Here is a 57,010-nt window from a genome sequence, read left to right as displayed (position 1 = left end):
GGGAGCCGGTGTCGACGTAGAGCACCGCGCCCGGCTTCAGGGCTCGGCGCAGGTTCGCGAGCGCGGGCTCGTAGAGCCGCCGGTGCCGCCCGTCGAGGGCTCCGACGCGACACGCGAAGGCCAGGTCGAACGGCGCGACGCCGGCGGGCAGGGCGAAGTCCTCGACCGGCGCGTGCAGCACCGACAGCGTGCCGCCCGCGATCTCGCTGTCGCAATTCGCCTGGATCTGACGGATGCCGGTGGCCGACCGGTCCAGCACGAGCACGTGTCCGTCCGGTCCAACGCGGGCGGCGACGGCTCGCGCGGCGGCGCCGGGAGCTCCGCCGACCTCGAGGACGCGCATCCCGGGGCGGAGCGGGAGCGCGTCGACCACCGCCTGCAGGCGCGGCGAGAGTGCGTTCATCGCCTGTCGCCCGTGCGCATCAGTGGACCGGCCGTTCGGGACGCACCGTCCAGCCGAGCTTCTCGAGAGCGGCGGCCAGACGCTTGGCCTGGAAGAGTGCGGCGTCGCGTGAGGTCTTGGAGCACACGTCGATCGCGAGCGGGGGAGGGTCGGCGAACTTCGGGATCTCGACCTGCGCCCACGCGTCGACGCTGAGCCACACGCGCGGCCGCGCCGTGCCGGGGTTCTCCACCTCGCCGTCGGCGACGAACGCGATCGTGTCGAGCGCGTCGAGCTTCGTGATCGGAAGGTCGATCACCAGCGTCACGACGTGCAGCGAGCCCACGTGTCGAGTCTGCGACAAGGTCGGCGTGGAGGGAAGCCGTCGTTTCTGATCGGGGCTGGCGGTGGTGCTCGGTCACGACGGGCCGAAGCGGGCGACCAGCCGGACGACCGTCGGCAGTCCGCGCGAGGTCGCCCGGCCGCCGGTGAGGCGCTCGAGCATCGGCGTGGCGTTGCCCTGACCCTCGACGTCGTTGTGGACGAGCGTCCAGCGGGGACCGGCGTCGACGAGCGTGCAGCCGTACTGCGCGGCGAAACTCGCGACCTCGGGATCCTGCGCGTCGACGGTGCCTCCACCGTGGAGCGTGAACTCGTACCCGCGGGGTTCGGGCGTCGCCCCGTGCTCGGCGGCGATCGCCACCAGGTCGGAGAGGGGGATCCAGAGGATGTCGCGCTCGTGGCCGGATCGAGCGGCGATCGCCTCCGCCGCGCTCGCCACCGCTTCGGCGGGTTCGTCGGAGTCGAAGACGACGGTGCCGTTGCTCTGGAAGGTCTGCACGTCGTGGCATCCGGCATCCGCGAATCCCGCCACGATATCGGCGGTGGAGGGGTGCCCGCGCTGACCCTGGTTGACGTTCCGCAGGAAGGCGACGCACCGCATACGCCGAGGGTAGGGCCCGCCTCTTGTCTTGTGTCGGCGCCCGGTCGTAGGGTCGCAGGCGTGTCACTCGTGAACGACATCGTGCGCGCGTCTCTCCGCGCCGCCGACCCAAGGAGCCGATGCTCGGCGACCCGCTGAGTATTGCGGCCGGCGCTGTCGCCCCTCCTTGTTCGATCCACCGCCCGCGCGGTGCAGCTTCGCGCGGCTGACACGAGAGACGGCACCATGATGCACGACGCCCTGTGGAGCGCCCAGCGCTTCCGCGAGTTCCTGACCCTTCTGCGCGCCGGCATGTTCGCCCCGCCCATCGACGACGACGAGCGCGACGAGTTCCTGCGCCAGGCGCGCGCCCGCATCGCTCCCGACGTGCAGCGGCGTGTGCTCGCCGAGGTCGGCGCGTCGGTCGACGGCGATGGAGTGGCGCTCATCGCGTTCGAGCTGCTCGAGTCCTGCGCGTGGGACGCCCGCCGCACGTGGCTTCTCGCGACCTCGGATCCGTGGCGGCACCTCGCCGACCTCGTCGCGCGCGAGGTGACGGCGGCGTACGGCGAGTCGGTGCGCCGGGTCGGAGACGAAAACGAGCTCGCCGGGATCCTGAGCGCCAGCACCCGGGCCCAGCTCGAGGCGGGCGACGAGGAGTAGGGCGAGGGAGTAGCGGGGAGCCAGGGGCGAGGAGCTGGGAGGGAGGGGTGAGGAGCAGTAGCGGGCGGGGGTCGCACGGGGCGACGTCGGTTCGCTCGCTCCGCGCTTCGCGCTCAGCCGCCGGTGAGCGTGGAGATGAGCCCGCTGTACGTATTGCCGGCCACCGTGACGGCGATGCCGATGCCCGCGATGAGCACGCCGCCTCCCCAGAGGATGCGCACTCGGCGTGCCTGGTCGACCTCGCGTTCCAGCGCGTCGAACGCTGCTGCGTCGTGCGGTCCGGGTGCGGCGAGCTGCGGCATCCATGTTTCCCGTCGAATGACGGAGGCCGCCAGGCGCTCGCGGTCAGTCGGCTCTAGAGCGGATCGGCGACGCTTCAGCCACCGCGTCAGTTCTCCTTCACGCAGCACGATGACATCGGCGGGGCGCTCCTTGAACGTGATGTCGCGTGCACCGACGATGGCGATGATCGGCGTCGCCGTCACGGGAGCGCCGGTGGCCGTCGTCATCAGCCGGGCGACGCGCTGCGCTTCGAAACGCGCGTTGCGCAGATGATCGGTGGACTGACCGTTCACGAGGATGCGACGGCTGGCGACCCAGATCCTCGCGTCGTCGTGGAACTTCGTGTTGATGGTGAAGAGGCCGGGCGGCCCCACGACCACGTGGTCGATGTCGCTGCCGCGCTCGCCGATCGGCACCGAGTGCAGGACGGTCCACTCGTCGCCGAGCGCCTCGAGGCGCTGGGCGACGCGGCGCTCGCCGAGCGCACCCTGGTACCACGGGCGCGAGTCGTCGGAGAGGGGAGAACGGCCGAACAGCCTCGCCAGCGCCGAGCGAGGAGCGACGGATGCCTGGGCGCTGAGACATGCGGTGATCACCGACGCCGCGGGCACTCGCGCGAAGTCGGGGGCGGGCTCGGGCTCGGTCATGTTCAGCCGCTGATGGGTTGCTTCGTCGTGCAATCGATCTTCGTGTAGGGCCGACCTTGCTCATCGATCGCATTGGGTGTGTATCCACCGCCATATGCACGGCATCCCGTGTAGCCGTCGTAACCAGTGGACCCGCCGGTTGGCCCCGATCCGCCTGTCGATGTCGAGCCGCCCGAGCTGCTCGATTGCCTTGTTTCCGCGGCCGCACGCCTCTCGGCTTCGGCCTGAGCAGCTGCCTGCCGCTGGGCCTCAGCCTGCTCAGCCGCGATTCGCTCGGCTTCGGCTCGCTCCGCCGCGATGCGAGCGGCTTCCTCGGCTGCCTTTGCTGAATCGAGCGCCGTCTGCACCGAGGATTCCAGTGCACTCGCCTTCACCCGCGCCGCGCTGATCGCGCGGTGGTACGGTGCCCGGACGTCCACGTCGATCCAACTCACCGCGTCGACCGCAGCTTTCGCCATCTCGGCGGCGGCTACAAGCGCGGCTGTTGACGTCAATGTATTCGCGAGTGCCGCAGAGTCGGCAGGAAGCGCCGCAGCCGCGGCATCCGTCACCTGCTTCTCATAGCCGGCGACCGTCGAACCCAAGGCACAAGGGAGTTCCTGGCCGTAGATCCCGATTTCATTCGCCCTGGCCTCGTCGGCGGCCGACGAGACTTCACCGAAGAAGCGGTCATTGCCGCCGACGAGCATCGGTCCGGCGAGGCCCGCCCGCGCCATCTCCGAATTGATCAAGGTCTCTTCGATGAACACGCCGGCGAGGAGTCGGTCGTATTTGTCGCGCCGCTCCTCGTCATACTCGAGCGCGACCTCGGTGCCGACGGGCAGCAGCCTCATCAACGCGGCGGTCGCCTCGGCGCCCATGCACTCGCTGACGCCGGTGGACTTGCTGTCCTCCGGGGCATCGATGTTGAGTAAACGCACACGGTGGGTATCACCGCCGATGAGGACATCGAGGGTGTCTCCGTCGATGACTCGCTCAACGGCGGCGCTCTCAGCCGAATCCGCGTTGCTGACGATTGCCGCAACGGTGACGGCGCCAACCAATCCGACAACGCCGACGGCTGCGATCGCAGCAAAAGGCACAGGCATGGGTTCCCCACAACGCGTGCAGAATCCGCTGCACCGGATCAATGCTGAATGCGCGCGAACTTGCGCGCTGGGACTCCCCCAAGAGACCCCGTGTAGAGAGCGTACGGGTCAAGAGCGACGAAAGGCCAGCGCTCTCTGTCCTCGGGGCGAGGCGGCATCCGACTGCCATGCTGTACGCGTGGCGCAACCCAATGACCTCCTCGCCGTCCTCATCGATGCCGACAACGTGTCGCCCGCGCGGATCGGTGCGGTGCTCGCCGAGATCACGCAGTACGGCATCGCATCGGTCAAGCGTGTGTACGGCGACTGGACGAAAGCGAACCTGCGGGGATGGAAGGATGCCGCGAGCGAGCACGTCATCCACCCGATGCAGCAGTTCGACAACACTGTCGGCAAGAACGCGACCGACAGCGCGCTCATCATCGACGCGATGGACCTGCTGTACACGCGGCGCTTCACGGGCTTCTGCATCGTCTCGTCGGACAGCGACTTCACCCGGCTGGCATCGAGGATCCGCGAAGACGGTGTGACGGTCTACGGATTCGGTGAGCGCAAGACTCCGGAGGCGTTCCGCAATGCCTGCGACCGGTTCACCTACCTCGACGTGCTCGTCGAGCCGGACACGGGCGCCGAGCCGGATGCCGGATCCGTGCAGGCGGTCGTCACCCGCGTGCCGGGGAACAAGCTCCGCAGTGACACCAAGCTCCTGTCCACGATCCGTCAGAGCATCGGCACCGCGTCCGGAGACGACGGATGGGCGAACCTCTCGGCGGTGGGGCTGCAGATCCGCAAGCAGCTTCCCGATTTCGATCCCCGCAACTGGGGCTACGCGAAGACGTCGGACCTGCTGCGCGAGCTCGGGCTGTTCACCCTCGAGTCGAGAGAGGGCGGCGGCGCCGTCCGCGTCAAGCTGAAGTAGCCGACGGCGCGCGGCGCGCTCGACCACCGGGGTGCTGGCGGTCGGCGTCTGGCGGGTTGCTGTGATCTCCTGAGTGCCGTTGATCACCGAGATTACTTGCGGGTGCTCGGGGCGTGCGTCGTGAGCGGGGGCTGGATGGTCGCGCGCAGGTCCTCGGGCGGCGGGGACTGCCGCGTTGAGTAGGCCGTCCTGTCGTCGGCGTGGCCATCGCGGGGCTGGCTGGAGGCGCTTCCTCCCCAGGTGGGGGTCTCGTCGGCGTGTTGCGAGTTGTCCACAGAAGCGCGCGTGACCTGGGATTTACGGTGTCCTCGATGTCGGAACCCCTCGCCAGAATTGGGGGTATGAACTTCCCGCTCGCCGACCTGACCGGCCTCGCCGATGCGCTCGGCGACGTGCTCGGGTCGGCGCTGCGCGGCGAGGCGCAGCGGGCGTTGTCGCACCGTGAGTTGGTCGCGGCGCTGGGTGTTGTCGAACGGCTGGGTCGGATCACGGATGCCGCGCGCTTGGCGCTTGCCGGTGAGGTGGCGCGTCGCGCGGATTCGGAGTTCGGCGAGGATGCGATCACGACGCTGTTCGGGTGCGGGTCCGTGCAGGAGCTCGTGGAACGGACGACGCTGGTGTCGGCCGGGACGGCGCGGGCGCGGCTGCGGGATGCGAAGGCGATCACCGGACGGGTGACGTTGACGGGGCAGTCACGTCCGGCTCCGCTGGAGCATGCCCGGGCTGCGCTGGCGGCGGGGCGGCTCAGTGCGGATGCGCTGACGACGATCGTCGACGCGTTGCGGCCGTTGCAGGGCCGGTGCTCGGTCGATGAGCTTCAGGCCGCCGAGTGCGAGCTCGTCGGGGCGGCGGTCGGGGATGGTGCGGCGCCTGGGTGCGGGATCCATGAGTTGAAGGTGATGGCGACGACGTGGGCGTTGTTCCTGGATCCTGACGGCACGTTGCCGGATGAGGAGTACTCGGAGCGGATGCGGGGGATCCGGATCAGCCGGCGGTCCCGGCGGGGGTTGCGCCGGATCTCCGGTGATGTGACCGAGGACGTCGCGGCGCAGTTCGACCGGCTCGTGGACGCGCACCTGAACCCGCGTTCGCAGGACCGCGGGCCGCGGTTCGTGGATGCCGCGGTTGACGGTGCCGAGCCCGAGGGTGCGCCCGAGGACCGGGTGCTGGATCCTCGCACCGTCGACCAGAAGCGGCATGATGCGTTCGCGTCGATGCTGTCCGCTGCCGCCGGCGCCGCCGGCACTCCGACGTTGGGGGGTGCGGCGCCGACGCTGATCGTGACGACGACCGCGGAAGACCTCGACCGGGCGGATGGTGTGGCGTTCGTGGAGAGCGCGGACGGTCCGGTGCCGGTGCCGGCGTCGTTCGCCCGGCACATCGGCTGCCACGGCACCATCCACCGACTCGCCCTCGCGGCCAACGGTGCGATCAAGGCGCTGCGCGTCGAGGACCGGGTGTTCAACCACTGGCAGCGAAAGGCGATCGGCGCCCGCGACGGCGGCTGCATCATCCCCGGCTGCACCGTCCCGGCCGCCTGGTGCGAAGTGCATCACGTGATCGACTGGGCCAACGGCGGCCCGACCTCGATCGACAACGGTGTGCTGCTGTGCTGGCACCACCACCGCGGCATCGAGACCAGCGGGTGGGAGATCCGGATGATCGACGGCATGCCACAGGTTCGACCACCCGGCTGGCTCGACCCGCAACGACGATGGCGAGAACCCAACCGCCTCCTCCTCAACGAACTCAGACGCGCCAGATCCGCGTGAGCCCCCGCGCCGGTGTTCCGGCGCTTCTATGAGGCGAGTCGCATGCATGGTGGGATGGGATCGGCGGGAGCGGCCGATCTGAAAGTCCTGGAGGTGATCCGTGCCGGACTGGCTCATCGTGATATTGAGCGTGGTCGGCGGATTCGTCCTGCTGTGGATGCTGCTTCTGCTTCTGCTGTCGATTCAGCAGCGTCGCGCGGGAGCCGATGCGGACTGGAGGGGGATGCTGCGGCTCGTGCCGGACGTGATCCGGCTGGTCAAGCGCCTCGCAGGCGATCCGACCGTTCCGCGGGGAACGAGGTGGTGGCTGCTGGGGCTGCTGGGCTACCTGCTGCTCCCGATCGATCTCGTCCCCGACTTCATCCCCGTGCTCGGATACGCCGACGACGCCATCGTGGTCGCGGTCGTCTTGCGGTTCGCGATCCGGCATGCCGGACGCGAAGCGATCGAGCGGCACTGGCCGGGCACGCCGGCGGGCCTGCAGAGCGTGCTCACGCTCGCGGGACAAGGGAAGGCGAAAGGCGTCGCCTGACAGGTGGTGTTCCGCACCGACCGCGAGAGCGCGGTGGGTGGGCCCGGACCTCCGTTCCTCACCGCTCCTTCCCGCACACTCGTTTCCCGCTTACCCGATTGCTGTTTGTCCGACGCCGGCTTGCCGGATCCGCTAACTCGCGTTAGCATCGATCCCACGCACCACTCACGCGCGTTAGTACGCCATCGCGCGGCATCCAACGAAGGAACGACATGTCAGAGACGACCCGGCGCGCGGTGACCATGGCGGACGTCGCCCGTCACGCCGGCGTCTCGCGCTCGGCCGTCTCGTTCGTGCTCAACGACCGGCGCTCGGTCAGCATCGCCGAGGACACGCGCGACCGCGTGCTCGCTGCCGCGGCCGAGCTCGGCTACCGCCCCAACGCCGGCGCCCGCGCCCTCGCGAAGAAGCAGAGCGACTGGTACGGCCTCGTCACCGAGATCGTGACCGCACCCTTCGCCGTGGAGATCATCAAGGGCGCCCAGGATCGCGCGCTCGTCGACGACAAGTATCTGCTCATCGCGTCGACCGAGGCCGACCCGGCCGTCGAGACGGCGGCCATCGAGCGGCTGCTCGAGCAGCGCGTCGAAGGTCTCATCTACGCCGCGACGTGGCACCGCGCGGTCGTGCTGCCCGAGATCGCCCGCGAGGTGCCGACGGTTCTCGTCAACTGCTTCGACGCCGAGGGCCGGTACCCCGCCGTGGTCCCCGACGAGCGCACCGGCGGACGCCGCGCGACCGAGCGCCTGCTCGCCGCGGGGCACCGCCGTATCGGGTTCATCAACCTGGATCCCGACATCCCCGCGGCCGTGGGCCGGCTCACCGGCTACCACGAGGTGCTGCAGGAGGCGGGCATCACCCCCGACGACGAGCTCGAGATCTCAGGACACGCCACCGCCCACGGCGGCTATGACGCGGCATCCGCTCTTCTCGACCTCGCCGACCCTCCCACCGCCCTCTTCTGCGCGAACGACCGCATGGCGATGGGCGCGTACGACGCGATCAAGGAACGCGGTCTGCGCATCCCCCACGACGTCGCCGTCATCGGATTCGACAACCAGGAGCTCATCGCGGGCTACCTGCGGCCGAGTCTGACGACGGTTGCACTGCCCTTCGAGAAGATGGGCGCCCTGGGCGTGGAACTCCTCGCCGAGATCATCGCGGGTCAGCCGACCGCCACGGGAACCGTGACGGTCGACTGCCCACTCTTGGAACGCTCGTCGGTGTGACTGGACATCCGACCGCCGAGCGTCAGCCCCCTTCGGCTTCAACGAAGAAGAAAGGAACACCCTCATCATGACACTTCACCGCAAGGTGGCGGTCGTCGCGGCCGCCATGGCGGCGACGGCGGCGCTCGCGCTGTCCGGTTGCAGCGCCGGCGGAGGCGAATCCGCCGACGCGCTCGACGGGTCGCAGCTGTTGACCATCCCCCGTGAGGACATGGGGACGTTCGACCGCAACTTCAACCCGTTCGCGAACCCCGACTTCCCGATGACGCATCAGGCCATCTACGAGTCGATGCTCATCTACAACCCCGCCGACGGCTCGACCACCCCGTGGCTCGCGACCGAGTGGGAGGTGGCGCCCGACAGCACGGGCATCACGTACCACCTCCGCGACGGCGTCACCTGGTCGGACGGCGAACCGCTCGTGGCCGAAGACGTCGTGGTGTCGTTCGACCTGCAGCGCGAGGTGCGCGGCGGCTTCGACTACATCGAGTCGGTCACCGCGGTCGACCCGCTCACGGTGCAGTTCGACTTCAACCAGCCGTTCTCGCCCGCGCTGCTCGACATCGGCCAGCAGATCATTGCCCCCGCCCACATCTGGAACGAGGTGGACGACCCGACGAAGTTCGCGAACGAGGAGCCGGTCGGAACGGGGCCGTACACCGAGGTCACCAACTTCCAGGCGCAGTCGTTCGACCTGGGCAAGAACCCCGAGTACTGGCAGCCCGAGAAGCAGCAGATCGAGGGCATCCGCGTGCTCGCGTTCTCGGGCAACGACGGCGCGAACCTCGCCGCCGCCAACGGCGACGTCGACTGGGCGCCGCAGTTCATCCCCAACATCGACGAGGCCTACGTCGCGAAGGACCCCGAGCACCGGTTCTACTGGTTCCCGCCGACCGGATCGATGATCAACTGGCAGTTCAACACCACGAAGGCGCCGTTCGACGACCCCGACGTGCGCAAGGCGCTCTCGATGGCCGTCGACCGCGAGCAGGTCACCTCGATCGGCATGCAGGGCTACACCGCTCCGGCCGACTGCACCGGCCTGAGCGGCGGGTACGACACGTGGCGCGACGAGTCCGTCGTCGAGTCGTGCACGTGGACCGAGCGCGACCTCGAAGGAGCGGGAGAGCTGTTGGATGCCGCGGGCATCACGCTCGGCCCCGACGGCACGCGCGTCCTCCCCGACGGGTCGCCGTTCGCCTTCGACTTCTCGGTCGGCTCGACCTCGAGCGACTGGGTGTCGGTCGGCAACGTCATCTCGCAGAACCTCGCCGAGCTCGGCGTCACCGTCACGGTCGCCGCGAAGGACTGGGGCGACGTCGTCGCCGGGTACGAGAACGGCACGTTCGACTCCGGCATCGTGTGGAGCGCCGGCGCCCCCACGCCGTACCAGTTCTACCGCGGCGTGATGTCGACCGAGACCGTGAAGCCGGTGGGCGAGCAGACGTTCGACAACTACCACCGCTTCGGCAGCGCCGACGCCGACGCGCTCCTCGCACAGTTCGCCGCGGCATCCGACGAGAGCACCCAGCACGAGGTCATGGACCAGCTGCAGGCGCTGTTCGCCGAGCTCGCACCGGTGGCACCGCTCTTCCCCGGACCGGAGTGGGGCGCTGCCAGCACGGAGCGGTTCACCGGCTGGCCGACCGAGGACGACCCCTACGCGACGCTCTCGACGCGCGCGCGCACGACGGTCCTCGTCCTCACCACGCTCGAGCCGGTCGTCACCGACTGACCGATCGCGTCGTCCTGCTGCGCCGCCCGCGCGGCGCAGCAGGACGACCCAGGAGACGCATCATGGGCTACATACTGCGACGGCTGGGGTTCTACCTCGTCGCGTTCTGGGTGTCGATCACCCTCAACTTCTTCCTTCCGCGCTTCATGCCCGGCGACCCGGTCTCGCGCATGGTCGCGCGGCTGCAGGGGCAGATCCGCCCCGACCAGATCGAGGCGCTGCGCGAGTCGTTCGGCCTGAGCGACGCCCCGCTGTGGGAGCAGTACCTGCGCTACCTGGGGCAGATCTTCACCGGCAACATGGGATTCTCGATCTCGCGGTTCCCGACGCCGGTGACCGACGTGATCGCGAGCGTGCTCGGCTGGACGCTGCTGCTCGGCTTCGTGTCGCTGATCATCGCCGTGGTCATCGGCAACGTGCTCGGCATCCTCGCCGCCTGGCGTCGCGGCGGCATCCTGGACTCCGTCGTGCCGCCCGTGCTGATCTTCATCGGCTCGTTCCCCTACTTCTGGCTGGCGATGGGGCTGCTGTACCTCTTCGGGGTCACGCTCCAGGCCTTCCCGCTGCGGCACGCGTACGAGGTCGGCACCGTGCCCGAGTTCTCGCTCGCCTTCCTCGGCGACGTCGCCTATCACCTGATCCTGCCTGCCACCTCGATCGTGCTCGTCTCGGTCGGCGGCTGGATGCTCGGGATGCGCAACACCATGATCGCCACCAACGCCGAGGACTACATCGTCATGGCCGAGGCGAAGGGCCTTCGTGCGAACCGCGTCATGATGCAGTACGCGGCCCGCAACGCCCTGCTGCCGTCGGTCACCGCGTTCGGCATGTCGCTCGGCTTCGTCGTCGGCGGCGCGCTGCTCACCGAGGTCGTCTTCGCCTACCCGGGCGTGGGCTACACGCTGCTCGCCGCGGTGCAGAACCTCGACTACCCCCTCATGCAGGGGCTCTTCCTCACGATCACCACGGCCGTGCTGATCGCCAACTTCCTCGTCGACATCGTGTACGTGCGCCTCGACCCGCGCGTGCGCGTGAGCTGAACGGAGGGTGTGACATGTCACTCGCGCAAGATCCCCGCGTCATGGCCGAGCTCGACCTCGGCTCGCCTCCCGGTCCCGACGGCCAGGTCGTCACGGCGCCGCCACCCCGCCGCCGACGCGGCGGGGGAGGGCTCGTCCGCGGACTCCTCGGCAACGGAAAGGCCCTCGCCGGCGTCATCATCCTGGTGGTGTTCGCACTCATGGCCGTCTTCGCCCCCGTCATCGCGCCGGGCGACCCGACCCTCATCCAGGGCATCGGCTCCCAGCCGCCGTCCGCCGAGCACTGGCTCGGCACCACCGCGAAGGGACAGGACGTCTTCGCACTCAACGTGTGGGGCTCGCGATCGTCGCTGTTCGTCGGGTTCACCGTCGGCATCGCCGCCACCTTCGTCGGACTGCTGGTCGGGCTCGCCTCGGCCTACCTCGGTCGCACGGTCGACAACATCCTGGCGCTGGTGACGAACGTGTTCCTGCTGCTTCCGGGTCTGCCGCTGCTCGTCATCCTCGCCGCGTTCCTGCCGCAGGGCCTCGGCACCGTCATCCTGGTGCTGGTCATCACCGGCTGGGCGGGCTCGGCCCGCGTGCTGCGCTCGCAGGCCATGTCGATCCGCGGCAAGGACTTCGTCGCCGCGGCGCAGGTGACCGGCGAGGGCGGGCTGCGCATCATGTTCCGCGAGATGCTGCCGAACATGGCGTCGATCGTCATGAGCACGTTCCTCGCGTGCGTCATCTTCGGCATCGGCGCGCAGGCGGGCCTGGAGTTCCTGGGGCTCGGCGACATCAGCACCATCAGCTGGGGCACGAACCTGTACTGGGCGAGCAACGACGGCGCTCTGCTGACCGGGGCATGGTGGGTGTTCGTCCCTCCGGGTGTCTGCATCGCCCTCGTCGCCTTCGCGCTCGCGCTGGTCAACTACGGCGTCGACGAGACCACCAACCCGCGCCTGCGCCGGCCCCGCCGTCGCACCACTCCCGACGCGCCCACGCGCGTCGTCGCCGGCCCGCGGAAGGAGGCGGCACGATGACCGCTCCGCTGCTCGAGGTCGACGACCTCTCCGTCGAGTACGTCACCGAGGCGCGCACCGTTCGCGCCGTCGACCGGGTGTCGTTCTCGATCGCCGAGCGCGAGGTGTTCGGCCTCGCCGGCGAGTCCGGCTGCGGCAAGTCCACGATCGCCAACGCGATCCTGCGGCTGCTGCGCGACCCCGCGCTCATCTCGGGAGGCTCGATCCGCTTCGCCGGCACCGACGTGCTCGCCCTCACCGCCGACGAGCTGCGCGACTTCCGCTGGCGCCAGGTGGCGATGGTGTTCCAGAGCGCCATGAACTCGCTCAACCCGGTGATGACCGTGGGCGACCAGATCGCCGACATCTTCACCACCCACGAAGGCATCTCGAAGAAGGCCGCGCTCGCGCGGGCTGGCGAGCTGCTCGACCTCGTCGGGATCCCGCGTGAACGGCTGCGCGCCTACCCGCACCAGCTCTCGGGCGGGATGCGGCAGCGCGTCGTCATCGCGATGGCGACCGCGCTGCGCCCGCCGCTGCTCATCATGGACGAGCCGACCACGGCGCTCGACGTCGTCGTGCAGCAGGAGATCATGGCGCAGATCAAGGAGCTGCAGCGCGAGCTCGGGTTCGCGATCCTCTTCATCACCCACGACATGTCGCTGATGGTCGAGCTCTCGGACCGCATGGCGGTGATGTACGCGGGGCGCTTCGTCGAGACGGCCCGAGCCGGCGAGATCTTCGCCGCGCCGCGGCATCCGTACACCCGCGCTCTGATGAACGCGTTCCCGCCCATGTCGGGCCCCCGGGCGCGCCTGCAGGGGCTCGGCGAAGGCGTGCGGTTCCGCGACATCCCCGATCTGGAGCAGGTCGGCCCCACGCATTTCGTCGCGCCCAGCGACGACGCGTCCCTCATCACGGAGGCGATCTCATGAACCGACACGACACCCCAGTGCTCTCCACGCGGGGACTCGAGAAGACGTTCACCATCGGCGGCACGCTATCCCGCAAGCGGGTGCGCGCCCTCGGCGGCGTCGACCTCGACATCGCCCACGGCGAGATCGTCGCGCTGGTAGGGGAGTCCGGCAGCGGCAAGTCGACGCTCGCCAGATGCCTCGCGCGTCTGGAGCAGCCGTCGGCGGGCACCTTCCTCTTCGAGGGCGAAGACATGCTCGCCGCCTCGAAGCGGCGCGCCAGCCGCGAGTACCGGTCGGCCGTGCAGATGATCTTCCAGGATCCGTTCGGGTCGCTGAACCCGGTGCACCGCGTCGGGCACTTCCTCGAGCGTCCGCTGCGCATCCACGGCGCGGCATCCGGACGCGACGCGATGGAGCACGCCAAGCAGCGGCTGATGCAGAAGGTGGGCCTTCCCGCCGAGATGCTCGACCGCTACCCGCACGAGCTCTCCGGCGGTCAGCGGCAGCGCATCGCGATCGCCCGCGCGCTCGCTGTGAACCCGCGGCTGATCCTCGCCGACGAGCCCACGTCGATGCTGGACGTGTCGGTGCGGATCGGGGTGCTCAACCTCATGCGCACCCTCTGCGAGGAGCAGGGGATCTCGATGCTGTACATCACGCACGACCTCGCCTCCGCGCGCTACCTCGCCGACCGCATCATCGTCATGTTCGCGGGCGAGTTCGTCGAAGGCGGCGACGCGATGGAGCTGCTGGCGAACCCCGCACACCCCTACACGCGCCTGCTCATCTCGGCGGTGCCCGACCCGCAGCGCACGGAGCCGTTCGATCCCGTCGAGCGGGCCCGCCTGCGCCGTGAGGTGCTCCGCCCGACCGAGTGCCGCTGGACGGGTGTCGCCGACGAGGAGTGCTCGAACGAGAAGCCGGTGTTCCACCGGCTGAGCGAGACGCCCCAGCACTGGGTGCGCTGCGGCCTCTACGCCCCGCCCGCCGATGCGCCCGGAACCGCGCTGGAACAGCCCGCCGACGACCAGGAGAACGACGCCGCATGACCACGCCACCGATGACCAGTCCCGTCTCCGCGGCGCCCGATCTCGTCGCGCGCGCCGCCGCCGACCCGCACCGGCCGGCGTTCCACTTCGTCGCCCCCGCCGGGTGGCTCAACGACCCCAACGGCCTCACCCAGCGCGACGGCTGGTACCACCTCTTCTACCAGTACAACCCGTACGCGCCCGTGCACGACCGCATCCACTGGGGGCACGCCCGCAGCACCGACCTCGTGCACTGGGAGCACCTGCCGATCGCCCTCGAACCGAGCGCGGGCCCGGACGCCGACGGCTGCTGGTCGGGGGTGTTCGTCGACGACGGTGGCGTGCCCACGCTGGTGTACTCGGGCCGCCACGGCGGCGTCGAGCTGCCCTGCCTCGCCACCGGGTCGGACGACCTCGTCGAGTGGACGAAGGAGCCCGGCAATCCCGTCATCGCGGCACCGCCGGCGGACCTGGACATCGTGGCCTACCGGGACCACTGCGTGTGGCGCGAGGAGGCGACCGATGCGCGTCCGGCGCGATGGCGGCACATCATCGGGGCCGGCATCCGCGGCGAGGGCGGCACGGCGCTGCTGTACGAGTCCGACGACCTGCGCTCGTGGCGCTATGTCGGCCCGCTCCTCGTCGGCGACACGGCGGACCGGGCGCGGACGGCTCCGGACTGGACGGGAACCATGTGGGAGTGCGTCGACCTCTTCGCGGTCGACGGCACGGACGTGCTCGTCTTCTCCGCCTGGGACGACGGCGTGACGCACCACCCGCTGTACTGGTCGGGCTCCTACCGCGGCGACGGGTTCGAGCCCCGCTCGCTGCACCGCCTCGACCTCGGCGGGCGCTTCTTCTACGCGCCGCAGTCCATGCGCGACGAGACCGGCAGGCGGCTCATGTTCGGCTGGATGCAGGAAGGGCGGACGGATGCCGCGGCCGTCGCCGCCGGCTGGTCCGGCGTCATGTCGCTGCCGCGTGTCGTGACCGCGCGCTCCGACGGCTCGCTGCACCAGGAGCCGGCGCCCGAGGTCGACGCGCTGCGCGCGGAGCTCCTCTACGACGGCCCGGCCGCCGGGGTCGCCGGGTCGGGACTCGGCGGCGACCAGCTCGACCTCGAACTCGAGGCCGTGCTTCCGGCGGGCGCGTCGGTCGAGCTCGCCGTCCGCGCGACGGCGGACGGCGCGGAGCGCACCGTCTATCGCCTGCGCCGCGTCGGCGACGAGGTCGAGTTCTCGCTCGATCGGAGCCGGTCGAGCCTCGACTCCACCGTCGACACGAAGCCGCTCGCGGGTGTCGTCGGCCTCGAGGGCGACACCGTGCGCCTGCGCGTGGTGATCGACCACTCCGCGCTGGAGGCGTTCGCGAACGGCATCGCGCTCGCCGCGCGCGCGTATCCGACACGGCCCGACGCGCTTCAGGTCTCGGTCGATGTCGACGGCGGCGCCGGAGCCACGCTGCGGGCGTGGCGCATGGCATCCGCCGGCTGAGATTCCCGCGCAACCACCATCTACGGCAGCGCCGACGCTGCCACGACGAAAGGTCATTCATGGAGGAATCGACGACAGTCTCACGCCGCGCGCTCTTCGCCGGGGCCGGCGTCACCGCTCTGGCGGGCACCCTGGCGCTGGCTGGAGGAGGCGGAGCCGCCGCAGCCGCGGCGGAAGCGGCATCCGTTCCCGGCACGACCACCTCGAAAGGACGCATGAGGATGCGCCCCGCGTACCACGTCAGCGTTCCCGACAACTGGAAGAACGACCCGCAGCGGCCGATCTTCATCGACGGCGAGTACCACTACTACTACCTGTACAACGCCGACTACCTCGAAGGCGGCGCGGGCACGGCGTGGCGGCGGGCCACGACGCGCGACCACGTGGCGTTCCGCGACCAGGGCATCGCCATTCCGAAGTTCAGCAACGGCAACGGCGACTGCTGGTCGGGATGCCTCGTCATCGACGAGCAGAACACCGCCGGCTACGGGGTGGGCGCGGTCATCGCCCTCGTGACGCAGGCACCCGGCGGCCGGCAGGCGCAGTACCTCTGGTACTCGACCGACGGCGGCAAGACGTTCCGCCCCGGCGGCGACGACCCCGTGCTGCCCAACCCCGGTGTGCACGACTTCCGCGACCCGAAGGTCATCTGGGACGCCGACCGCGGGCGCTGGTTCATGGCGAACGCCGAAGGGCAGCGGATCGGGTTCTACGTCTCGGCGAACCTCCGCTCGTGGCAGCGCGTCGGCGAGTTCGTCCGCACCGACCTCGGGCTGCTGGAGTGCCCCGACATCTTCCGCATGACGGCGGACGACGGCACGGCGCACTGGATCCTCGGCATCAGCGCCAACGGCAAGGGGCGGGGTCTGCCGGCGACGTACGCGTACTGGACCGGCGCGTTCGACGGCGCCTCGTTCGCCCCCGATCACGGCGAGCCGCGCTGGCTGGACTACGGGTTCGACTTCTACGGCGCCGTGACCTACCCGAACCACGACGCGTCGGGTGCGGAGGACCCGACGCTGCGCCGCGCGATCGGATGGGCGAACTTCTGGGACTACCCGCACAACACGCCGACCCTCGCGACCGACGGCTACAACGGTGACGACATGATCGTGCGCGACCTGAGGCTCGCCGCGGGGGACGGCGGCTACTACCTCGCCTCCACCCCGACCGCCGCCCTCGCTCAGTATGCGAAGAAGACCCACACCCTCGGCGACGTCACCGTCGCGGGGACGCATGATCTCGACGTCCGGTCGCTCGCCTATGACCTGACGTGCGAGCTCGTGTGGGACCCGGCGGCGAGGCCCGCCAACATCGGCTTCGAGGTGTGCCGCGCCTCCGGCGGTGGCCGTCACGTCGCCGTCGGCGCCTTCCTCAACGGGCCGTTCGCGTACGTGAACCGCCGCCCGACGATCAATCCGACCGGCGGCGAATCGCAGACGCCGATCGATCCCTCGACGGGGCGTCTCACGGTCCGCATCCTCGTCGATCGCACCAGCGTCGAGTTCTTCGTGGGCGACGGCCGTGTGGTGCATTCGCACCGGGTCTTCCCGCTCGACGGCGACGACGGCATCCGCCTCTACGCGCACGAGGGATCGGCGACGTTCCGCGGCCTCACCATTCGCGAGCTGGCGGTCTGAGGGAGGTTCAGCTACCGGACGGCTCGCGGGGCGACCCGGCAGTGATCAGATGTCAGCGGCGGCGAATCCGTGTTGATCGGCGATTCTTGCGCCCGAAGCGATCGGGTGCCGCTGATTCATCAGATCATTCCGTCTAGGCTGAACGGGACACCTGGCGAACGATCGACGAGGAGAACCGCGTGGCCGTGAGAACCGGATTCTGGAGTTCATCCATCGGGCACGACTGGGAGCACGGGCTCATCGCGGGCACCGGCTCGATCGGGGCGGTGCTGTCGGGGACGCCGGAGCGCCATGCGATCCACGTGTGCCACGAGGAGTTCTTCCTCCCCGTGAACTCCGCGAAGGCCGCTCCGCGCATCGCGCCCGTCATCGAGGAGGTGCGAGCGGCGGCCCTCGCCGGCGACTCCCGCGCGGTCGCCGAGCTCACCGACCGCGCCGCTCACGAGGACGGGTACGACGGCTCGATGATCTGGACGGACCCGTTCGTGCCGGTCGGCGAGCTGTCCTGGACGCCCGACGCTGCTGCGGGCCACAACGACTACCGCAGGAGCGGCGACTTCACGACGGGCCGCGTGGGCGTCGAGTGGACCGACGAGGCGGGCGGGCGCAGCGGCATCGCCCTCGTTCCCGACCGCGCGTCGGGAGGCATGGCGATCGAGGTGTGGTCGCAGCACGAGGCCAGCGGCGTGCTGGCCCTCGGGTTCGGTGAGGATGCGCAGGGGGAAGGCTCCTTCCCGTCGACCGACTACGGCGTGTATCTCGATCAGACGGTGCCGGTGTCGAGCGGGTCGCAGCTGGTGCTCGACGTGCGGGTGGACGAGGGACGGCTGCTGCCGTTCGTGCGGCAGAACCCGCCGAGCCCGTGGCCGCCCCGGCACGCCCGGCTGACCGTCGCGCTGCCGGAGGACGTTGCGGCGGAACCGGTCGAAGGCGGCGTGCGCGTCCGCCTTCCCGGCGGCCGCCCGGTCACCCTGCCGGTCCGGATCGAGCTCTTCGGCGGACGCGCGGGAGCGGATGCCGTGCCCGCCGAGTCGCACGCCGCACTCTTCGACGCGTGCGCCCTCGACCTCCGCAGCGGCATCGACGACACCGTCTCGTACGACGACGTGCTGCGCGGTGCGAGGTCGGGCGACGCGCAGAGCGTGCTCGCGGCGGTCGAGCTGGCGTTCGCCTCCGGCCGCCACACCATCATCTCCTCGACCGGCGTGCTGCCGCCGACGCTCGTGGGCATCTGGCAGGGAACCCGACGGCCGGCATGGTCGGGCGATTGGACGCAGAACGGCAACGTGCAGCACGGGGGCGTGGCATCCCTCGTCTTCTCCGGCACTCCCCAGCTGTTCACCTCGTACCTCCGAGCGCTGTTCCGGCACGTCGACGACTACGCGGCCAACGCCGACCGCGTCTTCGGTGCTCCGGGATGGCTGCTTCCGGCCCGCTTCGACTCGCACGGCAACAGCAGCCATTTCGCCGACACGTATCCGCACCTCTACTGGATGGCCGGCGGCGCCTGGGTGCTGCGACTGGCCTGGGATCAGTTCAGCACGACCGGCGACATCGAGCTGCTGCGCGAGTACGCGTGGCCGCTGGCCCGGAACGTCATGGCGTTCGCCCTCGCCGTCGCCGTGCCGGACGACGACGGCCGGCTGCGCCTGGCCCCGTCGTACTCGCCCGAGAACACCCCGGGCAACCGGTCGCTTCCGATCGCCGCCGACGCGACCATGGACGTGGCGGCCTTCCGTGACGCCGCGCGAGTGGGGGCCAGGATCGCCGACGTGCTCGGAGAAGACGTCGACGGTGACGCCTGGCGCTCGTTCGCGGACCGCCTCGCTCCCTACCGGGTCGCCGCCGACGGGACCTTCGCCGAGTGGCTCGACCCGAGCGTCGACGAGGAGATCGGGCACCGGCACGTCTCGCAGCTCTACCCGTTCTGGTACGAGGACGACCAGGCCGCCGACACCCCCGAGCTGCGCGCCGCGGCGCTCGAGACCATCAGGAGGAAGCTCGCGTGGCGCGACGAGAAGCCCTGGGCGGCTCCCTCCGGCCGCATGGAGATGGCCTTCGGCCTGGTCGGTCTCGGGCTCGCTGCCGCGCGACTCGGCGACGCCGACGCCGCCCGCCGGTGCGTCGAATCGCTCGCGCGCGACTTCTGGAGGTCGAACGCGGTGTCGACGCATGACGGCGACGCGATCTTCAACGTCGATGCGAGCGGGGGGCTCCCGGCCGTCGTGATCGAGATGCTGGTGCAGTCGCAGCCCGGGCACGTGGCCCTGCTGCCCGCGCTCCCGGCGTCCTGGCCGAGCGGGTCGATCCGGGGCGTGCGAGCGCGTGGCGGTGTCGTCGTGGAGGAGCTGACCTGGGGGCCCGACGGCGCGACGGCCATCCTCTCGCTCGCCGAAGGATCGGAGGCGACGCGGGACGGCGACGTGATCACCGTCTCGGGCCCTGGCCGGTTCACGGCCGACCTCGACCTGTCACGGGGCCCGGCGCGCGTCCGCATCCCCGGCTGAGTCTCAGCGGGCGGCGATCGCGACCGACGTCGTCGCCAGGCCGTCCGCGGACGCGCTCACGGTGATGGGCTCGGTGCCGGTCGGGCGGACGACCGCGAGCGCGCGACCGTCGTGCAGCCGGTGCCGGGCATCGGCGAACGACTCCTCGGTGGACATCGCGGCGCTCCCGAGGCCCTGCAGCGACGCCGGCCCGTCGATGTGCACCTCCACCTCGACGTCGGCATCGGCTGCTCTGACACCCGCGGCGTCGACGAGCTCGATGACGACGAAGGCGAGGTCGCGCCCGTTCGACGCAAGGTCGCGCCCGTTCGCCGCGAGATCGCGCCCGTTCGACGCGAGGTCCGTCGGCTCGACGGTGAGCCTCAGCGCGCGGTCGGCACCCGCCGTCTGCAGCGCGAAGCTCTCGGCAGCGACGCCGTCGCGCAGCGCGACGGCTTCCAGCCGCCCGGGCGCGAATCCGACGCGGAACAGCGCGCGGAACCTGTTCTCGGCCCCGGCGGGCAGCCGGCCCACGGACCGACCGTCGAAAGCCGGTGATGTCGATGTCGCCCGAACCCGCGACCAGGAACGGGTACGCGCCGAGCGCGCCGCCGCCGGGCGGGTCGTCGGTGTAGTGCATGCGGCCGAGCCCGGGCTCTCCCAGGTAGTCCCAGCCCGTCCACGTGAAGTCCCCGATGACGTGGGGGTTCGCGCGGACGAGGGCCCACAGGCGATCGATCTGCGTCGGGAACGTCTCCGACCCGACGATGACGCGATGGGGGAAGAGCCGGCGATCGAGCTCGTATCGGCAGGACTGGTAGTTCATCCCCGCGATGTCGGGTGCGTCGTACGCCTCCTCGGTGAGCGCCGTGACCGCGTCGGTGACGCCCAGCGCGCTCATCCGGTCCTCGAGGCTCAGGGTGCGGCCGTTGATCTCCGCGACCGGGTCCATCGAGGCGCCGCCGAGGAGCGCGGGGTCCGGTTCGATCGCGCCGTCCATCACGAACAGGGCGCCGTTGACGGCGGCCGTGACGTACCGCGACGGGTCGAGGCGTCGTGCGGCGGCGGAGATGGTCCTGGACAGCTCCGCGCCGGTGCGCGTGGCAGCCTCGGGGATCTCGTTCCCGAGCGAGTAGATGACGACGCTCGGGTGGTTGCGATCCTTGGCGATCATCGCCTCCAGCTCGCGAGGCCACGTGTCGGCGAACCGATCGGCGCCGTCGTCGGGCGCTTTGGACCGTGTCCAGAAGTCGGTCAGCTCGTCCATGACGAGCATCCCCAGACGGTCGCAGGCGTCCAGCATCGCGCGGCTCATCGGCTGATGCGCGCTGCGGATCGCGTTGAACCCCGCCGACTTGAGGATGGCGACGCGGCGCTCCTCGGCGCGATCGAAGACGGCCGCGCCGATCACGCCGTTGTCCGCGTGGACGCAGGCGCCGCGCAGATCGACCGGTGCGCCGTTGATGCGCAGGCCCCGCGCCGCGTCGAGGTGGAGGGTGCGGATGCCGAAGGCCACCTGACTTCGATCCCGCTCGTGGTCGCCCGATCCGAGAGTCGAGTCGACGCGGTAAAGGTGCGGCGCCTCGGGCGACCACCGCAGCGGCGACATGACGAGGACGCGCTGACTCACCTCGATCGCGCGACGCGGCGGGACGGTGACGCGGGTGCGATCCACGCCGACGATCTGCCCTTCAGGATCGAGGATCGCCGTCTCCAGCCGCCGCACGACGGAGACCCGCTCGAGGTTGCGCACCGTCGTCACCACCTGCACCACCGAGGCCTCGGCGTCATGCTCGGGCGTCGTGACGACGATGCCGTCGAGGGGGATGTGCACGCGCGGCGCGACCGTCAGGTGCACCGGGCGGATGATGCCGCCGCCGGTGTACCACCGGGCGTCCCTGTTCGACCGCGCCTCCACGACGATCTCGTTGTCGGCTCCGTGGCGCAGGTGCGGATCGAGGTCGACGATGAACCCGGATGTGCCGGACGGATGCCGCGCCGCCGGCTCGCCGTTCACGAAGACCGCCGCCGAGCGGTACACGGACTCGAATTCGAGCGCCACGTGGCGGTCACGCCATTCCGCGGGCGCCGTGAGCCGGGTCCGGTACTCCCACGCACCCCCCGGGAAGTACCCGGTGGCCTGCAGTGACGAGTCGTCGATGCGGGCCGAGCCCGCCACGGCGTCATGGGGGAGCGCCACCGGGACGAACGCGGGCGGGTGATCGGTGAAGCGCTCCCGGTACTCCCACCCGCGGTCGAAGAGCTCACGTTGCATCCGGACATCCCGCCTCTCGGTTCGCCGTCACGCTAGCAGCGCGTCAGTATCCCGTAAAGATCTGACCTTTTGGCCAACCGTGCCGAACAGATGTGGCAAGATCACCCGAAGGCGCGCATTCACGCGGCCAAACGGCTCCGATAGATCTAATGAAATCGGAGGATTGCGAGCATGAAGGAACAGACGATGCCCACCATCACCGGCTTCCGCGTCCATGACGTGCGCTTCCCCACATCGCTGGACGCCGACGGCTCCGACGCCATGAACAAGGACGGCGACTACTCGGCGGCCTATGTCGTCCTGGAGACCGATGATGCTCTGCGGGGCTTCGGATTCACGTTCACCATCGGGCGCGGCAACGACCTGTGCGTGGAGGCCGCTCGCCAGCGCGCACTGCCGCTCGTCGGGCGCGACGTCGACGAGCTGCTCGACGACCTGGGTGCGACGTACCGGGAGCTCGCCTCCGACACGCAGCTGCGGTGGCTCGGCCCGGAGAAGGGCGTCGTGCATCTCGCGATGGCGGCGGTGATGAACGCGCTGTGGGACATGGCGGCGCGCCGCGCCGGCGTCCCCCTCTGGCGGCTCCTGGTCGAGATGAGCCCCGAGCAGCTCGTGGACGCGGCGGATCTGCGCTACCTGTCGGACGTCCTGACCCGCGACGAGGCGATCGCGATGCTGAGCGCCGCCGCCCCGCGTCGTCGCGAGCGCCTCGACGATCTGAGGGCTCGCGGCGGGTATCCCTGCTACACGACGAGCGCGGGCTGGCTCGGCTATTCCGACGACCGGCTGCGGTCGCTGCTGCGGACGGCGATGGACGAGGGCCATCGCCACTTCAAGCTCAAGGTCGGGGCCGACCTGGACGAGGATCGCCGTCGCCTCCGCATCGCCCGCGAGGTGATCGGCTGGGACGCCCACCTCATGATCGACGCCAACCAGGTATGGGACGTGCCGCAGGCGATCGAATGGGTCACCGCGCTGTCGGAGTTCCGGCCGCTGTGGATCGAAGAGCCGACGAGCCCCGACGACGTCCTCGGGCACGCGGCGATACGCAGAGCGGTCGCGCCGATCGGCGTCGCCACGGGCGAGCACGGCATGAACCGCGTGCTGTTCAAGCAGATGTTCCAGGCCGAGGCGATCGACTTCTGCCAGCTCGACTCCGCTCGGCTGGCCAGCGTGAACGAGATCCTGTCCGTCTACCTGATGGCCCACAAGTTCGGGGTGCCGGTCTGCCCGCACGCCGGTGGCGTCGGGCTGTGCGAGCTGGTGCAGCACCTCTCGGTCTTCGACTACGTCGCCCTCTCCGGATCCCTCGACAACCGCGTCACCGAATATGTCGATCACCTCCACGAGCACTTCGTCGACCCCGTGGTCGTCGCCCGCGGCCACTACCGGCTGCCCGCCGCGCCCGGCTACAGCGCGGAGCTGCGGGAGGAGTCGGTCGGGCGGTACCGCTTCCCCGACGGCGCGTACTGGCTCGAGCGCGCCGCCATGGAACCGCTGGCGGCTACTCGGTGACCTGATCCACCGGCGCCCCCGCCGCGGCGCCCGCCGCGGGGAGGGCGTCCACGGCGACCGGATGCTCCGCGGCGAACAGCTCGACGCCCAGCAGGTGCGCCGCCATGCGGATGCGCGCCCGTTCGGCGTCGCGTGTCCGCAGCGCGGCGAGGATCGCCCGGTGGTCGGCGTGGGCCTCGCCCACGGAGTCGCTCTCGGTGATGGCGCGCCACAGCCGGCCGCGCAGCGTCCGGGTCATGAGGCTGTCGATCAGTGCGGCCAGGGCCGGGTTGCCGCTGGCCTGCGCGATCCGACGATGGAACTCGGCATCCGCGTCGATGAAGGACTCGGGGCCGAGCTCGCCCGTGCTCAGTCCCTCCTCGATGCCGGAGAGGATGCGGTCGAGCTCGTCGAGATCCTGGTCGGAGAGCCGCACCGCCGCCAGGCCTGCGGACTCCGTCTCCAGGACGCGTCGTACGGCGAGGAGATCGACCGCCTGCGTCGCCTCCTGCAGGCCCGCCCAGAACTCCAGGGGGCGCAGCAGCGACCCGGGGTCAAGCTGCGTGACGTAGGTCCCGTCACCCTGCCTGGTCTCGAGCACGCCCAGCGCGGCGAGCGACCGCACCGCCTCGCGCAGCGACCCTCGCGACACGCCCCAGCGCGCGGCGAGCTCCTTCTCGATGGGGAGGCGATCACCCGCGCGCAGCTCACCCGACGCGATCATGCGCTTGACGATCGCGATCACGTGGTCGGAGCGGGAGCCGGTGCTCGCTGGGGTGTCGTCGACGCCGTTCGCCACGCGAGCAGTCTATGCCGCACAGACTCTGCCGCCGCGTGCCACAGGCCCGAGAAACGGCGACAGGGAGCAGAAAGATTGAATCAATCTCGCGCCGAAGCCCCCGGAACGGCCGCCGTTTACAACGTTGACATGAAATCATCTGATGATTATGGTGAAGCAATGCCTGCGACGATGCGGATGGGAATGGCCGGATGATGCGCTGCGAGCTGCCGCGATCCACCCGCGCCGCCGTGCCCGATGCGGTGACTGAGTGCGCCCGTCACGGAGTGCGCGCATGGTGACGCCGCCCGGGGGCGTCGGTCTCGACGTCGGAGGCGTGACCCGCAAGGTGCGCGAGCGGGGCGGCTCACGCGGCATCCGTGGTATCCAGCGGAGCTTCCGCCGCCACTGGCAGCTGTACCTGCTGATCCTGATCCCGCTGGCGTACTTCGTGGTCTTCAAGTACATCCCGATGGCGAACACCGTCATCGCCTTCAAGGACTACAACGTCGTAGACGGCGTCTGGGGCAGCGACTGGGTCGGGGTGAAGCACTTCGAGCGCTTCTTCTCGAACCCGATCTTCTGGCCGGTGCTGGGCAACACCTTCCTGCTGTCGGCGTACGTCGTGCTCGCCAGCTTCCCCGTCCCGATCATCCTCGCGCTGGCGCTGAACGAGGTGCGGCTGAAGTTCTTCCGGAACACCGTCCAGATGGTGACCTACGCGCCGTACTTCATCTCGACGGTCGTCGTGGTGTCGATGACGATCCTCTTCCTCTCGCCGCGGGTCGGCCTCGCCGGAGACGTCACGAACTTCTTCGGGCTGGGCACCATCGACTTTCTCAGCGATCCCGACTACTTCCGGCACATCTATGTGCTCAGCGACATCTGGCAGACGATGGGCTACTCGGCGGTGATCTATCTCGCGGCACTGGCGGGGATCGATCCGACGCTCTACGAGGCGGCGAAGGTCGACGGCGCCAGCCGGTGGCAGAAGATCCGCCACGTCGACATCCCCGGCATCCTCCCCACCGCGATGATCATCCTCGTGCTGGGCGTCGGCAACGTCATGGCGATCGGGTTCGAGAAGGCGTTCCTCTTCCAGAACAGCCTCAACATCTCTCAGTCGGAGATCATCCCGACCTACACCTACAAGGTCGGCCTGCTCAACGCCGACTTCAGCCAGGCCGCAGCGATCGGCCTGTTCAACGGCGCCATCAACCTCGTGCTGCTGCTGGCGGTCAACGCCGGGGTCAAGAGACTGACGGGAAACGGACTGTGGTGAGCTCGACACTGATCCAGAACGACACCGACGCCGAGAGCCCGCGCGGGCGCGCCCCGCGCGAGGTCGGGCGCCCGCGGCGCATCAAGGAGACGACCACCGATCGCGTCTTCATGGTCGGGGTCTACATCCTGCTGACGACGTTCCTGCTGTGCGTGCTGCTGCCGCTGCTGTACATCCTCGCCAGCTCCTTCAGCGATCCGCTGGCGGTGTCGTCGGGTCGTGTCACGTTCTGGCCCATCGACTTCACCCTCGAGGGCTACCAGCGGGCGCTGAGCGACAGCTCGATCCTGACCGGCTTCACCAACTCGCTGATCTATACGCTGGCCGGAACCGCCATCAGCCTCGTGCTGACCGTCGCGATCGCCTACCCGCTGTCGCGTCGGGACTTCTGGGGGCGCCGCGGGATCACGCTGTTCGTCGTCTTCACGATGCTGTTCGCCGGCGGGATCATCCCCACGTACCTCGTGGTGCAGAACCTGGGGATGCTCGACACCCGGTGGGCGCTCATCCTCCCGCAGGCCATCGGGGTGTGGCAGGTCATCATCGCCGTCGCGTTCTTCCGCACCTCGATCCCGGAGGAGCTCTACGAAGCGGCCCAGCTGGACGGCGCCAGCGATCTGCGCTTCCTCTTCTCCACAGTGCTGCCGCTGTCCAAGCCGCTGCTGGCGGTGATCGCGCTCATGTACGCGATCTTCCAGTGGAACTCGTACTTCGACGCGCTGCTCTATCTGCGAGACCCGAGCCTGTATCCCCTGCAGCTGGTGCTGCGCAACGTGCTGATCCTCAATCAGGCGGCGCCGGGGATGGATGCCGCGGCCGCCCTCGAGCGGCAGCAGCTGGCCGACCTCCTCAAGTACTCCCTGATCGTCATCTCGACCGTTCCCGTGATGCTCGTCTACCCGTTCGTCGCGCGCTTCTTCAACAAGGGCATCCTCGTCGGCGCCGTCAAGGGCTGACGACGAGACCCGGCGGAGCCGACCGCACCCGCAGAGCCGGAGAGATCCGTCCCCTACAGAAAGGCAAGATCGTGTTCAGACAACCGTTGTCCGGCCGCAGCCGGAACCGCAGCCGTGCGATGACGGTCTCCGCCGTCATCGCCACGATGGGCCTCGCGCTCGTCGGCTGCACGGCCGATGCCGCGGACGACCAGAAGGTCATCACCATCTTCGGCGAGCAGGGTGGCCAGATGGACCTCAACACCAACTCCTTCACGAAGCTGCTGGAGGAGGAGTTCGACGTCGACATCGACTTCCAGACCACGGGGTACGACTCGGGCGCGGCCACCGAGGCCCGGCAGATCTCCCTCGCCGGCGGCGAGCTGCCCGAGGCGTACATGCTCGTGCCGTGGGCGTCGCAGTTCACGCAGGCCGAGCTGCAGCGCTACGGCGAGCAGGGGCTGATCCTTCCGCTGAACGACCTCATCGATGAGCACGCGCCTCACATCGCCGAGGCGCTCGATGCCGAGCCCGGCTTCGAGACCCTGGCCACCGCGCCCGACGGGACGATCTGGGGGCTTCCGCAGTGGAACGACTGCTACCACTGCTCCTACCCGTACAAGTTCTGGATCAACACCGTCTGGCTCGACAACCTGGGCCTCGCCATGCCGACGACGCCCGACGAGTTCTTCGACGTCATGGTGGCGTTCAAGACGCAGGACCCCAACGGCAACGGCGTCGCCGACGAGATCCCCATCACGGGAAGCGCGCAGTGGTCGATCGTGCCGTACATCATGAACGCGTTCATCTCGAACTCGTTCAACACGGGGGCGGGCGCGAACAGCCAGCCCATCTCGCTCGGCCTGGACGGGGACACCGTGCAGATGCAGACCATGCAGGACGGATGGCGTGAGGGCGTGAAGTTCCTCAACCGTCTCTGGGACGCCGGCGTGATCGATCCTGCGGCCTTCTCGCAGGGCGGTGACACGATGCAGGCCACCGGCAACTCCGCGGAGGCGGTCGTGGTGGGCGGCTTCACCGCCATCCACCCCGGCATCGGCGTGAGCATCGGTCAAGAGGACGGGCGCGACAACCAGTACAACCCGCTGCCGCCGCTCGAGGGAGCGGAAGGCCCGATCACGACGTATCAGCTGCCCAGCGTGCCCGGCGCGACCTTCGTGGTCACCAAGGCCGCCGATGAGGCGGAGCAGAAGATCATCATGGAGATGATGGACTACATCTTCACTCCCGAGGGCCACGTCAGGGCCCAGCAGGGTGAGGAGGGGATCGGATGGCGCGCCCCGGAGGAAGGCGAGATCGCTCTCGACCCGGAGCTGGAGCCCAGTTTCGTCGATCTTCCGCTGGATGAGGAGAACGAGGCGGACTACAACGGCAACTGGGGCCCGATGGCCCAGGTGTTCGACACCGAGGAGTTCCGCAACGCCCAGGTGCAGCCGATGGACATCTACACGCAGGAGGGCTTCGAGCGCCGCCTCTTCCAGGCGACCGAGCTCTACGAGGGCAAGGAATCCGACGCGATCTTCCCGTACTGGAACCTGTGGGTCCCCGTCGAGGAGGCCAACGAGCTGTCCACGCTGACGACCAACATCGAGAGCAACGTGGCGACGTCGACGGCGGAGTTCATCACGGGCGTTCGCGATCCCGAGAGCGACGCCGATTGGGATGCCTACCTGCAGGGGCTGCAGGGACTCGGCGTCGACCGCTATGTCGAGATCTGGCAGGCGGCGTACGACGCCAGCTGAGCGACGGCTTCCGGGGCGGGGTGCGTGAGCGCCCCGCCTCGATGCCGCCCGCCTACCAAGAGAGGAACCGCGATGGGATCGCGCATCGTCCGCTGGCGCCCGGGTGCCGTGGAGCTGGACCTGGATCTCGGGCCCGATGGCCCGCCGACGGTCTCGCGGCTGGCCCTGGCCGGTGACTCCGGGGCGCCGGCGCCCGCTGCGGCGCTGCCGATCGCGGAGGTGCATGTGAACGCGGAAGGCTCCGGCGTGGCATCGTCGGAGCGACTCATGGGCAGCGCGGTCGGGCTGCGCCTGCGTGCGGTCGAGCACCGCTCGTGGAGCGAGGCCGGCGTCTCGCACCTCGAGGTGAGCGCCCGGGACGCGGTGTCGGATGTCCTGGTCATCGCCCGCTGGTCGAGCTGGCCCGACCTCCCTGTCGTCCGCGCCGAGACCGAAGTCGTCGCCGGAGATCACGCCGTCGATCTGCGAGCGGTGTCGTCGGTCGCCCTGGGCGGCATCTCCGCGCCCGGTTCGCAGTGGTGGCTGGATCACGAGGTCGGATTCGCGCACAACACGTGGTTCCGCGAGATGGCCTGGCAGCGACGCACGCCGGCGGAGCTGGGACTCGACGACACGGGCCTGCGGACGTGGGGCCTGCCCACCTCCCGCGCCTCCTTCGCCGTGGCGCAGCGGGGCAGCTGGTCCACCGGCGGCCACCTGCCGATGGGAATGCTCCGATCGCGCGTGGAGCCGCGCTCTGTGCTGTGGCAGATCGAGCACAACGGGCCGTGGCGATGGGAGATCGGAGACCACGGCGATGCGCTCTACGTCGTGGCGAGCGGACCCACGGATCAGGGTGCGGCGTGGATGCGGCGACTCGAGCCCGGGCGCCGGTTCCGCTCCGTCCCCGCGATGCTCGTGCTGGGCGGCGACGACGACGACCTCTTCGGCGCGCTGACGGAGGCGCGGCGCCGGGTGCGTCGCCCCCACCCCGATCATGACGGGCTCCCGGTCATCGTCAACGACTTCATGAACGCCCTCATGGGCGATCCCACCGCGGAGAACCTCCCGCCGTTCATCGACGCCGCCGCCGCGGCCGGAGCCGAGGTCTACTGCATCGACTCGGGCTGGTACGCCGAGGGCGAGCGATGGTGGAACGAGCTCGGCGTGTGGCGTCCGTCGTCCCGCCGATTCCCCGAGGGGCTCGAGGCGATGACGAGGCGCATCCGCGACAGGGGCATGGTGCCGGGGCTGTGGCTCGAGCCGGAGGTCGTCTCGGTCGGCAGCCCGGTCGCCGAGCTGCTGCCGCCAGAGGCGTTCTTCCAGCGCGACGGGCGCCGGGTCGTCGAGTCCGGCCGGCTGCAGCTGGATCTCCGGCATCCGTCCGCTCGGGCGCACCTCGACGACGCCGTCGAGCGGCTGATCGCTGATCTCGGACTGGGCTATCTCAAGTTCGACTACAACATGGACGTCACCCAGGGCACCGACGTGCGGGCGGACAGCCCCGGCGATGGCGCGCTCGGCCATCAGCAGGCCCTGCTGGAGTGGGTGAGCGAGCTCATGGACCGGCACCCCGGGCTGGTGATCGAGAGCTGCGCGAGCGGCGGGCAGCGGATGGACGGCGCGACGCTGCGGGTGCATCCCGTCCAGTCCACCAGCGACAACCAGGACCCCTTGATGACCGCCGCCATCGCGGCGGCGGCCCCCACGACGGTGACACCCGAGCAGGGTGCGGTGTGGGCGTACCCCGACCCGTCGTGGTCCGACGAGCGCATCGCCTTCTCGCTCGCCAGCGCGCTCCTCGGTCGCATGCACCTGGCCGGCCGCATCGACCGGCTGTCACCGGAGCAGATGCGGCTCGTGCAGGAGGCGACCTCGGCCTATCGCAGCATCCGGCACCGCATCGCGGGAGCGCGGCCCTTCTGGCCGCTCGGTCTGCCCGGCTGGCACGATCCGGTCGTCGCGGTGGGCCTGCGCGACGCCGACGGGGACCTCCTCACGGTCTGGCGCCGCTCCGGTCCTGCCCGCGTCCGTGTGCCGCTGGCCGCTCACGCGGGCGCGGGTCTCACGGTCGAGGCGGTGTTCCCCACCAGTCTGGAGACGAGCGCGCAGTGGGACGCGGATGCCGGCGAGCTGACACTGGACCTGCCTGAAGAGCCGGCGGCCCGCACTCTGCGGTTGCGGGTGGCCGACGCGTCCTGAGGCGGACGCGGCGCGCGTGCCTAGGCAGCAGGCAGACCCCGCTCCCGCGCCCGCTGCGGCGGGACCGGCGGCGGGGGAGCGTCGAGCGCCCGCAGCATCCGCTCCAGCGTCTCGCGCAGCTCCTCGCGCGCGGGCGACGCGAGGTCGGTCGTGTACTCCACGCCTGCGGGGATCCACGACAGCCCGTACATGGTCTCGCGGAAGTCGCCGCCGCCCACCGGCCACCGCGTGCGGCCGTCGCCCTCATCCGAGGCGCCCTGACCCCATTGGCCGAAGTACTCGCGCATCGTCTCCAGCGGCAGCTCCATCACGGCATCCGCCTCGACGGCCTGGCGCACCCACGAGCGCGCCACGAAGATGAACTCCTCGATCTGCTCGGGCGTCAGCGGCTTGGGCTCGAACAGCACGCGCGTGTGCTCGACCGACGCCAGCCGGTCCACGCGGAAGGTGCGCCAGTCGTCCTTCTCGAGGTCCCAGCACAGCAGGTACCAGTGCCGGTCGGCGGGGGCGAGGGCGTGCGGCTCGACGCGGCGTCTCGTGACCTCGCCCGACGCAGCGGTGTACGTGAACCGCACGCGCTCGTGGTCGCGCGTCGCCAGCGCGAGTTCGCCGAGCACCTCGCCCGACACTGCGGCGCCCGAGTTGATCCCGGCCGGCTGCACCGCCTCGGCGAGGGCCGTCACCCGCCGGCGCAGGGGAGCGGGGAGCACCTGCTCGAGCTTCGCGAGCGCCGTGATGGTCGTCTCGGCACCGCTCACGAGTCGCTGGGATGCCGCGACCCGCAGCCCGATCGCCATCGCCACCGCCTCCTCGTCGGTGAGCAGCAGCGGCGGCACGGCGCTGCCCGCCTCGAGCCGGTACCCGCCGGCGGCACCCGGCGTGGACTCGATGCGGTAGCCCAGCTCGCGCAGGCGCTCCACGTCGCGGCGCACGGTGCGCTCGGTCACGCCGAGCCGTTCCGCCAGCTCCGGTCCCGGCCAGTGACGGTGCGTCTGCAGCAGGTTGAGCAGCGAGAGGGCTCGTGTCGTCGTATCGGACATGGGTCAACACTGCCGCACATCGCGGACTGTATGTGTCCGCAATGGCTTCTAGCGTGGACGGCATGGCGAACGAATCGATCATCGAGGCGCAGGGACTGACCAAGCGCTTCACCGTGAAAGGCAAGACCGTCGAGGCCGTCACCGACCTCACCTTCGACGTCGCACGCGGCGAGCTCGTGGCATTCCTGGGGCCGAACGGCGCCGGTAAGTCGACGAGCCTGCGCATGCTCACCACCCTCATCCCGCCGACATCGGGCACGGCGCGGGTCGTCGGCTTCGACATCCTCACGCGGCCCGCCGACGTGCGCGCACGCATCGGCTACGTCGGGCAGCTCACCAGCGGCAGCTTCTCGCAGCGGGCTCGCGACGAGCTGCTGAGCCAGGGCGCGTTCTACGGCATGTCGAAGGCGGCGGCGCGGCAGCGGGCCGACGAGCTCATCGACTCGCTCGACCTCGCGCCCTTCGCGACGCGGTCGGTGCAGCAGCTGTCGGGCGGGCAGAAGCGCCGCCTCGACGTCGCGCTCGGTCTCATGCACGCCCCGCCGCTCCTCTTCCTCGACGAGCCGTCGACCGGGCTCGACCCGCAGAGCCGCGCGAACCTGTGGCAGCACATCCTCGAGCTGCGCCGCAGCCACGGCACCACGGTGTTCCTCACGACGCACTACCTCGAGGAGGCCGACCGCTACGCGGAGCGGGTCATGGTGATGGACAAGGGCCGCGTCATCGCCGACGACACCGCGTCGCGCCTCAAGGCCGAGCTCGCGGGCGACCTGCTCACCCTCGGCTTCGCTTCGGAGACGGATGCCGCAGCCGCCGTCCCTGTCGTGCAGCGGCTCACCGACCGCGAGGTGCGGCGGGAGGGGGCATCCGTCACCGTCACGGCACCGGAGGGCGACGCGCTGCTGCCCTCGGCCGTCCGCGAGCTCGACGCCGCCGGAGTCGCCGTCCGCACGGCCACGGGCGTCCCGCCGACGCTGGACGACGTCTTCCTCGCCCTGACCGGACGCACCCTGCGCGAAGCCGGCGAGGGCGGCACCGACACCGAAGAGACCGATCAGGCGACGGATGCCCCGACCGAGGCCGCCGGATCGAGTGGGCGCTCTGCGCCCCTATCGAGATCAGCCATCACCGCCGACGTGGCGGCCGAGAAGACAGGAGCACGGCGATGACCACCGAGATCCAGACGCGTCCCGACACCGCGGTGCGGGCGAATCCCGCGCGCGACACGTGGAACGTCCTCACGCGCGAGCTGAAGCCTGTCGTGCGCGACCCGTTCACGCTCATCTTCAGCCTGGTGCAGCCGCTGGTGTTCCTCGGGCTGTTCGCGCCGCTGCTCGTCGGATCGTCGGGCGCGCCGGTCGGGGAGACTCTGCAGTGGTTCGTGCCGGGCGTGCTCGTGATGATCGTGCTGTTCGGCACCGGGGCGACCGGCTCGAACCTGCAGTACGAGATGATGACGGGCTCGCACGAGCGCACGCTCGTCGCTCCGCTCGCGCGGTCGTCGCTGCTCGTCGGCCGGGCACTCAAGGAGATCGCGCCGATCGTCGTGCAGGCGCTGATCATCGTGCTCATCGCCTGGCCGTTCGGCTTCACGATCAACGTGCCGGGCCTCGTCGTCGGCCTGCTCCTGCTGGCGGTGTTCGGCGTCGGCCTCGGCGCGCTGTCGTACACCCTGGCCCTGAAGACGAAGGACCGGGAGTGGCTCTTCTGGGGGGTGCAGCAGACTCTCATCTTCCCGCTGCTCATCCTGTCGGGCATGCTGCTGCCACTCGACGAAGGCCCGGCGTGGATGCGCGCGGTGGCGAACGTCAACCCGATCAACTGGGTGGTTCAGGCTGAGCGCGCGCTCTTCGCCGGCGACCTCGGCGCGCTCGCGGTGCTGTGGGGATGGGTCGCGGCGATCCTGCTGGCGCTCGTCGGGCTGGCGGTCGGCATCCGCGCGATGCGCAGGAGCAGCTGACGACGATGACGGATGCCGCCTACGTGCCTGGTAGGCGGCATCCGTCACAGACCGCTCTCAGAGAGCGTGCTGCGTGAGCCACTCGCGGAGCACGCCGAGGAATCGCTCCGGGTGCTCGACGCTCGGCAGGTGCGCGGCATCCGGGAACACGTGGAGCGATGCGTCGGGGATCGTGGCCGACAGATGCTCGGCCTGTGCTCGCGCGACGCTGATGTCGTGCTCGCCGACGATGACGAGGGTCGGGATGCCGATGTCGGCGAGCCGCCCGTACGCGCGGGGCTCGAGCGGCCGAGGGCGAGGCTCGTCGTCGAGCAGCGGTATGTTGGCGCGGCCGAGCTCGCGGACGCGCTGGAGGAACGCCGCGTCCAGCGCGGCGGGCTCACGCGTGGGACCGGCGGCCCAGAACTCGGCCTCGAGGTCGACGTACGTCGCCCAGTCTCCTGCCCCTTCCGCGGCGTCGATGGCGTCGAGAAGAGAGTCCTCGCGTGGGGTCAGCGGTGTCTCAGGGAATCCGCTCGGCCCGGCGCCGATCGTCACAAGCCCGCGCACGCGGTCGGGGAACTCCACCGCTGTGTCGATGGCGACTCCGCCGCCGTACGACGCGCCGACGAGCGTCGCGCGGCCGACGCCCGCTGCGTCGAGGACGGCCATAGCGTCCGCGCGATTGGAGTACTCGACGTCATCGGACCGTGTGCGCCCGAACCAGCGGAGGTCGTACCGGATCACGCGGTGATCCCGTGCGAGATCGTCCCACTGGGGATCCCACATGTCGGCGGTCGCGATGCCGGCATGCAGCAGCAGAAGCGCCGGAGCGCCGTCGGGGCCGGCGGCCTCCCAATGGATGCGGGCTCCGTCGTGTTCGAGAATCGGCATGCCGACACGCTAGCGGGCCGTCGCCCGGGAGGCACGGGTCGACCGACTCGAGGTGCGTCAGACCGGCGCGGCCTCGGTGGGGGCGACGGCGACGACGCGATCGCCGCCGGCCAGCTTCGCCTCGTACATGGCGTGGTCGGCGGCACGGATGAGCTGATCCATGACGGGCGCCCCGTCGTTGCCGACCGTGACCACGCCGACGCTCGCCGTGATGGACAGGATCGGGGGCAGCTCCGGGTACGGCTCGGCCACCGCGGCGCGGATGCGATCGGCGAGCGCAGCGGCGTCGTCGAGGTTGTCGACCGCGGCGACCGCGATGAACTCGTCGCCGCCGAACCGCCCGAGCACGTCCGACTCCCGGATGACGCCGCGCAGCCGCTGCCCGATCTCACGCAGCAGTGCGTCTCCGGTGGCATGGCCGAGCAGATCGTTCACCGCCTTGAAGCCGTCGAGGTCGATGAAGATCACCGTGAGGACGGAGTAGCCGTGCAGCAGCGTGCGCGTGACGTCCTCTTCGATGAGGCGCCGGTTCGGCAGTCCCGTCACCTCGTCGTGCATGGCTGCGCGGCGCAGCGTCTCTTCGAGACGGATCCGGGCGATCGCCTGAGCCGCCTGGTTCGACAGCGCTTCGGCGAGCGGGACGGCTTCCTCGTCGAACTCCCGGGGATGGTCGAAGTAGCAGATCAACGACCCGACCGCGTCGCCGTGGGAGCGCATCGGCGACGCGATCGCCGCGTGCACGCCGGCGGCGCGGAAGATGTCGCTCATGCCGGCACCGGGAACGTGGCGGTCCGCCTCCTCGGCGGAGCGCACGAGCAGCACCTCGCCGGCCAGCAGGGTCACCGTTCCCGTCGGCCGCAGACCGGCCGGCCAGTGCGCGGAGAACGGGTTCACGCCGGCCGCGTGGACGAGTCCGTCCCCGTCACTGATATGCACGCTGACGGCGCTTGCGGCGAACGCCCGCTGCGCGACATCGACCAGCAGCTCCGCCGCGTCCGTCTCGGTCCGGACGTTGCCGAACCCGACCGCCGCGTTGAGCAGGATCTGAAGGCGCTGGCGGCCCCGTTCGGTCTTGGCCTCCGCGCCACGGAACCCGAGAGTGAACGCCGACCGCGCAGACACGTCGTACACCGCGATGCGTTCGGCGCCGCACTCGTCCTCGCCGAGGGAGCCGACCACTACGGGGCGCACGACACCCGACACGCCGTGCAGGGTGGCGTCGGTCGGACGCTGCCCGTCTGCGCCCGACAGCGGCATCCGCAGCGTCAGCAGGGCTTCGAGCGGCCGCCCGATCACTTCGTCGCGGTCGCAGCTGAGCCAGGCCAGCAGCTGAGGATTGGCGTCGAGGATCCTGGAGTCCCGATCGACGGCGATGAGCCCGCAGGCCGCCAGGCCTAACACGGGGGGCCCGAGTCGTCGTGGGGCGGAAGGACGGGGCATCCGAGCACACCGCTGATGAAGATCATGATGGCCTCCTGAGGCGTGCTCCGAATGGCGGGTGGTGGGCGAGATGACCGGCGACGCGGTGTCTCTTCCAGGTCGAGCCTACACCGATACTTCGGAAACTTAGATAAATATTCTAAATGTTAGAAATCTGAGCTACTGTGGTGCACAACAGCGATCGCGGAGGAATGGGCGTCATGGCGACGGAGACCACGGGGCTGACACTCGGACAAGCGCTGCGCCAGTACGTCGACGCACGCAACGCGGCGCTGATCACGGCGCGTGCCAGCCTGGGGATCAGTGACATCGATGCTCGGGCTCTCCTGTTCGTCGTGGGCAATCCCGGAACCCGGCCGACGGTACTGCGCGAGTATCTCGGGATCACCTCGGCCGGCGTGACGACGTTGATCGACCGGCTCGTCGACCGCTCTCTCGTGCGGCGCGACGTCGACCCGGCCGACAGGCGGGTCAACCGCATCACGGCGACCATCGACATCGCCGAGGATCCGTGGTCGGTCCTCAACCGGTTCGACGACGACTTCGACATCGCGGTGGCCGCCGCCGACACGAGACTGGTCGGCGACTCGGCCGCCCTGCTGCACGCGCTCACCACGGCTACGGTGAGCACCCGCCACTGACGCGCGCGCTGCGACGCAGCTCAGGGTCGGTCGTGACCCTGATAGGCCTGCGACTTCGCCTCGAGGAACGCGCAGAGATCTGCGACGGCCTCCAGCTCGGCGGACAGGTTGCGCAGCCCGTCCGGGTCGAGGACGACGCTCTCTTCCCGGGGCTCCATCGTCGCGACCCATCGGGAGGCGTCCTGTGCGACCGGCTGGATGAACACCCCGGTCGGGGCGTGATCGAGCCGGAAGACCACGAGGCCCGTGTTCGCCCCGCCGTCGCCGTCCTGCACCATCACGCGCGCGGAATCGCCGAGCGGCTTGCCCAGCGCCCGGTACTCGGCGAGCCAGGACTCCAACGTCTCCAGATTCCGAAACGCCATCGCCATCCTCCTGCTGCGTCTGCGATGAGTATAGAGACCCGGGCGGGCGCGGACTGTAGCCGATCGTCGCGCCGTGCGGCCCAGCTTGCGACCTCGAAGCGGAACGGGTGGACTGGACGGATGCCGACCACCGAAGACCTCGCCGACGATCTGACGACTGCGATCCACGGTGATGAGATCTTCGCCGTCTACCAGCCGCAGGTATCGCTGGAGAGCGGGTCGGTCGTGGCTGCGGAGGTGCTGTGCCGGTGGAGGCACCCGCGCCTCGGCGACATCGATCCCGGAACGATGATCGACGCCGCTGAGAGCACCGGCGCGATCCACGCACTCGGACGGAGGATGCTCGACGAAGGCCTCGGCACGCAGGCCGGGTGGCTCGCGACAGGCCGCGACTGGGCGGTCACCGTCAACGTCTCGCCGCGGCAGTTCGACGACGAATCCTTCGCCCGTCACGTCGCCGGCGAGGCGACGCGACGCGCCCTTCGCCCCGGCTCGCTCGTGCTCGAGCTCACCGAGGACGTGCAGCCGGTCGAGGAGAGCGCCGTGCTGCCGCAGCTGCGCATGCTCCGTGACGTCGGCGTGGAGATCTCCCTGGCCGGGTACGGCGCCGGCGCCGTGTCGCTCGAGCGGGTCCGACGCCTGCCGCTCAGCGAGGTCAAGCTTCCCGGGCATCTGGTGCGGGCCGCAGAGCCGAGCGCCCTGGCCTCGCTGCGCGACGAGGTCCGGAGTGCGCACGCGCAGGGGCTGAGGGTCGTCGCCGAGGGGATCGAGACCCTCACCCACCTCGAAGTCGCGAGGCACCTGGGCTGCGATCGCGCGCAGGGCTTCCTCATCCGTCAGCCGCACTCCGAGATCGCGTTCCCGTAAAGAGGCCCGCCCGAGGCGGAGTAGCGTTGTCGCATGACGGCGACACGGCGAGGCATCCTCGCCGTCGTCACCGCAGTGATCCTCCTCGCTCTCGGTCTCGCGGTCGGAGTCGTCGTGGGCGACGCGCTCGGGATCCGCACCGAGCCGGCGACCCAGATGCAGCCGGCCGAAGCCACGGTCGCCGACGTCGCCGACCCCGTCGCGCCGCCGGAGTTCACGACGATCGATGCTCCGGACACCGAGCGGATGCGCGTCGCGGTGGCCGAGCTGACGGATGCCGTGGACTCCGCGTCTGCACGGGAGGGCGAGGCGTCGCTGACGGTCACGCTCCTGCCCACGTTCGTCGCCGAGACGGGTGACGGCTACACCCTCGAGGGGGAGGCAACCGGGCTGCGGATCAGCGCGACCTCCGAAGCAGGGGCCGTGCGCGGCATCTACGACCTCGCCGCCCAGGTGCGCGCCGCGCTGCCGGTGCAGGACCTCGTCGGCAGCCACGAGACCTCCCGTCTCCCGCTGCGGATGACCGACCTCGGCGCCGTCGGCGTCCTTCCCGACCCGGCGCAGTGGCAGTCCGGCGACGACTACTCGCACGCGTCGGAGGCGTTCGCCGACGTGCTCCAGCCGGAGGCGCCGTACATCGACGAGGCGGCGCTCGCGGTGGCGTACGACGACTTCGACGCCTTCCTGCGGCACTCGCTCGCGAACGGGTTCAACGCCGTCGCGTTCCCCGGGTTCGTCGAGTTCGTCACATTCGACGGCGTCCCCGGCGGCCCCGTCTACCCCGAGGGCGACGACCACCGCGACAAGGCCCTCGCGCTGGTCGAGGCGTTCTCGCCGTTCTGGGAGCGCGCCGACGAGCTCGGCGTGAAGGTGTTCCTGCGCACCGACATGCTCGCACTGACGGGCCCGCTCGAGCAGTACCTCACCGACCGCTTCGGCTCGCTCGAGACCGAGAACCCCGAGCTGTGGGACGTCTACGCCGCGGGCCTGGACGAACTGTACGCCGCCGCGCCCGCGCTGGACGGCGTGCTCGTGCGCATCGGCGAGGCGGGCCCCGTCTACGACGTCGAGGGCTGGGACTACTACTCCGCCCTCGAAGTCACCACGGTCGACGCCGTGCGGGCGATGCTCGAGACGTTCTCGGCGCAGGCGGAGGCATCCGATCGCGAAGTCGTCTTCCGCACGTGGTCGGTGGGCGTGGGCGCCGTCGGCGACATGCACACGAACGCCGAGTCGTACGAGGCGGTGCTGGGCGGGCTCGACTCGCCGGCGCTCATCGTGTCGACGAAGTACACGCTGGGCGACTTCTACACGTGGCTCCCGCTCAACGACACCCTCGAGCACGGCTCGCAGCGGCGGATCGTGGAGTTCCAGAGCCGGCGCGAGTTCGAGAACTTCGGCGCCTTCCCCAACGATCTCGGCACCGAGTACCAGGCCGCGCTTCAGCAGCTCCTCGAGGCGAACGACCGGATCGAGGGCATCTGGGTGTGGACGCAGGACGGCGGCCCGTGGCGCGCCGGCCCGATGACGCTGTATCTCAAGGCCGGCTTCTGGCAGCTGTACGAGCTGAACACGCAGGTGGCGGCATCCCTCGCCCGCGATCCCGACGCCGACGTCGCCGCGGTGACCGCCGCGTGGGCGCGGGAGTGGTTCTCGGAGGATCCCGCGACCGTCGAGGCGATCGCCGAGGCGATGACCGCGTCGCGCGACGCCATCGCGCAGGGCATGTACATCGAGCCGTTCGCGAAGCAGCGGGTGTTCGCGATCGGGCTCGAGCCGCCGCCCATGATGTGGATCTTCGAGTGGGACATCCTCACCGGCGACTCCGCGGTGCTCGACGTGCTGTACGCGATCGTGCGCGACAGCGCGGCCGAGCCCGCTGCCGGGGTCGAGGCCGCCGTCTCCGGCGGCGAGCGGGCGATCGCGGCGGTCGAGCGCATGCGCGACACCGTGACGGCGACGGATGCCGCGACCTGGCGTTCGCCCGAGATCCGCGAGGCGTTCCTCTCGACGCTGGACTACGAGCTCGACACCCTCCGGCTGCTCGCGGCCTACCGCGCGATGATCCTGCACCAGGGGCAGTGGCACGACACGCTCTCGCCCGACGCCTACGCCGCGTGGGACGCCGATCGCGCCGAGTTCGAGGAGCTCGCCGCGGCCCACCTCGACCGGTACGAGGGCGACATCGACCACCCCGCGTTCAACCTCACCGCGGCGCAGCTCGGAGTGGAGCGCGCCGAGCGGGACGCGACCATGGCGTGGCTCGCGCGCGGGCTGCTCGTGCTCGCGGCGGCCTGGGTCGTGATCGGCATGCTCGCGGCGCGCACGCGCCTGGTCGCCAAGCCCGGCGCCGCCGCCGCGCGGGCGACGTGGATCGCCTCGACCCGCCCGTGGCGGGCCCGCGAGTCGACGCTGGGCATGCTCGAGCTCGACCGCTGGCTGCTGCTGGTCGTGCCGGTCGCGCTCCTCGTCGCGACGCGGGCGGTGCAGACGTCGTTCCTGTCGTGGACGCACCTCGCCGTCATCATCGGGGCGTGGGCGGTATTCGCGCTGGTGCTCCGCCTCTTCGTCTGGAACCGCTCGCCGTGGCCCGTCATCGCCGCCGTCGGCGGGGTGGTGATGCTCCGCTGCATCGTCACGCTCTTCGCGCTGTCGTTCACCGGCCCCGGCGGTTACTGGTTCGCGTTCTGGACCGACCCGGTGCTGCGCACCCTCTACATCGCCGTCGCGTTCGCGCTCTTCGTCTGGGTGTTCGTCGCGGCCGGCTGGGCGCTCGCGGCCCAGGTGCGGGCGCGGCGCGCGACCGGGGCGGTGCTCGCCGCGGTCGGCGCCGGGCTGCTGGGGCCGTCGGCCGTCGTGGGGCTCGTCGGCCTCGAGGCGGCGCTCACGCTGTGGAACGACGAGCTCGGTCTGCTGCCGTGGGGCCTCGCGCGGATCCTCGGCATCACGACCTACCTCGAGATCCCGGATGCCACGCCCTGGGCGGCCGCGGCCGTCGGCCTCATCCTCCTCGTGGCGGGTTCGCTGCTGGCGCTGCCGTGGCGCCGGCGAACGGCATCCGTCCCCTGAGCCGGGCACTCGGCCGCGTTTCGTATCCTGGTCCCTCGTGTAACGGTTGGGAGAAAATTCCGATCGGGAGATGACATGCGGTTGTTTCTTCCATAGTGTGGTTTCGGCCGGAAGGTCCACGCACAAGGGAGTTCTCATGAGGAAGCGCATCTTGCCCATCGCCGTGTTGGGTGTGGCAGTACTCGGCATCACCGCCTGCAGCGGTGGTGGCGGCGGAGACGACTCGGGCTCGAGCTCGGGCGAAGGAAAGACGCTCGACGTCTGGATCATGCAGGGAACGAACCCCGACGCCGAGCCGTTCTTCGACGAGGTGGCCGAGGCGTTCGAGGAGGAGACCGGCGCCACGCTCAACGTCGAGTTCGTGCAGTGGGCCGACGCCCACGACCGGTTCGTCACATCGATCGCGGGCGGCACGACGCCCGACGTCGCCGAGACCGGCACGACGTGGACGGCGGAGTTCGCCGACGCCGGCGCACTCGCGCCGATCGGGGAGTACGTGAGCGAGGCGGGCCTGGACGACGACCTCGTCGAGGGGCTCGTGAAGGCGGGCACCTACGAGGACGAGCTCTACGGCATGCCGTGGTACGCCGGCGTCCGTTCGCTGGTCTACCGCACGGATGTCTTCGAGGAGCTGGGTCTCGAGGCCCCCACCGACTGGGCCGAGCTGCGCGAGGCGGCTCTGGCCATCAAGGCGGCCAAGCCGGACATGACCGCCATCGCGGTTCCCGGTGACGCGGAGTTCACGGTCTACCCGTGGGTCTGGGGCGCCGGCGGCGAGGTGGCCACCGAGGACGGCGGCGAGTGGACGAGCGAGCTGGATTCCGCCGAGTCGATCGAGGGCCTCGAGTTCTGGACGGGCCTGGCCACGCAGGACGACCTGTCGTCGGCGGGCGCGACCACCTGGAAGGAGACCGACGTGCTGGACGGCTTCGCCGCGGGCACGGTCGGCATGGGCGTCATGGGCTCGTGGACGCCGTCGGCGATCGTCGAGAAGAACCCCGACATGGAGGGGAAGTTCGCCGCCATCCCGATCCCGGCCGAAGACGGCGGCATCGCCCCGTCCGTTCTGGGCGGCTCGCACCTCAGCGTCTTCGAGACCGCGGACGACAAGGACCTCGCGTTCGCGTTCGTCGAGCTCATGACCACCGGCGAGTTCGCCGAGAAGTGGGGCGCGCAGAGCGGCTACTTCCCGGGCCAGACCTCGCTCCTGGAGGAGACCATCGCCAACGCCGACCCCATGGTCGTGCCGTTCGCGACGCAGATGGTCGAGGGCGGCGCATCGCTCCCCGTCACGCCGACCTTCGGCGCCGTGCAGGCGAAGAAGACGACCAGCGCCATGATGCAGGCGATCCTGTCGGGTCAGAAGGACGTCGAGACGGCGGCGACGGATGCCGCGGCCGAGATGACCGCGACGCTCAACGGGCAGTAAGTGACCGACGCATGGCCTTCATGACCCAGGCGCCGGCGGCGGAGGAGCGCACCTCCTCCGCCGCCGGCGCGACGGTCGCGACGGGAGGATCCCGCCGTCGCCCGATCGACCGCCTCCGGCCCTGGATGCTCCTCGCGCCCGCGCTCATCGTGCTCGCGGGGCTCCTCCTCTGGCCCCTCATCCGGGTCGTCCTCTTCTCGTTACAGGACTACGGCCTGCGCGAGATCGTCTCGGGCGAGCCGAACTTCATCGGCGCCGACAACTACGTCGAGGCGCTGACCAGCCCGACGCTGTGGACCGTCGTTCTGCCGAACACGGTCGGCTTCGCCGCGCTCGCCGTCTTCGGCACCGTCGCCTTCGGCACGCTGGTCGCGCTGCTGCTGCAGTCGCTCGGCTCCTTCTGGCGCACCGTCGTGGCGAGCGCCATCATGGCGGCCTGGGCGATGCCCGCCGTCACCGGCACCTACGTGTGGGTGTGGATCTTCGACGCCGACCGCGGCATCGTGAACCAGCTGCTGATGCAGCTCGGGCTCATGGCCGAGCCCTACAACTGGTTCACCAACCGCTGGTCGTTCTACGCCATCGTGCTGCTGAACGTCATCCACCACGGCTTCCCGTTCGTGGCCGTCACGGTGCTCGCGGGGCTCCTCGGGGTGCCGAAGGAGACGCTGGAGGCGGCATCCCTCGACGGCGCCGGCGCGTGGCGCCGCTTCTGGAGCATCACGTTCCCGCAGTTGAACCAGGTGTTCGCGGTCGTCATCATCCTGTCGACCATCTGGGACTTCAAGGTCTTCGCGCAGGTGTACCTCATGCCCGGCGGCGCCGGATCCAACCGCGAGGTGCTGAACCTCGGGGTGTGGTCGTACGTCGAGTCGTTCGGACAGAACCGCTACGGCTTCGGCTCGGCGATCGCCGTGCTGCTCACGCTCCTGCTGCTCGTCATCACCGTCGTGTACGTGCGGCGCCTGCTCAAGGAGGACCAGCTGTGACCCGGCCCTCGCTCGCGCGACGCACCCTGAAGGGCGTCGCGGTCTTCCTCCTCCTCGTCTTCACGCTCTTCCCGACGTACTGGATGCTCGTCAGCGCGGTCGACGAGAACCCTTCCGGCGGTGCCGAGCTGGTGCCCCGTCAGTTCACTCTCGACCACTTCGTCTACGTGCTCACCGACGGCGGCTTCGCCACGTTCCTGCGCAACTCCGCGGTCGTCGCGCTCGTCGTCGTGCTGGCGTCGGGGCTGCTCGGCCTCCTCGCGTCGATCGCCGTCGCGCGCTTCCGGTTCCGGCTGCGCACCCAGATCGTCATGATGATCCTCATCGTGCAGATGGTGCCGCTCGAGGCGCTCGTCATCCCGCTGTTCGTGCAGGTGCGCGACCTGCAGCTGCTGGGCACGCTCCTCGGTCTCATCGTCGTGTACACCGCCCTCGCCCTGCCCTTCGGGATCTGGATGCTGCGCGGCTTCGTCGCGGCCGTCCCGGTCGAGCTCGAAGAGGCGGCGTACATCGACGGCGCGTCGTGGTGGCGCATGTTCCGGTCGGTGCTGCTGCCGCTGGTCGCGCCGGGCCTGGTGGCCACGAGCGTGTTCGCCTTCATCACCGCGTGGAACGAGTTCATCTTCGCCATGACTCTCCTCGGTGGCGTGACCGAGAACTACACCGTCTCGATCGGTCTGCGGCAGTTCTTCGGCCTGCACTCCAACGACTGGGGCTCGGTCATGGCGGCGTCGACCATCATCACGATCCCCGTCATGGTGTTCTTCATCATCGTGCAGCGGCGCCTGTCCAGCGGCTTGGTGGCCGGGGCGGTGAAGGGCTGACATGGGCGTCCACGAACTGGTGCCTGGCGTCCTGCTGCCCGGATTCGCCGGTCCGCAGCTCCCGGAGTGGCTGCGCGCCGAGCTCGAGCGCGGGCTCGGCGGCGTGTGCCTCTTCGCCGGCAACGTCGACGCCGGTGATCCCGATGGCACCGCCCGTCTGGCCGCCGCCATCCGCGCGGTGCGCCCCGAGACGCTCGTCGCGGCCGACGAGGAGGGCGGCGTCGTCACGCGACTCGAGGGCCGGGACGGCTCGACCCTGCCGTCGCCTGCGCAGCTGGGCCTGGTGTCGGCCGCGGTCGCGGAGCGGGTCGGGGCGGTGCTCGGCGAGCGGGTGCGCCGGGCGGGGATCGACCTCCTCCTCGCGCCGAGCGCCGACGTCAACGACAACCCGGCGAACCCCGTGATCGGAGCCCGGTCGTTCGGCGCCGACCCGTACGAGGTCGCCGCGCGGGTCGCGGCGACGGCGCGCGGCATCCGTTCCCGCCAGGGTGTGTCGGCCTGCGTCAAGCACTGGCCCGGCCACGGCGATACCGACGTCGACTCGCACCGCGGCCTGCCGACCGTGCCCGCAGCGACGGTCGCGCGTCATGCCGAGCCCTTCGCCGCCGCGATCCGCGAGGGCGTGCCCGCCGTCATGACCGCGCACATCGTGGTTGCGGAGTGGGGCGCCGAGCCGGTCACCGTCAACCCCGACGCGATCGCCCGGCTGCGGGCCGAGGGCTTCGACGGCGTGGTGATCACGGATGCCGTCGACATGGCCGCCATCGCCGACACGTACGGTCTCGGGGGCGGGGCGGCTCGCGCTCTGGCCGCGGGCGCCGACCTGGTCTGCCTCGGCAATCCCGAGCTCAAGGGCGAGGACGCGGCCGCGCAGTACGCCGAGGTCACCGCGGCCATCGCCGCCGCGCTCGACGACGGTCGCCTCGCGCCGGAGCGGCTGCGCGAGGCGCACGGCCGCGTGGCCCGGCTGGCTGCGCGGATGACCGCCGCGCGCACGGCAGGGGAGGGCGAGACGGATGCCCCGGCTCCGATGTCCGTCGCCCCCGATGACGTCGCGGCGATCGGGGCCGCGCTGGCGGAGGCATCCGATCCGTCCGCCGTCTCGGCGCTCGCCCGCATCGAGCGGATCGTCGACGCGCGCGCCGGTGCCACGCAGGCGGCCGCGACACGGGCCGTCCCCGTCGTCGACACGCTGCGGCAGCTCGCGGGGCCCGCGTCCGGCGGAGGCTCCGGCGTCACCGTCGTCGTGGCCGATCGGCCGAGCGCCGCGCAGCGGGCGGTGATCGAGCGCGTACGCGCCGCGGGGGAGAGCGTCGTGGTCAACGTCGGCGCCATCCCCGGCGGCTTCGACGCCGCGGTCGTGCAGCTCGGCGCCGACTCGCGGCTCTCGTCCGCGATCGTGCGGTCATGGGCGGGGGAGAGCCGGTGAGGGTCCTCGCGCTGCAGTCCGGGACGAGCGCCGACGGAATCGACGCGGCGCTGGTCGTCATCGAGTCGTCCGACGACGGCCTCGACCTGGAGATCGAGCGGTGGGGCACCGAGCCATGGCGTCCCGACGAGCGGAGCCTCGTGCTGCGCGCGGTGCACGGCGGCCGGCTCGATCCGGCCGAGTGGTGCGCGCTGCAGACCGCCGTCGGACAGGCGTTCGCGCGCGCGGCCGTGCGCTTCGCCTCTGACGCCGACCCCGTCGACGTGGTGTGCTCGCACGGGCAGACCGTGTTCCACGGCGTCCAGGGCGGCGCGGTGTGGGGCACGCTGCAGGTCGGCGAGCCGGCCTGGATCGCCCGCGCCACCGGCTGCCCGGTGGTCTTCAACCTCCGCGTCGCCGACGTCGCCGCCGGCGGCCTGGGTGCGCCGCTCATCACCGCGTTCGACGAGCGGTGGCTGGCGGCGTCCGCCGAGGAGACCGGCGTCGCCGTCGCGTCGCTGAACCTCGGCGGCATCGCCAACGTCCAGGTCGTCCAGGCCGACGGGAGCGCGTCCGGCTTCGACACGGGACCCGCGAACGCGCTGCTCGACGCGTGGATCAGCCGGGCCACCGACGGCGCGGAGACCTTCGACCGCGACGGCGCGCACGCACGTGCCGGACGGGTCGACGATGCGCTGCTCGCACGTCTGCGCGCGCATCCGTACTTCGCGCTCACCGCCCCCAAGACCACCGGCCGCGAGACGTTCACGATCGGCACGGTCGACGAGGCCCTCGACGGCCGTGAGCTGCCGCTCGCCGACGTCTGCGCGACGCTCCTCGAGCTCACCGCCACGACGGTGGCCGACGCGCTCGCGGGCACCGCCCCCGATATCGGCCGGGTCGTCGTCTCGGGCGGCGGCGCGCGCAACCCCGTGCTGATGGCACGACTCGGCGAGCACCTCGGCGTCCCGGTCGAGCCGAGCGACGCATGGGGAATCCCGGCCGACGCGCGCGAGGCCGTCATGTTCGCCCTGCTGGCCTATCTGTCGGCGGCCCGCGTCCCCCTCGAGCTTCCCGGCACCCCGGCCGGCCGCGCCGCCGTCGCCGGCCAATGGGACCTGTCAGCCGCACCCCTGCCTGTCCCGCCCACCGTCCCCGCGGCACCGCCGCCGCCGCGCCGCCTGCGCGCGCGCACACGAGAGGAGCGATCGTGAGCATCGTCGCCGTCGATCTCGGAAAGACCGGATGCCGCGTTCGAGCGACCTCCGGCACCACCGTGTCATCCGCCGCCGCGGCGGGAGTGCCCGGCCTCGCCGACGCCGAAGGCGACGCGCGGGCGTTCACCGCGATCGTCGCCGCCCTGCGCGAGTTGCCCGCGGGGATGCGCGGCAACGTCTCGTCGATGGGCGTGGGCGCGGCCGGTGCCGAAGCCGCGCCCGCGGCGGCGCAGGCGCTCGCCGAGCGCGTCGCCGCGCACGTCGAGGCGCCCGTCGCCGTCACCAGCGACGCCGTCACCGCCCACGCCGGCGCCTTCGCCGGGACCCCGGGGACCGTCGTCATCGTCGGCACCGGGACGGTGCTGCTCACCCTCGACGGCGCGGGCGCGCTGTCGCAGGTGGACGGCTGGGGCCCGTGGCTCGGCGACGAGGGGAGCGGCCGCGCGATCGGCCAGGAGGGCCTGCGGGCGGTGCTCGCCGCGCACGACGGGCGCGGACCGGCCACCGCGCTCACGGCCGCCGCCCTCGAGCTGCACGCACCCCTCAGCACGCTGCCCCGGTGGGTCGCCGACACGGCGGCGCCGGCCCGGCAGCTCGCACGCTTCGCCCCGTTCGTGCTCGAGGCGGCGGCCTCCGGCGACGCCGTCGCCCGGGGCATCGTCGACCGGGGGGTCGAGGCGGTCGTGACGGCCTGCTCCGCGGCATCCAGCCCCTACTGCCTCCTGGGCGGCATCGCGGGATCCGGCGTCTTCGGCGACGCGCTGCGCGCCCGTCTGCGCGATCGAGGGCTCGCCGTGGCCGAACCGTTCGGCGACGCGCTGGCCGGGGCGGAGTACATCGCCCGCACGCCGGGCAGCGTCTATGAGAGGAACGTGGTGCGCCATGGTTGACCTGGACGATCTGCGGCGCCAGCTCGCCTCGCTCACGACCGAGGCGATCGACCCCGACTTCAGCGACCTCGACCTCATGACCACGCCCGAGCTCGTCGCGGCGATGATCGACCACAACCGGCAGGTCACCGACGCGCTGACCGACGCGTCGCACCAGCTCGCCTCGGCCGTCGACGCCGCCGCCGAGCGCATGCAGCGGGGCGGGCGGCTCCTCTACGTCGGCGCCGGGACGCCCGGTCGTCTCGGCATCCTCGACGCCAGTGAGATCCCGCCGACGTTCGGCGAGCCGGCCGAGCGCGTCGTCGGCATCATCGCGGGCGGCGAGCGGGCGATCCAGTGGGCCGTCGAGAATGCTGAGGACGACGTCGCCGCGGGCCGCGCCGACATCGCGCGTGCGGGCGTGGGCCCCGACGACTGCGTGGTGGGGCTCACCGCCTCGGGCCGGACGCCCTACGTGCTCGGCGCGATCGCCGAGGCCAGGGCGCGCGGCGCGGCAACGGTCGGCGTGAGCTGCAACCAGGACTCGGAGCTGTCGGCGGCCGCAGACGTGGGGGTGGAGGTCATCGTCGGGCCCGAGCTCGTGGCCGGGTCGACGCGGCTCAAAGCCGGCACCGCGCAGAAGATCGTGCTCAACACCATCTCGACCTTCGCCATGGTGCGCATCGGCAAGACCTACGGCAACCGCATGGTCGACGTGCGCGCGACGAACGAGAAGCTCCGTGCCCGGGCGGTGCGCACGGTGATGGGAGTGGCCGACGCCGACCCCGTGCTGGCGCGCCGCGCGCTCGCCGACACCGGGTGGGAGGTCAAGCCCGCGATACTGATGTGCATGAGGGGATTGACCGCGGATGCCGCGGCTCGCGCGCTGTCGGACACCCAGGGGCGACTGCGTGAGGCGCTGGACCGCACGCGCGAGGCGGTGTGATGGACGTCCTGCTCCGCGTGCGCCAGTCGCGCGACCGGCTCAGCGCGTCCGAGCGCCGGGTCGCCGACGCGGTGCTGGCCGACCCCGAGGTCGTGCGCACCTCGACGATCATGCGGCTCGCCGATGTCAGCGAGGCGTCCCAGTCGACGGTCGCCCGGTTCTGCCAGAGCCTCGGCTACCCCGGCTACCGCGAGTTCCGCCTCGACGTCATCGCCGCGCTCAGCCGCGATCAGGCGCAGCGGGTCAGCTTCGACATCGCCGAGGGCGAGATCGGCTCCGACGACTCGATCGCCGACACGGTCGCGAAGATCGCGTTCCAGGAGGTCCAGGCGATCCAGGACACCGCCCAGATGCTCGACACGGATGCTGTCGCCCGCGCGGTCGACGCGCTCCGCTCGGCGCGTCGCATCGAGCTCTACGGCGCGGGGGCCTCGTCGCTCAGCGCGCAGGACCTGTTCCAGAAGCTCAGCCGGATCGGCAAGCCGGCCGCCGTGTCAGTCGACATCCACCTCGCCCTCGTGCAGGCCGCCCTGCTCGACGACGCGTCCGTCGCGGTCGGCGTCTCCTTCCGCGGCGAGACCCGCGAGACCCTCGACTTCCTGGCGACGGCGCGGCGCACCGGCGCCCTGACGATCGGCATCACAAACGCGGCCGAGTCGTCGCTCGACGACGTCTGCGACATCGTGCTGCACACCAGCGTCCGCGAGAGCCGCTTCCGCAGCGGCGCCATGGCCAGCCGCATCGCGCAGCTCGCGCTCATCGACATGCTCTTCGTGCTCGTTCTGCGGCAGGACTTCCCGCTCATGACCGAGAGCCTCCGGCGCACCTACGACGCCGTCAGTTCCCGGCGCCCTGACCCCGGAACCGCCGTAAACTTCTGAGCACCGCACCGATCGAAAAGGGCACCCGATGACTCTCGAAGACATCCCCGTCACCACCATCCGCGGCGAGCAGACCACGTTCGGCGCGCTGGTCGACGGCCGCGTGGCGCTCGTCGTCAACGTGGCGTCGCGGTGCGGGCTGAGCCCCCAGTACGAGCAGCTCGAAGCGCTGCAGAAGGCGTACGCCGACCGCGGCTTCACGGTCGTGGGGTTCCCGAGCAACCAGTTCCTGCAGGAGCTGTCCAGCGACGAGGCTGTCGCCGAGTACTGCTCGACGACGTGGGGCGTGACGTTCCCGATGTCGGAGAAGGTGCGCGTCAACGGCCGCAGCGCGCATCCGCTGTATCAGGAGCTGACCGGCACCCCCGACCTCGACGGCAAGCAGGGCCGCATCACATGGAACTTCGAGAAGTTCCTGGTGAGCCCCAAGGGCGAGGTCAAGCGGTTCGCGCCGCAGACCACGCCCGACGCGCCCGAGGTCGTCGAGGCGATCGAGGCCTGGCTGCCGGGCGACTAGCGGATGCGGTGCGCGGCGCCCGGCCACCTCTAGGCTCGGGGCGTGGGCGGTTCGCAGAAGGACCTCGCGATCGGGACGGTGCTCGGCGACATCATGCGCCGCGCGGCGGACGAGGTGGCCCGCACCGAGGCGCCGGCGCTGGCCGACGAGCCGGACGGCGTGCACCAGCACCGCGTGCGGGTGCGGCGGCTGCGCAGCGTGCTGGCCGGGTTCGAGGAGTCTTTCGACACCCGCCAGACCGAGCGGCTCCGCGTCGCGTACGCCGAGTGGGGGAGCCAGCTCGGGGTCGTGCGCGACATAGAGGTGCGGGCGAGCGTCGCGGCCGAGACGCTGGAGCTCGCGGGGATCGACGACCCGGCGGTCGTCCGCAGGCTCGTCGACAGCGAGCGCGAGGCGTATCCGGTCGCCCACGCGCGCCTCGTCGAGCTCGCCGCGTCACCCCGGGCGCAGGAGCGCGGCCGGGTGCTGCGCCGCTTCGTCGAGGAGATGCACGTCGTGGCGCACGACAGCCCGGCCACGGCGGTGCTGGCGGAAGTGCTGCGCGCGCAGGTGAAGCGCGTCCGCACGGCGGAGCGCCGGCTGGACGACTCGGCCGAGCGGTTCCACGACCTGCGCAAGGCCGCCCGACGGGCCAGGTACGTCGCCGAGGCGATCGCGGACGCCGTCCCGGACTTCCTGCCGAAGCCGGTGCAGGCGATCGCCGAGGCGGGCGACGACCTCCACGACGCGCTCGGCGGGCACCGAGACCTCACGCTGCTGGCCCGGCACGCCCGCCAGGAGGGGGCCCGCGCGGCGCACGCCGGGCAGTGGTCCGAGGACTACGAGACACTCGCCGCGCTCGCGGACGACGCCGCCGAGGACCTGCTGAGCGATGTCGGCCCCGCGGTCCGTCAGCTGCGGGCGGCGGCATCCGACCTGCCCTGACGTCCCCGCGCCCGCGGCGGTGTCGGTGTCGGTGCGCGCGCCTAGACTTGACGGGCAATGACCGACGCCAGCACCCCCATCATCGTCGGCAGCGACATCGGTCCGCGCGCGTCGTCCGCGCGCGCGGACGACGACCTGCTGGCAGGCCTCAATCCTCCGCAGCGCGAAGCCGTGACCTACCGCGGTCAGGCGCTGCTCATCGTCGCGGGCGCGGGCTCGGGCAAGACGAGCGTGCTGACCCGGCGCATCGCGTCGCTGCTGCGCAACCGCGAGGCGTGGCCGAGCCAGATCCTCGCGATCACGTTCACCAACAAGGCCGCCGGTGAGATGCGCGAGCGGGTCGAGCAGCTCGTGGGCGACTCGGCCCGCGGCATGTGGATCTCGACGTTCCACTCGGCGTGCGTGCGCATCCTGCGGCGCGAGGCCGAGCAGTTCGGCTTCACGAAGTCCTTCACGATCTACGACTCCGGCGACTCGCGGGCGCTCATCAAGCGCCTGGTGAAAGAGCATGAAGCCGACGCGTTCGGGCTCACGCCGGCCGCGACGCAGTCGAAGATCTCGCGCCTGAAGAACGAGCTGGCCGACGCCGAGTCCTACGCCCGCACCGCGAACATGAACGACCCCGCCGAGCGGGTCTTCGTCGAGCTGTTCGCGGCGTATCAGCGCGAGCTGCAGCGCGCGAACGCGTTCGACTTCGACGACCTCATCGCGCAGACGGTCTTCCTGTTCCGGGCGTTCCCGCAGGTCGCCGATGTGTACCGGCGCCGGTTCCGTCACGTGCTCGTCGACGAGTACCAGGACACCAACCACGCCCAGTACGCGCTGATCCACGAGCTGACCCGGCCGCCGGGATCGGATGCCGCGCCCGTCGCGGCGTCGGGCGGCATGATGATCTTCGAGCCCGAGCCGGCCGCCGAGGACGGCGCCTCGCTCACGGTCGTCGGCGACTCCGACCAGTCGATCTACGCCTTCCGCGGTGCCGACATCCGCAACATCAGCGAGTTCGAGAAGGACTTCCCGGGCGCCAAGGTGGTGCTGCTCGAGCAGAACTACCGCTCGACGCAGAACATCCTGTCGGCCGCGAACGCGGTCATCGGCCACAACTTCGACCGCAAAGACAAGAAGCTGTGGACCGACGTGGGCGCCGGCGAGCAGATCGTCGGCTTCACCGGGTACTCGCAGCACGACGAGGCGCAGTTCGTCGCCGACGAGATCGAGGTGCTGCGGCGCGCGGGCGTGGACTACTCGCAGATGGCGGTGTTCTACCGCACCAACTCGCAGTCCCGTGCGCTGGAGGAGATCTTCATCCGCTCGGCGCTGCCCTACAAGATCATGGGCGGCACGAAGTTCTACGAGCGCGCCGAGATCAAGGACGCCTTGGCCTACCTCGTCGCCGTGGCGAACCCCGCCGACGAGATGGCGATGCGCCGCATCATCAACCGGCCGCGGCGCGGCATCGGCGATGTCACCATCGAGACGATCTCGCGCTACGCCGTCGACCAGCAGATCACGTTCCGCGACGCGCTGGCGAACTCGTCCGCGCTGGGCGTCGGCCCCAAGATCCAGGCCGCCATCGCGCATCTGGACGCGGTGCTGGCCGAGGCATCCGAGATCATGCTCCCGTCGTCGGGCGAGCTCGCACCGCCCACGGCGGTCGCCGAGGGGCTCCAGCTGCTGCTGAACAAGAGCGGCTACTACGACGCGCTGCGCGCGAGCAAGGACGCGCAGGACGAGGCGCGCATCGAGAACCTCGACGAGATGGTGGCCGTCGCCCGCGAGTTCGCGCGCAACAACCCCGAGGGCACGCTGCTGGACTTCCTCACCGAGGTCGCGCTGGTGTCCGACGCCGACGACCTCGAAGACGCCTCGGGCTCGGTCTCGCTCATGACGCTGCACACCGCTAAGGGCCTCGAGTACGACGCCGTGTTCGTCACGGGCGTCGAGGAGGACCTCATCCCGCACCGCATCTCGGCGGGGGAGCCCGGCGGCCCGCAAGAGGAGCGGCGACTGTTCTACGTCGGCATCACGCGCGCCCGCAAGCGCCTCTACCTCTCGCTGGCGATGACCCGCGCGCAGTTCGGCGAGGTCACGGTGGCGATGCCGAGCCGCTTCCTGCAGGAGATCCCCGCCGAGCTGCTCAACTGGCGCCAGTCGCCGGGCGACGTCAACTCGCGCGGCGGCACCCAGTCGCGGGCGCTCAACGCGCGGCGCGGCTCGGGTTCGGGGTTCGGCGGCTCCGGCAAGCGGTACGGCGACGACCTGGTGCCGCTGGCCCGGCGCGAGCCGTCGGCGAACCTCGAGCGCTTCGCGAACCGGATCCCGTCGAAGGTGCGCGACAACGGCGACCTCGAGCTGGCGCCGGGCGACCGCATCCGTCACGACGACTTCGGCGATGGACGCGTGGACGCCGTCACCGGCGACGGCGCAAAGCGCGTGGCGCACGTGCGCTTCGACGCCGCGGGCCCGAAGAAGCTGCTGATCAAGATCGCGCCCATCGAGAAGCTCTGACCCGCTTCCGTCGGCCGATCTCAGTCCGGACCCAGCCGCGACCGCCACCAGGCGACCGAGGCGACCGAGGCCACCAGCGCGCCGAGGGTGTTGAGCAGGATGTCGTCCACCGACGCGACGCGGCCGAGGTCGAGGACGAACTGGAGCACCTCGACGACGAGCGCGAGCCCCGCGACGATGAGCGCCACCACGAGGGGGACCAGCCCCGGACGGGCCAGGCGCAGGCGGATCGGCAGGAAGAAGCCGACGGCGGCGAAGGCGAGCAGGTTGCCCACGATCTGGGCGGCGGCGTCGGAGTCGGAGAGCAGATCGACGAGGTCGTGGAACGGCACCGGGTCGATGCGGCTCCTGCCGGCCCGCGCCGCGAGGATCATCCAGAGCCAGGGCAGCGTGCCGACGACGATGCCGACGTCCGCCACCGTCGCCCGCCACGCCCAGCGGCGCTCCCAGCCCTGGTCGATCCGTCGCTGCGCGAGCACGATGGCCACGATCGCCCCGATGGGGACGCCCGCCAGGACCGCGATGAGCACGACGTCCCCGTACCGCTCCCACGCAGGCATGAGGCGATCCTGTCAGTCCCGGCGCCGCGTGTCTCCGGGTCGTCTCCGGGGTGTCTCCGGGGCGGGGCGTACCGGACGCAGGATGGGCGGGGTTCAGGGGCACTGACGGCCGCGACGGTCCGCCGCTTCGTGGCGGCGCGGGGTCGAGCACGCGGGTTAGGCTCGGGCAATGGCCTTGTTCTCGCGCCGTCCGAAGAAGCCCGCCGAGTCGCCGACGCCGGAGCCGGAGCCGGCCGCGGCGCCGGACGCCGAGGCGGCCACCGCCGCGGAGACGCCGGCCGGGACCGATGCTCCGGCGCCGCAGCCGGACGCCGGCACGGATGCCGCGGCGTCCGTCCCCATCTCGGTCTCGTCGTTCGGCGGGCTCGGAGTCGGCCCCTCCACATCCCGGCCCGCAGGCCAAGCGACGACACCGACGCCCGCCGCTGCCACCACCACGCCCCCTGCGCAGCGCCCGCGGGTCGGGGTGCGGGAATGGATGCGCACGGCCCCGGAGCAGACCGAGACGATCCCGGGACTGCGCGACAACGCGCTGCTGCACGCCGCGCTCGGCCGCGTCGGCGACGCGCCTCCCGCGCAGGCATTGCTGGACGTCGCGCGCCAGTTGCTGCAGGGCCACGTCTTCCTGCGGGTGAAGGGCGACGCGCGAGCGCTGCTCGCCGAGGGCAAGGGACTGCCGCTGGCCGTCGCGACCGTGGGCGAGCGCACCTTCGCGCTGGTGTACTCCAGCGGTGCGGCGCTGCAGGCGAGCCTGCGCGCCGACGGCGACGGCGACACCTCGGCGATGGCGCAGCCGGTGCTCACCGTGCTCCAGCACGTCGTCTCGAGCTCGCACGACGGGATCATCCTCGACCCGGCGTCGTCGCCCTCGCGGGCCGTGCTGCCCACGGAGCTGCTGCAGCGGGCGCTCGAGCAGGCCGACCCGAACCTCACCCTCAAGACGCTGCTCGCCGCCGAGCGGACCCTCGCGGTGACCACGGAGGTCGCCGAGGCGCTCACGCGCGTGCCGCTGTGGGTCGCGGTCGGCACCGCCGAGAGCGGAGCGCGCGGGCTGGCCGAGAGCCGCAGCACCGACGGGACCCGCCACCTCGAGGTGTACTCCCACCCGCTCGAGGTCGCGGTGATGGGACGCGGCGACAGCGCCGCGCCGATCACGCCCTTGCAGCTGTCGCGCGCCCTGCGCACCGACGAGGGCATCACCGGCGTGCTCGTGGATCCCGCCGGTCCGTGGCTGCGTCTCACCCGCGGCGAGCTGGCCCCGGTCCTCGCGCTGACCTGAGGCCGCAGCGTCACCGGCGGCAGCGGGGTGACGGATGTCGCGGCTCCCCGCTAGCGTCGGATCCATGGCGTCGCCGCGCATCACCCTCACCGTTCCCGGTCCCGACGGCGATCGCGAGGTGGGGATCTCCAACCCCGACCGCGTGATCTGGCCGAAGCTCGGGATCACGAAGCAGGAGCTGGCCGAGTACCTCATCGCGGTGCGAGAGCCGTTCCTGGCGGCCAACGGCGATCGGCCGGTGTCGCTCGAGCGGTTCCCCGAGGGCGTCGAGGGCGAGCGCTTCTACTCGAAGAACCCGCCCAAGGGCGCGCCGGCGTTCGTCGAATCGCGCACGGTGACGTACAACAGCGGGCGGCGGCATCCGCAGATCGTCCTCACCGAGATCGCCGCGGCGGTGTGGGCCGTGCAGATGAACACGATCGTGTTCCACCCGTGGGCCTCGCTCACCGCGAACACCGACAACCCCGTCGAGCTGCGCATCGACCTCGACCCCCAGCCCGGGACGGATTTCGCCGATGCCGCCGCCGTCGCCCCCGCCATGCGCGACGTGCTCGCCGAGGCGGGGCTCACGGCGTTCCTCAAGACCAGCGGCAACCGCGGCATCCACGTCTTCTGTCCCATCGAGCCGCAGTGGGAGTTCCTCTACGTGCGGCACGCGGTCATCGCCGCCGGCCGGGAGCTCGAGCGGCGCCTGCCAGACAAGGTCACGATGAACTGGTGGAAGGAGGAGCGCGGCGAGCGCATCTTCATCGACTTCAACCAGGCCAACCGCGACCGCACGATGGCGGGCGCCTACAGCCCCCGCGCACTCCCCACGGCGACGGTCTCGACCCCGCTCACGTGGGACGAGCTGGAGGCCGGCGTCGACCCGGGCGCCTTCACGGTGCGCAGCGTCCCGCAGCGCATCGCCGACCAGGGCGACCCGTGGGCCGAGCTGCTCGCCAGGCCCGGGCGCATCGACACGCTGCTGGAGTGGTGGCAGCGCGATCTGGACGCCGGGCTCGGCGAGCTGCCCTTCCCGCCGGACTTCCCGAAGATGCCCGGCGAGCCGCCGCGCGTGCAGCCCAGCCGCAAGAACGAGGCGAACTGGCAGTAAGACGCTCCCGATTGCACGGCGGTTGCACGGCCCATCGTCCGCCGCGGCGTCGACGACGCTTCCGTAGCTTCGCTGGGAGCCGGAATGACCGGCCCCTGAGCATCGGAGCACACATGTCCATCCCCGGCTTCAAGCCCCACGGCATCACCAACGTCCACGTCAACCACACCGGTCCGCGATCGTCGTTCGCCCTCGCACTGGCAGGAGCCGTCATGGCGGGCGCCTTCGTCCTCACCGCGTGCGCGCCGGCCGCGAGCCCGACGGCCGCCGAGGCCACCGCGGCTTCCGAGCTGTCGCCCGCCCCGAGCGATGCGGGCGCGGCCGGCACGCAGCCGGCCGGCGAGGCGGCATCCGTCCTCGCCATCGAATCCGACGCCGTGCTGGCATGGCAGGACCGCTGGTACGACAACTTCTGCAGCAGTGCGGTCATCGCCCTGGGCGACGAGAACTGCATCGGCATCGCGCTGGAAGGTGTCGAGCAGGCGCGCACGGCGCCCGAGCGCATCGAGGCAGAAGTGCCGTCGGGAGCGCTCGGCGACGAGCTGCGCGCCGCTGCGGCCGAGGTCGCGGCGGCCGGCGAGGCGTTCCTCGCCGCGAGCTGCGACACCGTGCCGACGGAGTGCGTCGCCGAGACCGACGACCTCACCGACGCGGTCCGGATGTACGGCGACGTCGTCGCCGAGGTGGTCGCGGCGAGCTGACCCGCCGTACCCGGGAGCGGGGGGGGGGGGGCGGACCAGCTCACGCCCGTAACCGAAGGAGGGCCCGGGGAGAGGCGACGGGGTGGAAGGTGGGACCCCCGGCCCCCCCCGACCAAGAAA

Annotated in this window: 49 protein-coding genes and 1 pseudogene (1 of these 50 cut by a window edge); 37 read left to right on the top strand and 13 right to left on the bottom strand. The window is 70.9% G+C overall.

All coding sequences use genetic code 11. The features are described 5' to 3' along the window. The 3 genes from ACWGUG_RS18050 to ACWGUG_RS18040 all read right to left on the bottom strand — a co-directional run. On the bottom strand, positions 1–403 hold the 5' portion of the coding sequence (locus ACWGUG_RS18050) for a methyltransferase domain-containing protein (protein WP_452325438.1). The gene continues 26 nt to the left of window position 1, outside the view; the window shows 403 of its 429 coding nt (coding positions 1–403); it begins with the start codon at positions 401–403; its stop codon lies beyond the left edge, outside the window. A 19-nt stretch (positions 404–422) separates the two neighbouring features. After that, positions 423–728 carry a hypothetical protein gene (locus ACWGUG_RS18045; RefSeq protein WP_378884281.1) on the bottom strand — a complete coding sequence of 102 codons (306 nt, stop codon included), beginning with the start codon at positions 726–728 and terminating at the stop codon, positions 423–425. 72 nt (positions 729–800) lie between these two features. Next, positions 801–1,325 (bottom strand): DUF1697 domain-containing protein, encoded by a 525-nt coding sequence (locus ACWGUG_RS18040; RefSeq protein WP_378884284.1) that lies wholly within the window; start codon positions 1,323–1,325, stop codon positions 801–803. Between the two features lie 225 nt (positions 1,326–1,550). Here ACWGUG_RS18040 and ACWGUG_RS18035 point away from each other — a divergent pair, with 225 nt between their 5' ends. Further along, positions 1,551–1,967 (top strand): hypothetical protein, encoded by a 417-nt coding sequence (locus ACWGUG_RS18035; protein ID WP_452325437.1) that lies wholly within the window; start codon positions 1,551–1,553, stop codon positions 1,965–1,967. 113 nt (positions 1,968–2,080) lie between these two features. Here the strand turns inward: ACWGUG_RS18035 and ACWGUG_RS18030 are convergent, their stop codons facing one another. Both ACWGUG_RS18030 and ACWGUG_RS18025 read right to left on the bottom strand, forming a co-directional pair. After that, the gene (locus ACWGUG_RS18030; RefSeq protein ID WP_452325436.1) at positions 2,081–2,896 is read right to left on the bottom strand and encodes a nuclease-related domain-containing protein; all 816 of its coding nucleotides are present in this window, start codon (positions 2,894–2,896) and stop codon (positions 2,081–2,083) included. A 2-nt stretch (positions 2,897–2,898) separates the two neighbouring features. After that, entirely contained in the window at positions 2,899–3,984 is a 1,086-nt protein-coding gene (locus ACWGUG_RS18025; RefSeq protein ID WP_452325435.1) for a thermonuclease family protein, read from the bottom strand. A gap of 178 nt (positions 3,985–4,162) precedes the next feature. Here ACWGUG_RS18025 and ACWGUG_RS18020 point away from each other — a divergent pair, with 178 nt between their 5' ends. The 12 genes from ACWGUG_RS18020 (at position 4,163) to ACWGUG_RS17965 (ending at position 19,800) form a co-directional block, all read left to right on the top strand. Further along, complete coding sequence (locus ACWGUG_RS18020; RefSeq protein ID WP_336398235.1) at positions 4,163–4,903, top strand: NYN domain-containing protein; 741 nt, start codon at positions 4,163–4,165, stop codon at positions 4,901–4,903. A 341-nt stretch (positions 4,904–5,244) separates the two neighbouring features. Beyond that, positions 5,245–6,675 carry a DUF222 domain-containing protein gene (locus ACWGUG_RS18015; RefSeq protein ID WP_452325434.1) on the top strand — a complete coding sequence of 477 codons (1,431 nt, stop codon included), beginning with the start codon at positions 5,245–5,247 and terminating at the stop codon, positions 6,673–6,675. Between the two features lie 100 nt (positions 6,676–6,775). Then, the gene (locus ACWGUG_RS18010) at positions 6,776–7,207 is read left to right on the top strand and encodes a YkvA family protein (protein WP_452325433.1); all 432 of its coding nucleotides are present in this window, start codon (positions 6,776–6,778) and stop codon (positions 7,205–7,207) included. Positions 7,208–7,419: 212 nt separating this feature from the next. Further along, positions 7,420–8,436, top strand: a complete 1,017-nt coding sequence (locus ACWGUG_RS18005) for a LacI family DNA-binding transcriptional regulator (RefSeq protein WP_452325432.1) — start codon at positions 7,420–7,422, stop codon at positions 8,434–8,436. 67 nt (positions 8,437–8,503) lie between these two features. Further along, entirely contained in the window at positions 8,504–10,171 is a 1,668-nt protein-coding gene (locus tag ACWGUG_RS18000) for an ABC transporter substrate-binding protein (RefSeq protein ID WP_452325431.1), read from the top strand. A gap of 62 nt (positions 10,172–10,233) precedes the next feature. Continuing rightward, complete coding sequence (locus tag ACWGUG_RS17995; RefSeq protein WP_336398241.1) at positions 10,234–11,211, top strand: ABC transporter permease; 978 nt, start codon at positions 10,234–10,236, stop codon at positions 11,209–11,211. A gap of 41 nt (positions 11,212–11,252) precedes the next feature. Beyond that, positions 11,253–12,236 (top strand): ABC transporter permease, encoded by a 984-nt coding sequence (locus tag ACWGUG_RS17990; RefSeq protein ID WP_452325475.1) that lies wholly within the window; start codon positions 11,253–11,255, stop codon positions 12,234–12,236. Continuing rightward, complete coding sequence (locus tag ACWGUG_RS17985) at positions 12,233–13,150, top strand: ABC transporter ATP-binding protein (protein ID WP_452325430.1); 918 nt, start codon at positions 12,233–12,235, stop codon at positions 13,148–13,150. Before ACWGUG_RS17990 ends, ACWGUG_RS17985 begins: the two co-directional genes overlap by 4 nt. After that, on the top strand, positions 13,147–14,181 hold the full coding sequence (locus ACWGUG_RS17980; RefSeq protein WP_336398244.1) for an ABC transporter ATP-binding protein: 1,035 nt from the start codon (positions 13,147–13,149) through the stop codon (positions 14,179–14,181). The genes ACWGUG_RS17985 and ACWGUG_RS17980 overlap by 4 nt, the downstream gene beginning before the upstream one ends. Continuing rightward, the gene (locus ACWGUG_RS17975) at positions 14,178–15,653 is read left to right on the top strand and encodes a glycoside hydrolase family 32 protein (RefSeq protein WP_452325429.1); all 1,476 of its coding nucleotides are present in this window, start codon (positions 14,178–14,180) and stop codon (positions 15,651–15,653) included. Before ACWGUG_RS17980 ends, ACWGUG_RS17975 begins: the two co-directional genes overlap by 4 nt. A 59-nt stretch (positions 15,654–15,712) precedes the next feature. Then, the gene (locus tag ACWGUG_RS17970; protein ID WP_452325428.1) at positions 15,713–17,293 is read left to right on the top strand and encodes a glycoside hydrolase family 32 protein; all 1,581 of its coding nucleotides are present in this window, start codon (positions 15,713–15,715) and stop codon (positions 17,291–17,293) included. 179 nt (positions 17,294–17,472) lie between these two features. Continuing rightward, positions 17,473–19,800 (top strand): glycosyl hydrolase family 95 catalytic domain-containing protein, encoded by a 2,328-nt coding sequence (locus tag ACWGUG_RS17965; RefSeq protein WP_452325427.1) that lies wholly within the window; start codon positions 17,473–17,475, stop codon positions 19,798–19,800. A gap of 3 nt (positions 19,801–19,803) precedes the next feature. Here the strand turns inward: ACWGUG_RS17965 and ACWGUG_RS17960 are convergent, their stop codons facing one another. Both ACWGUG_RS17960 and ACWGUG_RS17955 read right to left on the bottom strand, forming a co-directional pair. Continuing rightward, positions 19,804–20,313 (bottom strand): hypothetical protein, encoded by a 510-nt coding sequence (locus ACWGUG_RS17960; protein WP_452325474.1) that lies wholly within the window; start codon positions 20,311–20,313, stop codon positions 19,804–19,806. A 496-nt stretch (positions 20,314–20,809) separates the two neighbouring features. After that, positions 20,810–22,054: pseudogene (locus ACWGUG_RS17955) on the bottom strand (glycoside hydrolase family 2 protein); the annotation flags it as partial. A gap of 186 nt (positions 22,055–22,240) precedes the next feature. Here ACWGUG_RS17955 and ACWGUG_RS17950 point away from each other — a divergent pair. Then, positions 22,241–23,569: an enolase C-terminal domain-like protein gene (locus tag ACWGUG_RS17950; RefSeq protein WP_452325473.1), complete on the top strand. Its 1,329-nt coding sequence runs from the start codon at positions 22,241–22,243 to the stop codon at positions 23,567–23,569. On the opposite strand, the gene ACWGUG_RS17945 is transcribed toward ACWGUG_RS17950, so the two are convergent. Further along, positions 23,559–24,347 carry a FadR/GntR family transcriptional regulator gene (locus ACWGUG_RS17945; RefSeq protein WP_336398249.1) on the bottom strand — a complete coding sequence of 263 codons (789 nt, stop codon included), beginning with the start codon at positions 24,345–24,347 and terminating at the stop codon, positions 23,559–23,561. The genes ACWGUG_RS17950 and ACWGUG_RS17945 overlap by 11 nt on opposite strands. Before the next feature lie 274 nt (positions 24,348–24,621). On the opposite strand from ACWGUG_RS17945, the gene ACWGUG_RS17940 reads away from it, so the two are divergent. The 4 genes from ACWGUG_RS17940 to ACWGUG_RS17925 all read left to right on the top strand — a co-directional run bounded on the left by ACWGUG_RS17940 (position 24,622) and on the right by ACWGUG_RS17925 (position 30,487). Continuing rightward, positions 24,622–25,608: an ABC transporter permease gene (locus ACWGUG_RS17940; protein WP_452325426.1), complete on the top strand. Its 987-nt coding sequence runs from the start codon at positions 24,622–24,624 to the stop codon at positions 25,606–25,608. Next, positions 25,605–26,564 carry a carbohydrate ABC transporter permease gene (locus tag ACWGUG_RS17935; RefSeq protein WP_378885279.1) on the top strand — a complete coding sequence of 320 codons (960 nt, stop codon included), beginning with the start codon at positions 25,605–25,607 and terminating at the stop codon, positions 26,562–26,564. The genes ACWGUG_RS17940 and ACWGUG_RS17935 overlap by 4 nt, the downstream gene beginning before the upstream one ends. A 119-nt stretch (positions 26,565–26,683) precedes the next feature. Continuing rightward, on the top strand, positions 26,684–28,306 hold the full coding sequence (locus ACWGUG_RS17930; protein WP_452325425.1) for an ABC transporter substrate-binding protein: 1,623 nt from the start codon (positions 26,684–26,686) through the stop codon (positions 28,304–28,306). A 72-nt stretch (positions 28,307–28,378) separates the two neighbouring features. Next, positions 28,379–30,487 (top strand): glycoside hydrolase family 36 protein, encoded by a 2,109-nt coding sequence (locus tag ACWGUG_RS17925; RefSeq protein ID WP_452325424.1) that lies wholly within the window; start codon positions 28,379–28,381, stop codon positions 30,485–30,487. A 20-nt stretch (positions 30,488–30,507) separates the two neighbouring features. Here ACWGUG_RS17925 and ACWGUG_RS17920 read toward each other — a convergent pair whose 3' ends face one another. Further along, positions 30,508–31,527: a helix-turn-helix transcriptional regulator gene (locus ACWGUG_RS17920; RefSeq protein ID WP_336398254.1), complete on the bottom strand. Its 1,020-nt coding sequence runs from the start codon at positions 31,525–31,527 to the stop codon at positions 30,508–30,510. 62 nt (positions 31,528–31,589) lie between these two features. Here ACWGUG_RS17920 and ACWGUG_RS17915 point away from each other — a divergent pair, with 62 nt between their 5' ends. Both ACWGUG_RS17915 and ACWGUG_RS17910 read left to right on the top strand, forming a co-directional pair. Beyond that, entirely contained in the window at positions 31,590–32,696 is a 1,107-nt protein-coding gene (locus ACWGUG_RS17915) for an ABC transporter ATP-binding protein (RefSeq protein WP_452325423.1), read from the top strand. After that, positions 32,693–33,487: an ABC transporter permease gene (locus tag ACWGUG_RS17910; protein ID WP_452325422.1), complete on the top strand. Its 795-nt coding sequence runs from the start codon at positions 32,693–32,695 to the stop codon at positions 33,485–33,487. Before ACWGUG_RS17915 ends, ACWGUG_RS17910 begins: the two co-directional genes overlap by 4 nt. Positions 33,488–33,544: 57 nt before the next feature. Here ACWGUG_RS17910 and ACWGUG_RS17905 read toward each other — a convergent pair whose 3' ends face one another. Together ACWGUG_RS17905 and ACWGUG_RS17900 are read right to left on the bottom strand one after the other, a co-directional pair. Beyond that, positions 33,545–34,360 carry an alpha/beta fold hydrolase gene (locus ACWGUG_RS17905; RefSeq protein WP_452325421.1) on the bottom strand — a complete coding sequence of 272 codons (816 nt, stop codon included), beginning with the start codon at positions 34,358–34,360 and terminating at the stop codon, positions 33,545–33,547. Positions 34,361–34,417: 57 nt separating this feature from the next. After that, positions 34,418–35,761, bottom strand: coding sequence for a diguanylate cyclase (locus tag ACWGUG_RS17900; protein WP_452325420.1), 1,344 nt, complete (start codon positions 35,759–35,761; stop codon positions 34,418–34,420). Between the two features lie 239 nt (positions 35,762–36,000). On the opposite strand from ACWGUG_RS17900, the gene ACWGUG_RS17895 reads away from it, so the two are divergent. Then, complete coding sequence (locus ACWGUG_RS17895) at positions 36,001–36,441, top strand: MarR family winged helix-turn-helix transcriptional regulator (protein WP_452325419.1); 441 nt, start codon at positions 36,001–36,003, stop codon at positions 36,439–36,441. A 20-nt stretch (positions 36,442–36,461) separates the two neighbouring features. On the opposite strand, the gene ACWGUG_RS17890 is transcribed toward ACWGUG_RS17895, so the two are convergent. Further along, positions 36,462–36,806, bottom strand: a complete 345-nt coding sequence (locus ACWGUG_RS17890; protein ID WP_452325418.1) for a protein-L-isoaspartate carboxylmethyltransferase — start codon at positions 36,804–36,806, stop codon at positions 36,462–36,464. 120 nt (positions 36,807–36,926) lie between these two features. Here ACWGUG_RS17890 and ACWGUG_RS17885 point away from each other — a divergent pair, with 120 nt between their 5' ends. The 13 genes from ACWGUG_RS17885 (at position 36,927) to ACWGUG_RS17825 (ending at position 53,254) form a co-directional block, all read left to right on the top strand. Beyond that, on the top strand, positions 36,927–37,673 hold the full coding sequence (locus ACWGUG_RS17885; protein WP_452325417.1) for an EAL domain-containing protein: 747 nt from the start codon (positions 36,927–36,929) through the stop codon (positions 37,671–37,673). A 33-nt stretch (positions 37,674–37,706) separates the two neighbouring features. Further along, positions 37,707–40,742, top strand: coding sequence for a hypothetical protein (locus tag ACWGUG_RS17880; protein ID WP_452325416.1), 3,036 nt, complete (start codon positions 37,707–37,709; stop codon positions 40,740–40,742). A 136-nt stretch (positions 40,743–40,878) separates the two neighbouring features. Continuing rightward, positions 40,879–42,171, top strand: coding sequence for a sugar ABC transporter substrate-binding protein (locus ACWGUG_RS17875; protein WP_336398259.1), 1,293 nt, complete (start codon positions 40,879–40,881; stop codon positions 42,169–42,171). Positions 42,172–42,182: 11 nt separating this feature from the next. Continuing rightward, positions 42,183–43,160: a carbohydrate ABC transporter permease gene (locus ACWGUG_RS17870; RefSeq protein ID WP_452325415.1), complete on the top strand. Its 978-nt coding sequence runs from the start codon at positions 42,183–42,185 to the stop codon at positions 43,158–43,160. Next, positions 43,157–43,984: a carbohydrate ABC transporter permease gene (locus ACWGUG_RS17865; protein WP_452325414.1), complete on the top strand. Its 828-nt coding sequence runs from the start codon at positions 43,157–43,159 to the stop codon at positions 43,982–43,984. The genes ACWGUG_RS17870 and ACWGUG_RS17865 overlap by 4 nt, the downstream gene beginning before the upstream one ends. 1 nt (position 43,985) lies before the next feature. Continuing rightward, positions 43,986–45,413 (top strand): glycoside hydrolase family 3 N-terminal domain-containing protein, encoded by a 1,428-nt coding sequence (locus ACWGUG_RS17860; protein ID WP_452325413.1) that lies wholly within the window; start codon positions 43,986–43,988, stop codon positions 45,411–45,413. Beyond that, positions 45,392–46,606 (top strand): anhydro-N-acetylmuramic acid kinase, encoded by a 1,215-nt coding sequence (locus ACWGUG_RS17855; protein ID WP_452325412.1) that lies wholly within the window; start codon positions 45,392–45,394, stop codon positions 46,604–46,606. The genes ACWGUG_RS17860 and ACWGUG_RS17855 overlap by 22 nt, the downstream gene beginning before the upstream one ends. Beyond that, positions 46,603–47,499, top strand: coding sequence for an N-acetylglucosamine kinase (locus ACWGUG_RS17850; RefSeq protein ID WP_452325411.1), 897 nt, complete (start codon positions 46,603–46,605; stop codon positions 47,497–47,499). Before ACWGUG_RS17855 ends, ACWGUG_RS17850 begins: the two co-directional genes overlap by 4 nt. Continuing rightward, positions 47,492–48,424 carry an N-acetylmuramic acid 6-phosphate etherase gene (gene murQ, locus ACWGUG_RS17845; RefSeq protein WP_336398265.1) on the top strand — a complete coding sequence of 311 codons (933 nt, stop codon included), beginning with the start codon at positions 47,492–47,494 and terminating at the stop codon, positions 48,422–48,424. Before ACWGUG_RS17850 ends, murQ begins: the two co-directional genes overlap by 8 nt. Continuing rightward, positions 48,424–49,305 (top strand): MurR/RpiR family transcriptional regulator, encoded by an 882-nt coding sequence (locus ACWGUG_RS17840; RefSeq protein WP_452325410.1) that lies wholly within the window; start codon positions 48,424–48,426, stop codon positions 49,303–49,305. Before murQ ends, ACWGUG_RS17840 begins: the two co-directional genes overlap by 1 nt. Positions 49,306–49,333: 28 nt before the next feature. After that, the gene (locus ACWGUG_RS17835; RefSeq protein ID WP_452325409.1) at positions 49,334–49,822 is read left to right on the top strand and encodes a glutathione peroxidase; all 489 of its coding nucleotides are present in this window, start codon (positions 49,334–49,336) and stop codon (positions 49,820–49,822) included. 42 nt (positions 49,823–49,864) lie between these two features. Continuing rightward, positions 49,865–50,746 carry a CHAD domain-containing protein gene (locus ACWGUG_RS17830; protein ID WP_452325408.1) on the top strand — a complete coding sequence of 294 codons (882 nt, stop codon included), beginning with the start codon at positions 49,865–49,867 and terminating at the stop codon, positions 50,744–50,746. A gap of 57 nt (positions 50,747–50,803) precedes the next feature. After that, entirely contained in the window at positions 50,804–53,254 is a 2,451-nt protein-coding gene (locus tag ACWGUG_RS17825) for an ATP-dependent helicase (RefSeq protein WP_378882177.1), read from the top strand. Between the two features lie 20 nt (positions 53,255–53,274). Here the strand turns inward: ACWGUG_RS17825 and ACWGUG_RS17820 are convergent, their stop codons facing one another. Continuing rightward, on the bottom strand, positions 53,275–53,814 hold the full coding sequence (locus ACWGUG_RS17820; RefSeq protein ID WP_336398270.1) for a VanZ family protein: 540 nt from the start codon (positions 53,812–53,814) through the stop codon (positions 53,275–53,277). A 169-nt stretch (positions 53,815–53,983) separates the two neighbouring features. Here ACWGUG_RS17820 and ACWGUG_RS17815 point away from each other — a divergent pair, with 169 nt between their 5' ends. The 3 genes from ACWGUG_RS17815 to ACWGUG_RS17805 all read left to right on the top strand — a co-directional run bounded on the left by ACWGUG_RS17815 (position 53,984) and on the right by ACWGUG_RS17805 (position 56,890). Next, positions 53,984–55,093 (top strand): SseB family protein, encoded by a 1,110-nt coding sequence (locus tag ACWGUG_RS17815; RefSeq protein WP_452325407.1) that lies wholly within the window; start codon positions 53,984–53,986, stop codon positions 55,091–55,093. A 64-nt stretch (positions 55,094–55,157) separates the two neighbouring features. After that, a complete protein-coding gene (gene ligD / locus ACWGUG_RS17810; protein WP_452325406.1) occupies positions 55,158–56,189 on the top strand; it encodes a non-homologous end-joining DNA ligase in 1,032 nt (343 codons plus the stop codon). A 113-nt stretch (positions 56,190–56,302) separates the two neighbouring features. Further along, positions 56,303–56,890: a hypothetical protein gene (locus tag ACWGUG_RS17805; protein WP_452325405.1), complete on the top strand. Its 588-nt coding sequence runs from the start codon at positions 56,303–56,305 to the stop codon at positions 56,888–56,890. Positions 56,891–57,010: the final 120 nt, after the last annotated feature.

It is taken from the genome of Microbacterium sp. NPDC055455 (assembly GCF_053619935.1).
Note: the sequence above shows the minus strand (reverse complement) of the source record. Positions and strands in the feature narration are given on the sequence as shown.

Bases quoted from the DNA above. Each gene is read 5' to 3' on its own strand.
- ACWGUG_RS17920 (WP_336398254.1), bottom strand. From the start codon at position 31,527: ATGTCCGATACGACGACACGAGCCCTCTCGCTGCTCAACCTGCTGCAG.
- murQ (WP_336398265.1), top strand. From the start codon at position 47,492: ATGGTTGACCTGGACGATCTGCGGCGCCAGCTCGCCTCGCTCACGACC.
- ACWGUG_RS18035 (WP_452325437.1), top strand. From the start codon at position 1,551: ATGATGCACGACGCCCTGTGGAGCGCCCAGCGCTTCCGCGAGTTCCTG.
- ACWGUG_RS17915 (WP_452325423.1), top strand. From the start codon at position 31,590: ATGGCGAACGAATCGATCATCGAGGCGCAGGGACTGACCAAGCGCTTC.
- ACWGUG_RS17950 (WP_452325473.1), top strand. From the start codon at position 22,241: ATGCCCACCATCACCGGCTTCCGCGTCCATGACGTGCGCTTCCCCACA.
- ACWGUG_RS18000 (WP_452325431.1), top strand. From the start codon at position 8,504: ATGACACTTCACCGCAAGGTGGCGGTCGTCGCGGCCGCCATGGCGGCG.
- ACWGUG_RS18025 (WP_452325435.1), bottom strand. From the start codon at position 3,984: ATGCCTGTGCCTTTTGCTGCGATCGCAGCCGTCGGCGTTGTCGGATTG.
- ligD (WP_452325406.1), top strand. From the start codon at position 55,158: ATGGCGTCGCCGCGCATCACCCTCACCGTTCCCGGTCCCGACGGCGAT.
- ACWGUG_RS17910 (WP_452325422.1), top strand. From the start codon at position 32,693: ATGACCACCGAGATCCAGACGCGTCCCGACACCGCGGTGCGGGCGAAT.
- ACWGUG_RS17815 (WP_452325407.1), top strand. From the start codon at position 53,984: ATGGCCTTGTTCTCGCGCCGTCCGAAGAAGCCCGCCGAGTCGCCGACG.
- ACWGUG_RS17805 (WP_452325405.1), top strand. From the start codon at position 56,303: ATGTCCATCCCCGGCTTCAAGCCCCACGGCATCACCAACGTCCACGTC.
- ACWGUG_RS18030 (WP_452325436.1), bottom strand. From the start codon at position 2,896: ATGACCGAGCCCGAGCCCGCCCCCGACTTCGCGCGAGTGCCCGCGGCG.
- ACWGUG_RS17895 (WP_452325419.1), top strand. From the start codon at position 36,001: ATGGCGACGGAGACCACGGGGCTGACACTCGGACAAGCGCTGCGCCAG.
- ACWGUG_RS18015 (WP_452325434.1), top strand. From the start codon at position 5,245: ATGAACTTCCCGCTCGCCGACCTGACCGGCCTCGCCGATGCGCTCGGC.
- ACWGUG_RS18040 (WP_378884284.1), bottom strand. From the start codon at position 1,325: ATGCGGTGCGTCGCCTTCCTGCGGAACGTCAACCAGGGTCAGCGCGGG.
- ACWGUG_RS17820 (WP_336398270.1), bottom strand. From the start codon at position 53,814: ATGCCTGCGTGGGAGCGGTACGGGGACGTCGTGCTCATCGCGGTCCTG.
- ACWGUG_RS17990 (WP_452325475.1), top strand. From the start codon at position 11,253: ATGGCCGAGCTCGACCTCGGCTCGCCTCCCGGTCCCGACGGCCAGGTC.
- ACWGUG_RS18005 (WP_452325432.1), top strand. From the start codon at position 7,420: ATGTCAGAGACGACCCGGCGCGCGGTGACCATGGCGGACGTCGCCCGT.
- ACWGUG_RS17925 (WP_452325424.1), top strand. From the start codon at position 28,379: ATGGGATCGCGCATCGTCCGCTGGCGCCCGGGTGCCGTGGAGCTGGAC.
- ACWGUG_RS17995 (WP_336398241.1), top strand. From the start codon at position 10,234: ATGGGCTACATACTGCGACGGCTGGGGTTCTACCTCGTCGCGTTCTGG.
- ACWGUG_RS17885 (WP_452325417.1), top strand. From the start codon at position 36,927: ATGCCGACCACCGAAGACCTCGCCGACGATCTGACGACTGCGATCCAC.
- ACWGUG_RS17980 (WP_336398244.1), top strand. From the start codon at position 13,147: ATGAACCGACACGACACCCCAGTGCTCTCCACGCGGGGACTCGAGAAG.
- ACWGUG_RS17905 (WP_452325421.1), bottom strand. From the start codon at position 34,360: ATGCCGATTCTCGAACACGACGGAGCCCGCATCCATTGGGAGGCCGCC.
- ACWGUG_RS17930 (WP_452325425.1), top strand. From the start codon at position 26,684: ATGACGGTCTCCGCCGTCATCGCCACGATGGGCCTCGCGCTCGTCGGC.
- ACWGUG_RS17940 (WP_452325426.1), top strand. From the start codon at position 24,622: ATGGTGACGCCGCCCGGGGGCGTCGGTCTCGACGTCGGAGGCGTGACC.
- ACWGUG_RS17875 (WP_336398259.1), top strand. From the start codon at position 40,879: ATGAGGAAGCGCATCTTGCCCATCGCCGTGTTGGGTGTGGCAGTACTC.
- ACWGUG_RS17825 (WP_378882177.1), top strand. From the start codon at position 50,804: ATGACCGACGCCAGCACCCCCATCATCGTCGGCAGCGACATCGGTCCG.
- ACWGUG_RS17835 (WP_452325409.1), top strand. From the start codon at position 49,334: ATGACTCTCGAAGACATCCCCGTCACCACCATCCGCGGCGAGCAGACC.
- ACWGUG_RS17975 (WP_452325429.1), top strand. From the start codon at position 14,178: ATGACCACGCCACCGATGACCAGTCCCGTCTCCGCGGCGCCCGATCTC.
- ACWGUG_RS17840 (WP_452325410.1), top strand. From the start codon at position 48,424: ATGGACGTCCTGCTCCGCGTGCGCCAGTCGCGCGACCGGCTCAGCGCG.
- ACWGUG_RS17890 (WP_452325418.1), bottom strand. From the start codon at position 36,806: ATGGCGTTTCGGAATCTGGAGACGTTGGAGTCCTGGCTCGCCGAGTAC.
- ACWGUG_RS17860 (WP_452325413.1), top strand. From the start codon at position 43,986: ATGGGCGTCCACGAACTGGTGCCTGGCGTCCTGCTGCCCGGATTCGCC.
- ACWGUG_RS17855 (WP_452325412.1), top strand. From the start codon at position 45,392: ATGGGCGGGGGAGAGCCGGTGAGGGTCCTCGCGCTGCAGTCCGGGACG.
- ACWGUG_RS17970 (WP_452325428.1), top strand. From the start codon at position 15,713: ATGGAGGAATCGACGACAGTCTCACGCCGCGCGCTCTTCGCCGGGGCC.
- ACWGUG_RS17870 (WP_452325415.1), top strand. From the start codon at position 42,183: ATGGCCTTCATGACCCAGGCGCCGGCGGCGGAGGAGCGCACCTCCTCC.
- ACWGUG_RS17985 (WP_452325430.1), top strand. From the start codon at position 12,233: ATGACCGCTCCGCTGCTCGAGGTCGACGACCTCTCCGTCGAGTACGTC.
- ACWGUG_RS17880 (WP_452325416.1), top strand. From the start codon at position 37,707: ATGACGGCGACACGGCGAGGCATCCTCGCCGTCGTCACCGCAGTGATC.